The following is a 57,671-nucleotide window of genomic DNA, read 5'->3' on the forward strand; positions in this document are numbered from 1 at the left end:
GGACATTACGAAAGAAAAAGCGACCCGCTTGGCGCAAGAACGCTACCCAGGCAGAGTGTTGAAGGTACAATCAGATAGCAGACAATATCGCGTAAGAGTGATGCAAGCCGATGGCCGGGTTGTTAATGTTGTCGTGGATGGCCGAAATGGCCGCGTGCAAAGGGAAGAATAACGATGCGGGTTTTAGTGGTTGAAGATGAAAAGCTATTGGCAGAGCAAATCAAAAGCCAGCTTTTATTGCAGCAGTTTAGTGTTGATCTGGCCGTAGATGGTGCCGATGGCTGGTTCAAGCTGTCGGAGTACCCGTACGATCTGGCGATAATTGATTTAGGACTACCGAAACTGGACGGGCTGTCGGTGATCCGTAAAGCCCGCAAGCAAGAAATTAAAACACCTATCATCATTCTTACTGCCAGAGGAAGTTGGCAAGAGAAAGTTGAAGGCCTGGACGCTGGTGCAGATGACTATTTAACCAAACCATTTCATAACGAAGAGCTTTTAGCTCGTTGCAACGCCTTGATCCGCCGCGCGGCTGGGCAACCAGACCCCATACTACGGTCAGGCCCGATAGCATTAAACAGTCGAACGCAGCAAGTGTGGTTAGCTGAGGACGAAGTCAGCCTGACCGCTTACGAATATAAAGTGCTTGAATATTTTATGCTCAACCCTGGCAAGGTAATCTCTAAAACTGAACTGACAGAGCACATTTACGATCAGGATTTTGATTTAGATAGCAATGTCATTGAGGTATTTGTTCTACGCCTGCGCAAAAAGCTGGATGCCGATGGGGAATTAAAGCCGATTGAGACACTGCGTGGTCGTGGTTATCGCTTTAATCTGACCGTCGAATAAATGAGAGTTATTCCGCTAAAACTGCGCCAGGGATTAGTCAGTGCAGTACTGTTACTGCTGTTACTACCGAGTTCCTTTCTGGCGATTGAACAAGCGTTCTATCAGCAATTAATGACCAGCGCTGAGCAAAAGATGGAGGTACACATGTACGCCATCTTATCTGAGTTGAATTTGGTCGGTGATAAGGTCGAACTCACCAATAACACTTTGGCGCCTGATTTCTACCGCCCCGACTCAGGGCTGACGGCCTATGTTACTGATGGTCAGCAGTTGTTATGGCAGTCAGACTCCTCTCTGAATCAGAATTTTACCTTACCCGATATAGAGCTGATCCCTGGTCAGCATACCTATTATGCGCTGCAGCAAGAGCAAAACTATCAGGTATTAAGTATTGCGTTTCTGTTTGATACCGGCGAAAGCGCCCGGCCGCTGGCGATCCATGTGGTACAAACAGAGCAGCAATTGCTGGCACCACATCAAAGCTTTCGCTCGACGTTATTACGCTGGTTTAGCGGCATTGCCATTGGCCTGTTGTTATTGAGTATTCTTGCTTACTATTGGACAACGAAGCCGCTCACCCGGCTTGATCATGAAATTCGTCAGCTTGAAAAAGGTAAGCAAGACCACCTTACCGGTAATTACCCTTCCGAGCTACGTGGTATTAAAGAAGATTTAAACCTACTATTGGCGAATCAAAACCGTCAGAAACTGCGTTATCGTAACCATCTTAGTGATTTGGCGCATGCTTTGAAAACACCTGTTGCAGTGTTACGGACCTCGCCTCTAGCTCAGCAACCTGAGCTTAAAGAACAGATTGATCGCATCACTGCGATGATTGAACACCAGCTTAAAAAGGCCAGCAGCTCAGGCCAGGATATCTGGAAAAAGCAAACACCGGTGTTACCACTGGCAGATAAAGTCAGTAATGCGTTGCGTAAAATTTATCGTGATAAAGACTGCCAGATCGACATTCAATGTGAGCCAAGCACCTTCTTCCGGGGTGATGAAACAGATTTAATGGAAATGTTGGGCAACCTGCTCGATAATGCCTGTAAAGCCTGTCGGCGTCAGGTTAAGCTGACGGTGCAACCACACCCCTTTAGCCTGACCATTGAAGACGATGGCCCTGGTATAGCGCCGGAGCGTCGAAAAGAGCTGTTTCAGCGCGGGATCCGGCTGGATACTTATCAGGAAGGGCACGGTGTCGGGCTGTCGATTGTCGCAGAGCTGGTAGAGTCCTATTCCGGCATGATCAATGTCAGCGAAAGTTCGCTTGGTGGCGCCTCCTTTACGCTGAGCTTTCCGGCGGACAGCTAGCTGATCGAAAAGCGCGAGCCGTACGTAAAGCTTTGCAAATTAACTGAAGGAATTTGTTATGGCGCTTAACCCTGCCACCATTCGTATTAAAAATCTGCGGCTACGCACCTATATCGGCATTAACGATGACGAGATTAAGAATAAGCAGGATGTCGTGGTCAATGTGCGGATCCAATATCATGCTGATGCCGCCGCCAGTAGCGATCAGATGGATAATGCTCTGAATTATCGTACTATTACCAAACAAATTATCAGTCTGGTTGAATCCAACCGCTTTTATCTGCTGGAAAAACTCACTGCCGAAGTGCTGGCGCTGGCCAGTGCCCATAGCAGCGTGATCTTTGCCGAAGTCGAAGTCGATAAACCTCATGCGTTACGTTTTGCTGACTCTGTGTCGCTGACGCTTTCCGTCAACAAGGCATAAGCTGGGGCGTACAGCCGGCAGCTGTCATATCCAGCCCGCAGGGGCTACACTATTCAGATACTGCACCACTTGACCCGACAGGAGGCTTGACGATGCGGATCCTAATTACCGGCGGCACCGGTCTGATCGGTACTGCCTTAGTTAAGCACTGGCAAGCTCAGCATCAGCTGACAATACTAAGCCGTACCGCGCGCACTGACACAGAGCAGGTAAGCTATCGCCAACAGCTCTCCGATATTGACCTGAACCAGATTGATGCCATTGTTAATCTGGCCGGTGAACCTATCGCCGACAAAAGATGGTCTGCCGCGCAGAAAGCCCGGATCTGTGATAGCCGCTGGCAACTGACTGAACAACTGGTGCAGGCGCTCAACTCGGTAAGCCATCCTCCCAAAATACTGATCAGCGGCTCTGCCATTGGCTTTTATGGTCGCCAGGGGGAGCAGGAAATCGACGAAGACTATCAGGCGTTTTTCCCGGAGTTCAGCCATGACATCTGTGCCCGTTGGGAAAATCTGGCGATGCAGGCCAGTAGTCCGCAAACCCGGGTATGCCTGCTCAGAACAGGGGTGGTGTTAGCGGCAAAAGGTGGCGCGCTGAAGAAAATGTTGCCGCCCTTTAAGCTGGGGTTGGGTGGCAAAATTGGCTCCGGCGAGCAATATATGTCGTGGATCCATCTGGATGATATGGTGGCGTTAATTGATTTTATTCTGCATAACGACAATCTCAGCGGCCCGGTTAACGCCGTTGCCCCCAAACCAGTGACCAATGCGGTATTTAGTGCCGAGCTGGCAAAACGTCTGCAGCGCCCTACACTGCTGCCGATGCCGGCACCTGTGCTAAAGCTGTTGTTTGGGGAAATGTCGGATATCTTGCTGTACGGCCAACGGGTCGTGCCAAAACGCTTGCTCGAGGCTGGTTTTCAGTTTCGCTATCCACAATTGTCTCAGGCACTTAATGCCCTGGCGCTTTGAGTTAACACCGCTTTAGTCGCAGTGAGATACGCAGCGCCCGGCTCTGAGCCGGGCGCGTTGTTATCAACTTTGAATCACCCGTCGGATCAAGACGGCACCGGGAATATTTAACAATTTACGCAATTGCCACCAGCCCAGTAATGACACCAGAATAGCGCCGCTCAATGGCCCTAGCCACCACAGTGCATAGTGCGGACTAAACGGCAAATCAAACAGGCGCTGCTGTAAGGTCAATAATAAGACTTCAGCCAGCACCGTGGCCAGGATCCCAGCCAAAGCACCGAGAAAGGTAAACTCCAGCAACAAAGCATTGCGCAAAAAGGGATAACGGGCGCCCAGAGTGCGCAAAATAGCCAACTCCTGCTCCCGCTGTTCCAGCGTAGCCTGCACCTGAGCAACCAATACCAATATTGCCGATAAACCAATAATAATCAGGATAAAGCTTAAGGCCAGGGTTACCTGAGCAATAATATCCTGCACCTGACGGATAATGGCCTCAACACTGATCACTGTGACCGTTGGCATCAGACGTGATAACTGATTGATTACGGTATACCGCTCCGGCTCCAGATAGAACGCCGTGATATAGCTGGCAGGAAAACCGGCCAGCAGATCAGGACTTAGAATCATATAAAAGTTCGGTTGTAAGCTATTCCAGTCGACCTGACGGATACTGGTCACTTCAGCCCGCACCGGCTGGCCACCAATGGAAAAATGCAGGGTATCACCCAGTTTCAATCCCAAACGCTCCGACAACTCCGACTCTACCGACACCTCTGCCTTTGCCTGCTGGCTAAACCACTGGCCAGCTATCACTTTATTGGCTGGGGGTAGCTGTTCCAGCCAGGTCAGATTCAACTCGCGGCCGATACCGGTGCGCTGCTGGCTGCGATCATCTTTGGTGGCTTCTTCGCGAAACACCTGTTCATTGAGCTGAACCAGCCGGCCCCGCACCACAGGGTAAAACGTATCCGTTTGCAACTGATGCTCGGCCGCGAACTCAGACAGCTCAGTACGCTGCGCCTCACTCAGATTAACCAGAAAGTGGTTTGGCGCGCCGGGCGGGATCTGCTGTTGCCACTGACCAATTAACTCAGCGCGCACAAAATACAGTAACAAGGCTAAGAACAATGCCAGCGTAAAGGTAATCAGTTGGAAGCTATTGGCCCAGAGTCGGCGCCGCAAATTGGCCAGCGCCAGCTTACCAGCACTACTTTGGCCAGCGGCAACGGGTTTGGCCGCTTTAACCATTAACACGGCAATACCAAGCAGTACCGCCACAAAGACCGCGCAGATCAGGAACAAACCCAGACTGATAAACCAGTCAGCGGCAAACAGCCACATCAGGCCATAAACCGCGACAGCACCGGTAACCAGCTGTAACTTATCGATAGTCAGTGGCGTCAGCGGTTGCTTTAGCACCTGAATCGCTGGTGTCACCGTTAAGCGCCACAGGGGCCGGGCCGCGAACAGCAACGCACAAGCGATACAGGTCAAAGCCCCCAGCCATAGCGGCCGAAAACTGAATTCTGGTCTGAAATCACCAATATAAAAGCGGATCCCCTGCTCCACAGCAACTAATATCAGTTGGCCTGCGACTAAGCCTAAGAGCAGGCTAAAGAGTACGACCAGGATTAGATGGCTAAAGTAAATCAATCTTACCTGAGCTGTTGTCGCGCCCAGCGCCTTAATAATGGCCACCGCCTGAGCATGGCGCTGGCTATAACGCCCGGCGGCAACCGCCGCCGCACAGGCTGCCAGCACTATGCCCAGTAAACCGGCAAGTAATAAAAAACGCTCGGCCCGATCCAGGGCACTGCCTAGTGCCGATTGCTCGTCACGATCGCGCCAGCGTTGATGCACTGTCAGCAAAGGGCTAACCTCTTTCTGAAACCGCTCGAGCTGACTATTAGTGCCGGCAAACAGGTAGCGGTAGCCGATGCGGCTGCCGGGCTGCACTATGTCAGTAGCCGCCACGTCCTCTAAATGCATCAACACCCGCGGATTACCACCGAACACACTTAGCGGCGCATCCGGCTCATTGACGATGATACCAGCCACCGTTAAGCGGCTATTCCCCAGCTCCAGCTGCTCGCCCAGCGCTACCTGCAACAAATCAAATAAGCGGGCTTCCAGATAGAGCTCGCCAGGGTTTAGCTCAGCCACGGGGCCAGTAGTGACACTTTGCGAACGATGCAGGATCAGCTCTCCGCGCAGTGGATAGTCGCCACTTACCGCCTTGATGGTCGCAAGCTGCATCTGACTGCTACTAAACAGCATGGAATCAAATTGCATTTGTTGCGCCACGCCTAAGCCCATATCTTTTGCCAGCGCGACGATGCGGGGGTCGAAGGGTTGGCTGGAAGCTAATACCCGATCAGCGGCAATAAAATGGGCACTGCGTTGCTCCAACGCTGATTTAACGCTTTGCGTAATGCCACTTAAACTCACCACTGAGAATACTGCCAAAAAGAGCGCAAAGGCGATAACCCAGAGTTCGCCGCGTTTTAGTTCGCGCCAGAACAGACGCCAGGCAATAGCGGTCGCCATCTTATTGCTCCTCTTGGACAAAGCGGCCGGCCTGCATTTTCAGTTGTCGCTGACAGCGTTTCGCCAGCGCTTCGCTATGTGTGACCAACACCAGGGTGGTACCTTGCTGCTCATTTAACTCAAACAATAAGTCTTCGATCCTTTGGCCGGTCACTGCATCCAGATTGGCGGACGGTTCATCGGCAAATAAGATTGCCGGGCGGGTAATAAAAGCCCGGGCAATAGCTACCCGCTGTTGTTCGCCACCAGAGAGCTGTGACGGATAAAAGTCAGCCCTCTCACTTAGCCCGACCAACTGTAACAACTCTAAACCGCGGGAGCGGGCGCGGCGATCGCCGGCTAATTCCGCAGGTAAGGTGACGTTCTCCAATGCCGTTAGTGCCGGTAATAGTAAAAACGACTGAAATACAAAACCGACCTGACTGGCCCGCACCCCGGCGCGCTGATCTTCTGATAGCTGATGCAATGGATGACCAGCCAGTTGAACTTCACCGCTAGTGGGTAGATCTAAGCCGGCGAGTAAGCTTAATAACGTCGATTTACCGGAGCCGGACGCCCCTACTATGGCCACCGACTCCCCACGATTGATTGTCAGGCTGATATCATGCAGGATAGTCAGTGATCCTTCATTCAGGTTGACCCGTTTAGCCAGATGATTGGCTTTAATATGAATTTCAGGTGTTGTCGTCATGCGCATTATCTTCGTTATATTGTTCTGTTTAATAAGTTGGTCTGCTGCCGCCGACAAACTGCTGATTATGGGTGATAGCCTAAGTGCAGCTTATGGCTTGCAAGAGCATGAAGGCTGGCCTGCCCTGCTGGCCGCCAAAAGTCCGGTACAACTGGTTAACGCCAGCATCAGTGGCGAAACCACCGGTGGTGGCCTGGCCCGCTTACCGGCATTATTGCAACAACATCAGCCACGCTGGGTATTAATTGAGCTTGGTGGCAATGATGGCCTGCGTGGTTTTGACCCACAATTAATCGCAAATAATCTGCAACAAATGATTGAACTGGCCAAACAGCATAATGCCCAGCCATTGTTAATGCAAATACGGATCCCACCGAACTATGGACCACGCTATGTGGCGCGCTTTACCGATATTTATCCACAACTTGCCGCAGCACATCAGATACCGCTGTGGCCATTTTTTATGGATGAAATCGCGATCCGCCCGGAATTGATGATGCCGGATGGCATCCACCCGAACGCTCAGGCACAGCCTTTGATCCGGGACCTGATGTTACCTTTAGTGCAGCAGTTAGCAGAGTAAATTGAAAATTGCGCCGATACCCAGGCGCGCTTTCATAACGCCGGCGCGGTGTCACACCGCCCTCACGGCGATACGATGAGCTAGATAAATAAAGTAGAAGATATGATAGATGGCGTCCCCTAGGGGATTCGAACATCTGTTAATGCCGTGGAAATTGGACAGCGCGGTGTCCTAATGCGAGAAATTAATATGGCGTCCCCTAGGGGATTCGAACCCCTGTTACCGCCGTGCAAAATGATAGCGCGGTGTCACACCGCCCTCACGGCGATACGATGAGCTAGATAAATAAAGTAGAAGATATGATAGATGGCGTCCCCTAGGGGATTCCAACATCTGTTAATGCCGTGGAAATTGGACAGCGCGGTGTCCTAATGCGAGAAATTAATATGGCGTCCCCTAGGGGATTCGAACCCCTGTTACCGCCGTGAAAGGGCGGTGTCCTAGGCCTCTAGACGAAGGGGACGCACTGGAAATTGGTGGAGCTAAGCGGGATCGAACCGCTGACCTCTTGCATGCCATGCAAGCGCTCTCCCAGCTGAGCTATAGCCCCGAATCAGGTTGGAACTGTTAGTCCAGGAAAATACCACCTCAAGAAGTGGCGTCCCCTAGGGGATTCGAACCCCTGTTACCGCCGTGAAAGGGCGGTGTCCTAGGCCTCTAGACGAAGGGGACATAACAGTGTGCTGGTGTGACTGAAGTGGCGTCCCCTAGGGGATTCGAACCCCTGTTACCGCCGTGAAAGGGCGGTGTCCTAGGCCTCTAGACGAAGGGGACGCTGTAACAGTCTTGAAAAGTGTGTAGATTTAGTGGCGTCCCCTAGGGGATTCGAACCCCTGTTACCGCCGTGAAAGGGCGGTGTCCTAGGCCTCTAGACGAAGGGGACGCAATAAAATCTTGGTGGAGCTAAGCGGGATCGAACCGCTGACCTCTTGCATGCCATGCAAGCGCTCTCCCAGCTGAGCTATAGCCCCACACTTTTCTATGCTCATCGACACGCAAGCGTTATCGCTGAACACGGGGCGCATTCTAGGGTTAGCGCTGATCCCTGTCAACAATTTTTTATAACAGCAAGATTGTTCGGGCAAATTTTAGACTCTGTCTAAAAAAAGTGCTTAAATAGCTATAACTGCTAACACAAGCCAGTGACTCAGCAGCGGCAACAGAAAGATTTCGAACAACATAAGGAAGGTTATGTACGAGTCATATTATGGATTTTCTGAGCGCCCTTTTCAGCTTACCCCAAGCGCGGCTTGCTTTTATGCTGGCAAACTTCACAAAAAAGCACTGGCCTACCTACAGTATGGTTTATCCCAAGGTGAGGGTTTTATTGTTATTACCGGTGATGTTGGTACCGGTAAGACCACCATCGCTAATCAATTGCTGGCACAGCTAAGCCCAGACGAAATCGTGGCGCGGCAAATTGTCACCTCCAAGTTAGCACCGGATGATTTAATTAGGATGATTGCCAGCAGTTTTAATCTGGTTGTGACCGAACATGGCAAAGCCAGTTATCTTGATGCTATTTATTTATATTTAAAGCGGTTACACACTCAGCATAGACGAGCTTTGCTATTAGTTGACGAGGCACAAAACTTGCCGCTCGAGTCAATAGAAGAGTTACGGATGCTGTCAAACTTTCAGCTTAACGGCACTCCCCTGATCCAAAGTTTTTTACTCGGCCAAAACGAGCTGAATGCCATTATTCAGGCTCCTAATATGGAGCAGTTCCGGCAACGAATTATCGCCTCGACCAACCTCACTCCACTGCAGGAAGACGAAACCCGGGAATACATTGAATTTAGGCTAAGAACTGCCGGTTTGAAAGAACCCTTACTTTGCCAGGAAGCCTACCCGCTGATCCATCGATTTAGCCGTGGGATCCCGCGTAAAATTAACTTATTGATGGACCGGGTGCTGCTATTAGGATTTTTAGAGCAACAAACCTTTCTGACACAGGAACATATTGAAAAAGTGATCACCGAGATACAGGGTGAAATCACGCATCAGCAAACCGAGTCGGCTTTTTCGTCATCTCAGCCGTTGAGAACGTCCTCTGCGGTTACGGCACCAGACCTGGTTAACGAGCCAATCCAACAGTTGCTTAATGATTCACTTGAACTAAAAATTAGAATGCTGAAAGAGCTCGATGAGCTGATTCTGAAAAAGCAAAAGGAGCAAGGAGATAAACTCTAACCCCCTGCTCTCCCATTAGAAGCGATAGCGATACTCTACCCAGATGCGGCTTTCGCTATTATCAAAATCAGGATCGGTTGAATCCCGCTCTAAACGTCTTGCTGTTACCGTTAAATCAGACTTGTCGTTTAATGTGCGATGATAGCTGACCGCGGCAGAGATATTGTCATCTTTACGGTTACCCGAACGATAATCAATGCGGTAAATACTGAGGTTTGCCGCGACCTTGTTATTGTCATTAAAACGCCAGCTCGCTTGCAATGCCAGACTACGATTCTGATTAAGATTACCCGTTTCAACATAGCGGGTTTCGCTGTCGTTCGCCGTCAGATTGAGATTCAGCCGATTTTTACTGTAGCCTAAGCTAAACCCCGTACTGCGCACCTCGACCAACTCTTCGCGTAATTCAACATTCAGCAGCGTTACCCGTTGCAGCGATTCGCCAAATACCGGCACATATCTATCACTAGGCGGTTTAAAGCAACTGGCCAGGTCATTACTGCCATCTGGACAAACGAAAATACCCAACTCTTCCTGTTCCCGCTCAAACGCATTTTGCGTACGCACTGCTTCACTCATTCGCAATCGCATCGATAAGAATCGTAAATCATAATTACCAGTTAGTTGCAGTGTACGGCCAAAATACCGCCGGTCGAATGAGCCTTCTAACCTGGTTCGCCGGGTTGGCGCGATAAGGAAGTCTGAAGCGACATAGGTATCGGTTTGCTTTTTTTGTCCCGCTATTTCCGAGTCACTTCGGTTCATTGTAACATTGATCCTTGAACGCACACCAAAACGAAACTCGACGCCGGCACCAAAAAAATCAAAGTTATTATCATAGGTACTACTATTATCAACCCGCTCTGAACCAGCACGGCCAACAACAGACACTTTAGGCGCTATGGGAACGCCGATGATTGCGATATGGTTCAGACTGGAGACATCAGAGCCTGCTGAACGATCATAAGCTTGCCAACGTCCGGAGTACTGCCAAAAGAAATTCAACCCACGTTGATTACTACCAAAGAGCCAACTGGCACTATATATATCCGTACTGAGCTCTTGTAAATCATCATCAACTATTGGCCGGGCACTATCCATGGTGTCAAATCGCAGCTGCACATCGGTTTGATATTGTGCCGTCGGTAAACTCCGATAGGCTAAACCCGTTCCCAAACGTTGCACTTTACTGAGATTCTCAGCGCCGGTGATCTTGTCTGAAAACACGCCTTGCCGGCTGTTTCTAACCTGATAACTCTGACTTGCATCGAGATCCCAGGCGATTCGTTGTTGAAAAAATCGTATCTGGTTATTCAACCCCAGGTCATTAAAACTGAGTTTGTTACGCTGATCATCAGAATAAAAAATGGTTTCATGCTGCCAACTTAGCCTGGTACTCATATTCGCGGCCTGACGTTGCCAGAGAATGGACGGTGCCAATTCCCACGCAGAGTCTTCGACTTTGCCATCCTGGTCAGCATTTTCTAATTGATAGCCGTAAATAGCTGTCCTTAATTCTGGCGACAACTTTGTCTCAGCCGCCCGAACCAGTGAAGACGTTACGGCCATTGGAATTAATGCCAGCACGGTTAAGGTGTAAGCATTGGCTTTAATTAGCATCTTGCTACTCCGCACCATAATAGTACCCATAGCCGTAACCCTTGCCTTGATTGCGGCATGCTTTGTTGATGAGAAACCCAACGGCCATATCCGTTGGTAGTAAGGACACCGACTGCTCAATCTCCGTCAATCGTGTTTTGTTCTCTTCCAGTACTAGTAAAGCTTGTCCGCACATACTGGCCAAAACTGCCGTTTCGTTGACGCCGAGCAAAGGTGGAGCATCAAAAATCACGATCCGATCGGGATATCGGCTAGCGAATTGCTCCGCTAAATCGACCATACGTTGACTGGCCAGTAACTCGGTAGATAAATGATGTGGGGAGCCGGCAGTGATGAGCTTTAGCCGTTCAATGTTGGTTGCAACAATAATATCGCTAACCGACATTGTCGCAGACTGTAAGTAGTCAGTTAAACCGACATCACAGGCAATATTTAAGGTTTTACTTACTTTAGGTCTTAAGACATCAGCATCCACCAGTAGCACGGTTTTATCCTGTTCCAACGCAATACTGAGTGCCAGATTAATGGCTGAAAAGGTTTTGCCCTCACCTGGCCTGGAGCTGGTAACCAGAATTAAGTTTGGATGTTTTAGTGTCGAACTAAGCGCACCAAAAGCATTGCTGATCAGCTTACGCTTGATCACCCGGTATTCTTCATTAATTAACCGACGCTCTTTTGTCGCCGACACAAAGTGCATTTGCTCCAGCCGGCTCAGATCCAGTTCTACATGCTGCCGCGCATGCTCCCTTACCTGCGCTTCGGCAGCGGCCAACACCTGCTCGTCGCGTTCATCGGGAATTGCAGCCTGACGTTGCTTTGGTGTATCACTGCTATGCAGTTTTGCCCGTTGCTGACTGACGGCCTGTTCAATAATACTCATCGAATTATCCCCATTAACAACGCAGCAGGTCGGCCAAATAACATATCATTAGTTAACAACAACAGATAGAACATCACCAAGGCGCCGCCGAGTACCAGGAAATACGCCAGATGCAACCGGTATTGGCGCAGGATCTGTGCTTTGTGCACATGCGACACCACCCCAAACACGGGGAAATCACTGATGGCTTGCAGCTGTGATGCTCTTGACAGTACCGGAGAAATCAAGCTTCGTAAAAATGCCATACCGATACCTGCTGCGATACCCATAACCAGCACTGCTGAATAGAACAACCCTTTATTCGGGCCGGATGGCGATAATGGCACTCTGGGCGGTTCAATAATATTAAACTGAACGCTCTGCTCTGAAGCATCTGCCCGCCGCGATAATTCTGCCGCTTCACGTCTTGCCAGCAAAGCTTCATACTTAGATTTGTTAACATCGTAATCCCGATTTAACGCAGTAAACTCGGCTTCTAACTCTGGTATTAGATTTAAACGGCCTTCCAGTTCGGCAACCCGTGACTCATAGGCTTTTACCCTAACCCGGGCCGAGGCTGCTTCGGTTTCCAATCGCGATGCCAGGATGCGTAACTCTTGATAGACCGGATTAGAATTAATCCCCGCCGCTGGCCGGTCAGCGGCAATACTGGCCAGGTTTTTCAGCTCTAATTCTCGCTGTGCGGTTAAGCTATCGAGCAAACGCCGGGTTTCGAGCACGTCCGGGTGATTTTCAGTAAAGCGAATCAACAAGGCGTCTTGTTGGGCTTGCAGGCTGCGGATCCGTTCATCGTACTGGGTAGCAACACCAACACCACTGCCACTGTAGGGCATAATACCAAACACCGGCTCTTCACCTGCCATTTGACTTTTTGCACTCGCCAGCCGTGTTTCTAGTTCGCGCAGTTCAAGGCGGGAGGCTTCAAGCCGCTGCATTTCCTGAGTCAGTTGCGAGTAGTAATCACGATCCGACCCCGGCAACATATTAAGTCGGCTCTTTTTAAAGTCTGAAAGTTTTAGCTCTGCCTCAATTAAGCGTCGCTCGTATTCTGCAATTTCAAGATTTAAAAAACGCTCTGCCGCCTGCGAATCTGCACGACTGGACCCGACCTGATTTTCGACAAAGGTATTTAACGTTTCTCTGACCACCCTCAGTGCAACTTGCGGTTCAGGGTCTTTAAAAGAGATGGCATAAATATCATCTCTACCCGTTGCAGAGATTTTAATGTTTCTCTGCAGGCTATCGATTAGGCGCTCAAAATCCTTGTCGTTAAGTGCCCGCACATCTAAATCGGTCGCTCTGGCAATTTTTTCGAGATTGGGTCTGGAAAGTAAGGTTCGGGCCATCAACCTGATTTGATCATCGGGGTTGGTTCTAATCGCCAGCCCTCGTAGTAGCGGCTCCAGGAAGGTACTGGTCTCAACATATAAACGCGCATTGGCTTCATATACAGGTGGCATTTTATACACATAAAACCAGCCTATCGGACATACCAGCCAAGCTGTAATAACAATATAGCGGCGACGCAGCCAAATACCCTGGAGGTAAGTTTGTATTACCTCTAGCGCCTGATGAATTTCCTTCATTTACTCCTCCGTGAACATACCTGAACTGCCGACTACAGACTACCGATTAAAACCAGGCCTCCGGAATAATAATGATGTCGCCAGGCAGAATATCGACATTAGCCGAGATATCCCCCTCTCTGATCAGATCGTCCAAACGAACTTTAAAGGTTCGCTGTGAGCCATTGGTTGTTCGGACCAATTTAGCACTGTTACCCGCCGCAAATTCGGTTAGGCCCCCCACTGAAATCATCAGGTCCAGTAATGTCATGTATTGACGATAGTTCACCGCTTGCGGATTCGTGGCTTGACCAATTACCCTTACCTGTTCGCTAAAGGGACCGACAAAGTTGTTTACTGAAACGGTTACGACCGGGTCCCGAATATATTTACCCAGAATTTGCTCCATTTCCCGAGCCACCTGCGTTGGCGTTTTTCCACTTACCGGTACGTCCTCAACTAAGGACGTAGAAATTTGTCCATCCGGGCGCACAATAAAAGAGCCAGACAATTCAGGGTTGCGCCACACGAAGATCGTCAGGGTATCTGCAGGACCGATAAGATACTGATAGTTATCAACCGAAGTAGTTTGCGAGGTATGAACAGTGGCGCGGGGTAAGGTATTGTTGTTTGCACAACCGGTCAGCATCAGGCTGAGCAACGAAACAACAACTAACGATTTTACTGCAGCTTGGCACAGAGGTTTAGTAGTCATAAAACGCATCCTTTTGTCTATTGCTTAACCAATATAACTAAACAATAGTCTTTCTGCTGCTATTTTTAAATCATTTATTTAAGAAATTGGCTAGAAATTAAGCCAACATTCAGCTAGATTAAAATTCAGACAGCGGTTTGTTCCTGTTGTTCCTGTTTTGTAGTCTGGAAGACAAACGCGTGTATTTCCGTCTAATTGTCGTAGGCAGTTTAGTTCCAAGGAAGTATTATGCTAAGCACATGGAGTCATCGCAGCAAAGTATCAGATAAAATACTGATCTTAGGCGAGTTAAGCCTGATTTTAGCGTCAGGGCATATCGGATACTTGCTCTGTTCGTCGTTTAGCTTTGCCACCCTCCTACCCGCCGAATGGCAGCTCATCTATGTTGTAGTTTTCGCATGTAGCACCATGCTGTGTTCATTATCGCTCGGGCTCTACGATCAAAAACTTCGTGAAACTCATACCGGCATTATAAAACGGGTATTACTGACTCAATGTTTTAACCTGCTGCTACTGACAGTCGTGGTATTTAACCTGTCGCCAGCGATGGATCCAGGTTTTGCCACCTTAATAGTGACATCAATAATCGCGGTGATTCTGGTATCCGGCTACCGGGCATTTTTTCGATATCATGACATATCACAGTTAAGCCGCCGCCGTGTGCTGGTGCTGGGGTCGGGTGAACGCGCCGCCATTATCGAAAAACGGATGCGCCGTAATGTTGACCGACGTTACTTTGAGTTGGTCGGTTTCGTAAAAATTGCCGGTGATAAAGAAGGTTTTATCCCTGCAGAAAAGCAAGTTGCCTTGCCGGATCTGAGCGAATTATTTGATTTCTCAGAGCGAAACAAAATTGACCAGCTGGTCATTGCCTGTGATGAGCGCCGCAATATGCTGCCGGTGGATTTACTGTTCAAATGCAAAACAAGAGGTATTGATGTTACGGACATCCTTGATTTTATCGAAAGTGAAACCGGACAAATAGCGGTTAATCTTATCTATCCCAGCTGGGTTATTTACTCGAACGGTTTATCACTAAGTCAACGTTTTCGGACTAACCTGGATTATCGTCTCAATGTATTGCTTGCGCTGATAACGCTTGCGCTGACCTGGCCATTGATGCTGTTAACCGCGTTATGCATTTACTTTGAAGACGGCAGAAAAACCGGCGCACCGATTTTCTACCGTCAAACCCGGGTTGGGTTTGACGGTAAGCCGTTTCAAATCATCAAGTTTCGCAGTATGCGGCAAGATGCCGAGAAAAATGGTGCTCAGTGGGCTGTTAGCAATGATGACCGGGTGACACAGGTAGGCCGCATTATCCGCAAGTATCGGATCGATGAATTACCCCAGTTGTTTAACGTTTTAAAAGGAGAAATGGGTTTCGTTGGCCCACGCCCAGAGCGACCAGAGTTTGTGACCCAACTGGCTAAAGATATTCCCTATTACTCGCAGCGACATAATGTTCGCCCCGGACTGACAGGCTGGGCTCAGCTGAAATATCCTTATGGTGCTTCCGCCGAAGATGCCTTGGAAAAACTGAAATTTGATTTGTACTACATTAAACACCGCAGTTTGTTACTCGACCTGACAATTTTGATCCGCACTGTGGAAATTGTAATTTTTGGTAAAGGACGCTAACCGAGTGAACACTTTACCGATCAAACCCACCAGTGCGCTAACGGTAGATGTCGAGGACTATTTCCATGTTGCCGCTTTCGAGAAAACCATTCTACCTGCAGATTGGGCAAAGATGCCGGTACGGGTCGAAGCCAATACCTATAAATTGCTGGAGCTATTTGCACGATACGATGCCAAAGCCACCTTTTTCCTGTTGGGGTGGGTAGCTAAGCGCTACCCAGAGCTGGTAAGGGATCTGGTTAAAGCCGGACATGAGGTGGCTAGCCATGGCTTTAATCATATTAAGGCGACACAGCAAAGCCGCGCGGAATTTGCCAAAGATATTACCGATACCAAAAACCTGCTGGAGGATATCACTGGCACTGCCGTCTATGGTTATCGGGCTCCGAGCTTCTCTATTGATAAAACCAATGAATGGGCCTTTACCGAGTTAAAGGCCGCCGGCTACCTGTATAGCTCTAGTACCTATCCGGTTAAACACGATTTGTACGGCACCCCAGATTGGCCACAACAACCCTATCTCAGACCTGAGGGCATTTGGGAGTGTCCGATGCCAGTGCTGAATAAAGTTGGCCGGCAATGGCCGATTGCCGGTGGCGGTTATTTCAGGTTGTTACCTTATTGGCTAAGCAAAAAGTGCATCGAGCAGTATCTGCAACAATCAGCGTCACCCTATATGTTTTATTTTCACCCATGGGAGATCGACCCGGAGCAACCCCGGATAGATGCTGCACCTTATAAATCACGATTTCGCCATTACACCAATTTGAACCGCATGCAGGGCAAGCTGAGCCGGCTACTACAAGATTTTCAGTGGCGTAGCGTACAAGACGTTTATCGCCCCTATTTTATGTGACGACAAGGAATTAGATGTATCAGTTGCACACTCTTACACTTAATGAGCCTGCAGATGCCTGGGATGCCTTTGTTGAGCAGACTGCTGACGGTAGCTTTTTTCATCTGGCAGGCTGGCGTGAGGTGATCGCGGATAGCGGTCATCAGTGCCACTATTTGTACGCCACAGAGCAAGATAGCATTGTTGGTGTTTTACCGCTGGCCCGGGTTAAAAGTTGGTTATTTGGTGATGCTTTGGTTTCTACGCCCTTTTGTGTTTATGGTGGCGCTCTGGGAGCGGACCCCGTTAAACGTTTTTTGGAGTCGGCAGCAATTAAGCTAGCGCAACAGCTAGCTGTCGATTATCTGGAACTGCGGTATCCTTTACCGCAGGCTAATCAGCTGCAGGTAAGGATTCAGCATGCGTCTTTTCAATGTGCGCTGGCTGAGAATGCAGAGCAGATCCTGGCTGGCGTTAAAAAGAAACAACGAGCCGTACTCAGACATGCTTTGAATGGCAACCTAACCTACTCGCTGGATTCAAACCTACAAGACTTCTACCGCACCTATTCTGAAAGTGTGTTAAACCTTGGTACGCCTGTGTTTAGCAAGGCTTTTTTTGAAAAAATTGTCACTAGTTTTAAAGAGCGCACGGAAATTCTGACGGTAAGGGACGCAGGTAAGGCCGTATCTTCGGTGTTGAGCTTTTATTTTAAGGATGAGGTACTACCTTATTACGGCGGCGGCACCCGCGACGCTAAAGATCTGAAAAGCAATGATCTGATGTACTACCAGCTAATGTGTCATGCCCGTTTGGATAAGGGCTGTACCCGTTACGATTTTGGCCGCAGTAAGATTGATTCGGGTGCTTATCATTATAAAAGACATTGGGGTATGCAGCCGGTTGAATTACCTTATCAATATGTCCTGATTAAAGCTACAGCACTACCCAACCTCAGCCCGAACAATCCTAAATATCAATTATTTATTGCATTGTGGAAAAAATTACCCCTGGCCTTAAGTCAATGGCTGGGCCCCAAATTATCCCGGTACTTGGGGTAGCCTATGCCACGAAGCTCGCTGCATAACACCTTTTCACTTTTAGCCACTAATCCGCACGTGCTTGGTTTATTTGCCCTGTTACTGGCGTGGTTACTGTGTTTCTGGCCAACACTGCATTCAATGGTCGAAATCTGGCAACGCTCTGATACCTATGCCCACGGCTTTTTGATCTTTCCTATTAGCCTGTTTTTGATCTGGCGAAAGCGGACTCAGCTGGCAGAAACCGGGCTTAACAGTTCAAACCTGGCACTACTACCATTGTTACTTTTAATCCTTGGCTGGTTTTTCGCTGATGCCGTTGCGGTGAATGTTTTTAAGCAATTGAGTGTCGTTTTAATGCTACCCATGCTGGTTTGGCTCAGCTGTGGTTGGAACATACTCAGATTGTTATTATTTCCGTTTGCCTACCTGATATTTGCGGTGCCAATGGGAGACGGGCTGGTGGCGCCGATGCAAAATATCACTGCCGATATCACCGTTTACGCGCTACAACTTTCAAATATTCCCGTGTTTAGGGATGGACTCTATCTGGCCACCCCAACCGGTATGTTCCTGGTGGCAGAGGCCTGCTCCGGGGTAAGATATTTAATTGCCTCCTTTGCACTTGGCACCTTGTACGCTTACCTAAATTATCAAAGTCGACTTAAACAGCTGCTGTTTTGTCTGTTTGCAATAGTGTTACCCATTTTAGCCAACGGCATCCGGGCTTATGGTATTGTCCTGGTTGCTCATTTAACCGATATGCAACATGCTGTTGGTGTTGATCATCTCATTTATGGCTGGTTGTTTTTTGGGTTATTGATGTTCTTTATGTTCTATATTGGCAGCTTTTGGGCCGATAGCACTCGCGAGCCCTTTGAAGTAAACCACGCCTCCTCTTCAGGTGCACCAGCACGGAGCAGTCTGTTTGGTATCTTGATTTTATTGCTGCCGACCGCAGCGCCCCATTTGCTGCCACCGCTCTCTTCAACAGCAGTCTATGATGTGAAAGCTTTAGCTATGTTGCTGGAGCCCGATGAGCATCCACAACATCAACCAGCCTTTATGCACAGCTCAGATCATCTATCCGGGATCTGGGTGCTGGGCGAGTCTCCAATCCTGTTTTATGCTGCTTTTTATCAACATACGGACCAGCAAAAACTGGTGAGTTGGCATAACCAACCCTATCAGCGCAATCACTGGACACCAGCCAGCCAGAGAAAACAACAGCTATTATTGCCCGATAAAACCTTAGGAATTCAGGAAGTCGATTTGCGAGCCACGGATGGTCGTAAACGCTTGCTTTGGTATTGGTATGGCAGTGGTGACTTTTTCTCAGCGAATCCTTATCTGATTACTGCGATGCAGGCCGTCGGCAAGGTATTCCATATTAGTCAGCATGGCAGTTTTTTTGCCATAAGTATCAACTACGATGTCGATATCAATCAGGCCCGCAGCCAGTTAACCAGTTTGCTGGAGCAAAAATTTCCGCTGCTGCGTCAGGCGAACGCCGGAACGACAACGCCTCAATTGATGACGGCACAGGAGCGGAAGCCATGACGACTGCTGTGACCGACATCGCATATCATCCGCAACGGCAAGCGATCCATATTTGTCATATTGTCTGGAGTTTTCGTACCGGTGGTTTGGAGAATGGCGTGGTAAATCTGATCAATCAGTTAGACCCACAACAATTTAAACATAGTATTGTGTGCCTGACCGATTATGACGCCGATTTTATCAAGCGCATCCAGGTAACTAATGTCAAGCTGTATAGTCTACACAAGCGACCGGGCCAAGATCCGCGATCCTTTGTCCGAGCTTACAAATTATTGCGCCAGCTGCAACCCGATGTCTGCCATAGCAGAAATATTGCTGCGCTGGAGTATCAACTTTGCGCCTGGCTGGCCAGAGTTCCGTTACGTATTCATGGCGAACATGGTTGGGATATCAAAGATCTCGCCGGCGTAAACAAAAAATATATTTGGTTAAAGCGCTTTTTTAAACGCTTTGTTCATCAATATGTTTGCCTGTCAAAAGAGGGCAAAGCCTACCTACAACAGAAGATTAAAGTCCCCTCATCGCAGCTGAATTTAATTTGCAATGGTGTTGATACCGAGAAATTCAGCCCGAAAGCACGGGCGCAAAGTAGCTTACCCCCATCACTTCGCGATAGTCAGCGGATGATTTTTGTTAGTGTTGGCCGGATGGTGCCGGTTAAAAATCATCCTCTTTTGGTATCAGCTTATATCGAGCTCTGCCAGCAAGATGCCGCCTTTAAAGAACAGACGGCTCTTGTGATAGTGGGCGATGGCACGGCACGGACTGAGCTGATGAACCAACTGCAACATGCCGGACTCGATGCCCAAAGCTGGCTACCGGGTAATCGGGACGATATCGCCAGCATTCTGGTTGGCTGCTCGGTCTTTGTCTTACCTTCATTGGCAGAGGGAATTTCAAATACGATTTTAGAGGCGATGGCTTCCGGATTAGCCATTATCGCCAGTAAGGTTGGTGGGAATCCTGATTTAGTGGAAGACGGCAGTAACGGCTGGCTGTTTGAAAGCCAAAACCTGACAGCGTTAAAACAACGGCTTTACCACTGCTATCAGCAACCGGCTCAGCTGCAGCAAAGCTGTCAGCGTGCTCGCAACGCGGCGGTGCTGCATTTTAGTATTCAATCTATGGTCAGCCGCTACCAGGCGCTGTACTTACAACGCCTGCCCGCCATCACTTACTCAGCAGAGGACGCTTAATATTATGTGCGGTATCGCCGGTATTTTACATTTACAGGACAACCAGCAGGTCGACAGCCTGCTACTGAAACAACTAAATAGCCTGCAATCACATCGCGGTCCTGACGCCGATGGTTTTCATCTGGAGCCCGGCTTAGGTTTAGCGCACCGCCGGTTATCGATTATCGATATCGCCGGTAGCCACCAACCGCTGTTTAATGAAACCGGTGAAGTAGCCGTGGTGTTTAACGGCGAAATCTACAACTTTGCTGAGTTGACCCAGCAGCTAAAAGCGAAAGGCCATATATTTTCTACCCATGGTGACACCGAAACCATAGTTCATGCCTGGGAGGAATGGGGCGTTGACTGTGTTAAGCATTTTCGCGGTATGTTTGCCTTTGCGATCTGGGACAGACCGAAACAACAATTATTTTTAGCCCGCGATCGGATGGGCATTAAGCCGCTGTTTTATGCGCTGCTGCCCGGAGATAAATTGATTTTTGGCTCTGAGCTTAAGGTCATTACCGGCCATCCCGATTTTAACAAAAACCTGTATTACCCGGGTATAGAACAGTATTTTACCTTTGGCTATGTCGCAGAGCCGAATACGATTTTTGCCGATGCCTTTAAACTCAGCCCCGGACACTATATTTTGCTGGATAAAAGCCAGCCCGCATCGATTCGCCAACAACAGTATTGGGATATCGACTTTTCCGGCCCGGCTCTGACTGCTGCCGAAGTAAAAGAGCAGTTAATACCTCGCTTAGAAGAAGCCGTGGATATCCGGTTGATAGCCGAAGTACCGCTGGGTGCATTTTTATCCGGAGGGGTCGATTCCAGCGCCGTTGTAGCGCTAATGGCAAAAATTCAACAAGACAAAGCCGTCAACACCTGCTCTATTGGTTTTGATGACCAGCGTTTTGATGAAACCGACTATGCCAACAAAGTTGCACAGCAGTATCACACCAATCATCGCACCGGACAGGTCGATCGTAATGATTTTTCATTGGTGGATAAGCTGGTGACACTATATGACGAACCTTACGCCGACAGCTCCGCCATCCCGACTTACCGGGTGTGCCAGTTGGCCCGACAGCATGTTACCGTTGCCTTATCAGGTGATGGCGGCGATGAGCTGTTTGCCGGTTACCGTCGCTACCGCTTTCAGTTACATGAAGAAAAAATGCGCAGCATGTTGCCGGATGCTATGCGCCGTCACATCTTTGGCCCCCTGGGCCGGCACTACCCGAAACTGGATTGGGCACCGCGCTTTGTCAGAGCCAAAACCACCTTTCAATCCCTCGCTATGTCAGCATTAGATGGCTATTGCAACGCCGTTTCTATTATGCGAGCCGATGCGCGCGCTCAGTTATTTTCACCGCAGTTAAAGCAGCATCTGGCTGGCTATAGCGCCAATGAGGTGTTTGAGCGCCATGCCGTTAACGCTAAAACCGATGATCCGCTGAAGCTGGTGCAATATCTGGATATGAAAACCTATCTCGTTGGCGATATTCTGACCAAGGTCGACCGCGCCAGCATGGCCCATTCGCTGGAGGTCCGGGTGCCACTGTTGGATCATAAATTTGTTGAATGGGCCAGCCGCATCCCCTCCGCCATGAATATTCAGGGCCAGGAGGGCAAAGCTGCCTTTAAACAGGCCCTGGAGCCCTATTTGCCGCACGATATCCTGTATCGTAAAAAAATGGGCTTTGCCGTCCCCTTGGCCAGTTGGTTTCGCGGACCATTAAAGCAGGCATTGCAGCAGGCATTGTCGAGTGAGGCTCTGGCCGATGCCGGGCTTTTTAATCAGGCCTATATTCAGCGTTTATATCAGCAACACCAGAGTGGCCAGCACGATCACAGTTCGGCGCTGTGGAGCTTACTGATGTTTTCTCAATTTTATCAGCAGCAGTTGGGGTAAGCGATGTGTGGTATTCATGGCCTGGTCGCCCTCAACCGACCCCAACAATTTCCGGCTGACTGGTTGAATCTGATGGGCGATATTACTGCCCACCGAGGGCCAGACGATAGTGGGTATTTTCTGGCGGACAATATTGCATTGGGCATGCGCCGCTTATCGGTGATCGACTTAGCCGGCGGTCATCAACCTATTAGCAGTGATGACGGACAGTTGGTGTTGATCTGTAACGGCGAAATTTATAACTATCGGCAACTGCGAGCCGAGTTAGCTGGTTGCCAGTTTAAAACCCAGTCAGACGTTGAAGTGATCCTGCACCTTTATCAGCTGCACGGCGTTGATTGCCTGCGTTTTCTTAATGGTATGTTTGCTTTTGCGCTTTGGGATAACCGTAAGCAACAATTATTTATCGCCCGCGATCGACTGGGTATCAAGCCGTTATATTACGCCGAAAAACAGGGTTACCTGGCTTTTTCAACTGAAAGCAAAGCCATACTGGCCCTGCCCGATTTTAAAGCCGAAGTCTGTCCGCACGGTTTACAGCAATACCTGCAATTAGGCTATGTACCCGCGCCTTACTCAATGTTTAATGGCATCCGCAAACTTGAAGTAGCTAGCTACCTGCTGATTGACAAAGACAGTATCAGACAACAGCAATACTGGCAGCCAGATTTTCAGCAGCATGAACACGACTCGGAACAAAGCTGGGTGCGGCGTATTCGCGAGCAACTGGAACAGTCGGTCGCGATGCAAATGGTCAGCGACGTGCCCTTGGGCGCGTTCTTATCCGGCGGCGTTGACTCCAGCGCCGTCGTGGCCTTGATGTCCAAACATTCCAGCCAGCCGGTGAAAACCTATGCTATCGGTTTTGATACCGGCGGTGCCGGCCAGTTTTATAATGAATTGCCTTACGCCCGAGCGGTAGCCGAATTATTTGGCACCCAACACAAAGAAATTCTGGTAAAACCCGATGTCGTGGGCTTACTGCCAAAACTGTTATGGCACCTGGATGAGCCCGTCGCCGACAGTGCCTTTATTACCACCTATCTGGTGTCTGAGTTTGCCAGAAAAGAGGTGACAGTGATCCTGTCCGGTGTCGGAGGTGATGAGTTATTTGGTGGCTATCGCCGTTATCTGGGTGAACATTACTTACAGAAGTACCAGAAAATTCCAGCCTGGTTGCGCCAACGATTGATCAGCCCACTGGCGAAAAAGCTACCCAGTGACCGCCATTCTAAATGGTTAAACACCCTGCGGTTAACCAAAGCCTTTGTGCAAAGTGCAGAGCTATCTGAGGATGAACGTTATCTGCGTTATATGCAGGTGTTTAGCCCGCAACAAAGCCAGCAGTTGCTGCAACAGCCGCTGGCAGCAGGCAGTTTGTTACAACAACGCTATCAGCACAGCAAGGCCGAACAAAGTTTATGGCGGATGTTTGATACCGATCGGCAAACACAACTGGCCGACGATTTATTACTGCTGACCGATAAAATGACCATGGCTACCTCCCTGGAGTGTCGGGTCCCCTTTTTAGACCATCAATTGGTTGAATTAGCTGTGCAGATGCCACAGCAATTAGTGATGAAAAACGGCCGGTTAAAACATCTGTTAAAAGAAGCATTAAGCGATATGTTGCCAACCACTATTCTCGATAGAGCCAAACGCGGTTTTGGCGCGCCCTTGGGTGCCTGGCTTAAACAAGAGTTAGCAGGTTTATTAACCCTGTTTGTTAACCAGCAACGGGTTGAGCAACGCGGCCTGCTGAGCTGGCCTCTGATCGCCCATACCTTGCAGTTACATCAGTCGGGGCAGGAAGATCATACCGATCATTTGCTGGCATTGCTGAATCTGGAAATTTGGTGCCAGCTTTACCTTGATGGCCAAACGGCTGAACAAATCAGCCAGACAATCAAGAGGTCATTATGAAGATTTTGTATCTGTGCCACCGATTTCCATTTCCGCCTAAGCGCGGCGGTAAAATTCGCCCCTTTAATATGATCAGCCACTTTCACCGACAAGGCCACCAGGTGTATGTCGCGTCGCTCGCCCGAAATGCGGCGGAAGCTGCCGAGGGCCGCGGAATTACCAACCACTGCACGCATTACTTCGCTGCGGTGGTGTCGGAGCCCTGGCAATTTTGCCGCATGCTGTTGCGCTTACCGCTATTAACGCCGTCTTCTATGGGCTACTTTTACAGCCGCGACTTACAGCGCCACGTCAATCAATTACTGCAACAACATCAATTTGATCTGATTTTTGTACATTGCTCGTCAGTGGCTCAATACGTTGCCCATGTAACTGATATCCCTAAGTTATTGGATTTTGGTGATATGGACTCACAAAAATGGCTGGCGTACCGGGCCTTTAAGCCGTTCCCACTGAGTCTGGGCTATTGGTTGGAAGGGCAAAAGATGCTGCGGGCAGAAAAGCAGTTAGCCACCCGGTTTGACCTTTGTACTACCACCACCAAAGCTGAGTTGGCGACTTTACAAAGCTATCAAACCGATGTTCCTACGGCCTGGTTTCCTAATGGTGTCGATTCAGACTATTTCAGGCCCACGCCAAACAGCTATGAAAACCACAGCCTGTCTTTTATCGGTCGCATGGATTATTACCCAAATCAGGAAGCTATGCTGCAGTTCTGTCGACACACCCTGCCATTAATCCGCCAGCAAGTGCCTGATGTTAAGCTTTATATCGTCGGAGCCGAACCGAGTAAAGCCATTCGCGATCTGGCGTTAATACCAGGTGTCATTGTCACCGGTTCAGTCGATGATGTCAGGCCCTATATTTTGCATACCGCTGCTATGGTCGCGCCACTGAATATTGCCCGGGGCACCCAGAACAAAATTCTGGAAGCCATGGCGATGGGTGTGCCAGTGGTATGCAGCAGCCAGGCCGCCGGAGGCATTGATGCTGTTGCTGGCCAGCACTTTTTAATCGCCGATACGCCAGCACAATATGCGCAGGAACTCTGCCGTTTAATGTTAGAGCCAGCGCTCCGGCAACAGCTGTCACAAGCAGGCCGGGAGCGCATGCTCAGCCATCATCAGTGGCATTTGTCGATGCAACAGTTAGACAGCATAGTGCAGCAATGCCTAAACTTATTTCAGGAAACCCAACAGACACAACGGGAAGTGCAATTATGAATATCAGTATTTTTGGTCTGGGCTATGTTGGTGCGGTATCGCTAGCCTGCTTGGCTCGCGATGGTAATACAGTGATCGGGGTCGACATTGATCCGGTAAAACTGCAGTTGATTATGGATGGCCGCTCTCCTGTGATAGAGGAAGGCATGCCCGAGTTGATGGCAGCCATGGCGGCCAGTGGCCGGGTGCAGGTGACGCAAGATGTGCAACAGGCGGTCAACCAAACTGAGGTATCTTTTATCTGTGTCGGCACACCGTCGCAGGCGAATGGCAGTCAGGATCAAACGGCGGTTTTACGACTGGCCGAGCAACTAGGTAAGGCGCTGGCCAGTAAAAGTACTCACCATACTATTGTATTTCGCTCAACTCTGTTACCCGGCACCGTTGAAGGCAAGTTAAAAACTCTGCTGGAACAACATTCAGATAAAAAAGATGGCGTTGATTTTGATATCTGCTTTCAACCAGAGTTTCTGCGAGAAGGCAGCTCAATTAAAGACTATGACAACCCACCTTTTACCATTGTCGGCGCCAATACTGAGCGCGCGCATCAGCAAATGCAGCGGCTGTTTGGTCATTTACCAGGCCAGTACCATAAAACTGATGTCAAAACGGCAGAAACCGTAAAGTACTTCTGTAATATCTTTCATGCGCTGAAAATCACCTTCGCCAATGAAGTGGCGCGGCTGTGTGAGGGCCTGGCGGTAGATCCCTTTAAAGTGATGGATTTAGTCTGTGCTGACAAACAGCTCAATATTTCCACCGCCTATTTAAAGCCAGGGTTTGCTTTTGGTGGTTCTTGTTTACCCAAAGATCTGCGTGCAATGCAATATGTCGCCAAACAAGCAGATATCCAAATCCCGATGCTGGGACATGTTTTAAGTTCCAACCATATTCATTTACAACAAGCCTGCAAAAAGATTTTAGCCCTGGGCTGTCGGCAAATAGGCATGATTGGTCTGAGCTTTAAATCCGGTACCGACGATTTGCGCGAAAGTCCGCTGGTTGATTTAGCCGAATACCTGATTGGTAAGGGTATGCAACTGAGTATTTATGATCCGGAGGTCAACTTGTCGCGCCTACTCGGGGCCAATAAAAAATATATTGAAGAGTCCATCCCGCATATCGGCCAACTGATGAGTGAGGATGTTGCCGCCGTGCTGGCGAATAATAGCGTTATCATCTTGGGTTTGAACGATAAAGCCTTAGTGGAGCAAGTGCTGGCCGGCTTAACTGCTGAACATACGCTAGTTGATTTGGTGCACCTGAAACAGCCCGAGCAGGTTAAAGGCAAATATATTGGGATGTGCTGGTGATGAAATGGACCCCATGGCGCAGCTGTAGCTTACTCATCGTCCTGATGTTAAGCCCGCTGTTGCTTTTGATAAGCCTTTATCCCAGCGCCACTGAACTGGTGAAGCTTCGCAACGCACTGGTCTTTAATGTCATCACCGAAGCAGAGGCCGATTGGCCTGGTACGGCCTTTCCGGCGAGCTTTCGCCAGGAGCAAACGCCTTTGCCGCTAGCCTTAACGGGCCTGATGCAACCTGTGATGACGGAGCATGCTGCCAAAGATCTGGAGTTCGTTCTGGCCAATGCACAGCGTCTTAATTTGCACCACAAGCGTAAAGGCGGTGCCATTCAAGCCAATACCGCTCACACCTTTAATATCATTGCCGAGCAACAACAAGGCTATTGTGCAGATTACACCCAGGTGATAAATGTTCTGGCTTATGCCATAGGGGTGCCCGTTCGTGAATGGGCGATTGCTTTTGATGGCTTTGGCGGTCATGGCCATGCCTTTAATGAGATTTGGGATGACCGACGCCAGCAATGGATTATGCTGGATGTATTTAATGGCTTTTATCCGGTAAGGCGCGACGATCAGCAACCACTATCAGTGCTGGCATTTCGCCAACTACTGCAACAGTCCCCCGAGCAAATCCAACTGCAATTGATTCCTGACTCCGCCTTTGGTTTCCGTGATGAGGCAATGGCTATCCGCTATTTTCAACGCGGCACCGATCAGTTTTATTTGTGGTGGGCAAATGATCAGCTCACACAGGAATCGACAGCAATAGTGCGGCATTTGGCAGCTATTTCGATACATCTTAGTCAACTCGCGGCAATAGTCAGCGGCCAATATCCGCAAATTAAAGCCATTAGCCAAAGTGATAATCAGCAGCTGCTTGAGGAAATGTTGCAGCTAAAACGCTGGCTGTGGCGACTGTTTTATCTGGAACTGTTGCTGCTTGTTTGCCTGCTTATCTGTTTATATCGGGCGCTAACCTCGCGCAGTGGGAGTTAAAAGGATGTCAGGAACACAATTGAAAGTTCTGCATATTTTTGACCACTCCGCACCACTGCACAGTGGTTATAGCTTTCGCAGCCTGGCTATTCTGCAGCAACAACGGATACTAGGTATTGACACCCGACAGCTGACCAGTAGCAAACATTATGCCCCTGGCCCGATGGCAGAGCAGATTGATGATTTGATATTTCATCGCACCGCCCCCGGCTGGCTAGCCAAGGTACCGGTGTTACAACAATGGGATGTGATCCGGCAACTTGAACGCAGCCTGACTGCATTGGTACTGCGGCAGCGGCCGGATATTTTGCATGCGCACTCCCCATGTTTAAATGCGCTGGCTGCCGCCCGGGTCGCCCGCCGTTTTAATATTCCTTTAGTATATGAAATGCGCGCTTCCTGGGAAGATGCTGCGGTCAGTCATGGCTCCTGTAAAGAAGGTGATCTGCGCTACCGGCTGGGCCAGTGGTTAGAAAAAAAGGCACTGCACCAGGCCAGTCATGTGGTGACTATCTGTCAGGGACTGGCCAAACAAATCGCCGATTGGGGCGTTGCTCCCTCGCGCATCACCATAGTGCCTAATGCTGTCGACCCTGATGCCTTTAGCCCCTGCCAGCACAAAGATGCCGGGTTAGTCGCTGAATTGGGGTTAACTGAAGCGACTGTGCTGGGATTTTTGGGCTCCTTTTATCGCTACGAGGGCTTGCATATCCTGCTTGATGCGCTGGCATTATTAGCCCCCCGCTATCCGCAATTAAAAGTGTTATTGGTCGGTGGTGGCTTGCAGGAAGCTGCTCTGCGCGCACAGGCTAAACAGTTGAATATCAGTGATTCGGTGATCTTTACCGGCCGGGTTGCCCATAAAGATATCAGCCGCTATTACAGTCTGGTGGATGTTTTTGTTTACCCTAGGGAAGCGATCCGCCTGACTGAGTTGGTAACGCCATTAAAACCGCTGGAAGCGATGGCACAGCAGGGCCTGGTGGTGGCGTCTGATATTGGTGGTCACCGCGAGCTGATCCGTCACAATGATACCGGTATTTTATTTGACGCCGATAATCCGAAAAAACTGGCTGAAGTGTTACAGCAGTTACTGCAAAACCCGGCAGACTGGCCAAGATTAAAAGCCAATGGCCGGCGCTTTGTCGAACAAGAGCGCAGTTGGCAAAATAGCGTCGCCAGAATTTTACCAGTGTATCAGCAACTGACAGAGGCAGCCGGATGAAACTTTTACTGGTAGGCCCTGTCCCGCCGCCTAATGGCGGCATGGCAATGCAAACCGCGCAGTTGCAACAGCTGCTGTCAGCAGAGCCTGGCTACAAAGTCAGCTTGCTGGCAGTCAATGCCCCTTATCAACCGGCCTGGCTCGGTCGTGTTCCAATGTTGCGGGCTTTCGGCCGCTTGATTCCCTATTTCTGGCGGGTACATCAGCAGTTAAAAACCCATGACATCGTGCATCTGATGGCTAATTCAGGCTGGGCCTGGCATCTATTTGCCAGCCCGGTGCTGTTACTGGCGCGCTGGCACAACAGGCCTGTAGTGCTAAATTACCGCGGCGGTTCAGCAGAGCAGTTTTTACAAAGACAACAGCGCTGGGTGCTGCCTTTTATGAAGATGGCAGCTGTCATTGTTACCCCAAGCAATTATTTAAAAAGAGTATTTTCTAATTATCAGCTCAGTGCCCAGGTCATTGCCAACATCATCAACACCAGTATGTTTGTTCCCAGTGAGCGGCCTTTAAATCCAGACGACTTACATCTGGTGGTGACCCGTAATCTGGAGCCTTTATATGATATTGCGACCGCTATTCGCTGCTTTTCCCTGTTACTGCAGCAGTATCCTAATAGCCGCTTATCTATCGCCGGCTCAGGTCCCTGCCTGGCTGAGCTAAAAACGCTGGTGAGCCAATCGGGGCTAACTGACAAGGTGGACTTTGTCGGCCGGTTGGACCGAACGCAAATGGTGGCGCTGTATCAAAGCGCCGATATTATGCTCAACCCCAGTACTGTTGATAATATGCCAAACTCTATACTGGAAGCACTGGCCTGCGCCGTACCTGTGGTCAGCACTGCTGTGGGGGGCATCCCGGATATGGTACAACATAATAAGCAGGCGCTATTAGTGCCGCCCGGCGAGCCCAAGCTAATGGCCACTGCCTGCCAGCAGCTGATTGAGCAACCAGAACTTACTGCCAGCATAAAAAAACAGGGGTTAGCGTTAGTTAACAGCATGCAGCCTGCCATGGTGTTGCCACTTTGGTTGCAGCTATACCGGGAGTTAACGCCGAATGACTGTTAGGGTATTTCTTTTACTAACCTTGACCAGTTTAGCGGTTATTGCTCAACCGCAAGCGGTGCTCTGGCACGAAGGTAATGAGCGTATCCGCGGCGCAACTAACCGATTTAGTTACAGCCAGGCCTACCTTGAATGGCAAAGTCCGATGGGAGACTGGTACGACAAAAATGGACAGTATCTGGGCGATAGCCCTTTTAGTGCTTTGACAGTCGAGGCCCGGGGCGATAACTGGCTTAGCTGGGATTTAAAAGGCTTGTTACCTCATATCAAACAAAATCCCAAACTGGATTTATTACTCAGGTTGCAACCAGGTAGTAGTGGCTATGCCTTACTTTCCAGTAAAGAGCAAGGCTATCGCACAGCTCCCTCGCTGGTATTGGAGTTCGCTGATAAACAGCGTCAACGGATCAATGCCACTATGGATACTTATCTTGATAACACGACATTTCGACATTTAGGTATGCGCGATACCTTAAAAATTGCCAGGAATAATCCGACTTTACTGGCTTTTGATTTGAGTAAAACCAACATTGCGCAATTGACCTCGGTCAGACTTGAACTGAATAAGCTTAAGCAGTCTGGCAAACCCAAAATAGGAGTATATTTATTACAGCAACCAGCACTAGTTCATCCGCAGTATCCAGCCAAACTTGCCGCTAGCAGCTTTTTTAACGAGAGTTTTAGTCAACATAATTGGTCCTCGCGCTGGCAGCATTTGGCTCCGCAAAGCAATATTACGAGAGTTAAAGCACCTCAGCGGGGCCAAGACAGCTATGCGTTGAAGGTGTCATTTACTCCCCGTCAAAACGGAGCGTTAAACGTCAGCCTTTTTACCAAACCCCTGCTAGGGTTTGAACCGGAAAGTCTGTTTTTTGAATATGACCTATATTTAGATGCCAATTGGATGCGCGGTGGCGGTGCAGGTAAATTTCCGGGTTTTGCCGGTACATATGGGCGTGCTGGTTGGGGAGGTCGTAAAGCAGATGGCACCAATGGCTGGTCTGCAAGAGGGCAATTCCTCAGTGTTATTGATAGTGATGATGAACTTAACGGGCTCACGCCATTAGGTAGCTACTTATACTTGGTTCATTCCTCTCAGAGCCATGGCGAGGTTCATCCCTGGCGCCAATCCGTAAGTAAACTAGCAAGACAACGTTGGTATAAAATTAGCCAACAGCTAACTTTAAATACGCCAGGTAGCGAGGATGGAGAGCTGCTGGTTTGGGTAAATGAGCAATTAGTATTACATAGAACAGAGCTAAACTTCCGCACTGTTCCTGATTTAAAAATTGAACGTTTGTGGTTTGATTTTTACCATGGTGGTGTCGATAAACCTAAACATAACATGGATCTCTATATCAGTAATATCAAAGTCGCACTTCCGGAAAAAAGTGACGAACGCTGAGCCGATCTACTTAAACCCATAACGCTAAAAAAATTATACTAGTCTTTAAGGATACTAAACTTCATGGAGCTGGATAGTTGAGTAAAATACTTAGGTCGCTAATCAGTCACATAGCTTTCCCGCTGCATGAGCTTTTAAAGGGGCATAACAGCACGGCTCGACGCAAACAACTGGAGATGAGTCAGTGGCTTAGTGCAGAAGATCTCAAGAAACTGCAAAATAGAAATCTCAACTCTTTTATTAATCAGGTATACCTGCAAGTTCCTTATTATCGCCAGCTTATGCAACAACGCAATCTTCTGCCAAGTCAAATCAGCTCAGCCGAAGATTTAGTTTGTTTACCCTTTTTAACCAAGGCTGATATTGGTAGCCATTTTGAGCAATTAAGAGCACATAACGCCTCGAAATTAAAACGCTATAATACCGGAGGCTCCAGCGGACAACCTCTGATTTTTCTGATTGATAAACAACGGGTGAGCCATGATGTTGCAGCTAAGTGGCGCGCAACCCGTTGGTGGGGAGTCGATATTGGCGATAAGGAAATTGTTGCTTGGGGTTCGCCGATTGAATTAGGCGCTCAAGATAAACTTCGTTTATGGCGAGACCGGCTGTTCCGCTCTAGTCTAATTCCGGCCTTTGATTTAACTGAACAAAAATTATTGCAGTTCCTGGTTCAAATTCAAACCAGCAAGCCTGCCATGTTATTTGGTTACCCCTCTGTTTTTTATCTGATGGCGCAAACCGCACAGCAACAGCAGATTGATATGACGCAGTTGGGAATTAAAGTCGTTTTTGTCACCTCTGAGCGACTGTATCCTTATCAACGTGAGCTAATACAGCAAGTGTTTGGCGCACCCGTAGCCAATGGTTATGGCGGCCGGGATGCGGGCTTTATCGCACATGAATGCCCGGCTGGGAACATGCACATCAGTGCCGAAGATATTATTGTGGAAATCATCGGTGCAGATGAAAAGCCGGTAGCCACAGGGCAAAGCGGCGAAATCGTTGTCACCCATCTAGCCACTGGAGCTTTCCCTTTTATCCGTTATAGAACCGGAGATATCGGCAGCTTGTCTGAACAACCCTGCAGCTGTGGCCGTTGCTTACCCGTGCTGGCCACCGTAGAGGGAAGAAGTACCGACTTTGTGGTAGCTGCTAATGGCACAAAAATGCATGGCTTGGCGCTGATTTATATTTTACGTGATATACCTGGAATTGCGGCCTTTAAAATTATTCAACATAGTTTGAGCCTCACCACAGTGCAGCTCGTCTGGCCTGAAGGCCTGCTTCCTGAAGAGGTAAACCGACGAATCCGCACAGCTTTTAATGCCCGACTTGGGGCAGAAGTTCAGATTGAAATCGAACAACTTGACGAGATTGGCCCGGAAAAATCTGGAAAATTTCGCTATGTCATTAGCAAGGTCTGTAACCCATGATAGATAAATTGTATTTATTAGTAGTTATCGTATCAGTATGTTATTTGTTTTACTGGGCGAATAAGCAGGATAACTCCTGATGCGTGACTTATTACTTTTAGGATTTTTAATCGTTACTATATACTTTTGCTTTAAACGTCCTTTTATTGGAATAGCCGCCTGGGCTTTTATTGCATTACTAGCACCAGCTAATTGGGCCTTCGGTTTTTCTAATAGTTTACGTCTAAATTTTACTGTAGCACTAGTTACCATTTTAAGCTACATATTCGCCCACAAACAAAAAACATTCAAGTTTAATGCGCTTAGCTTTTGGATATTAGCCTTTGCAGTCTGGACTTTAATCAGCTCAATTTACGCTTTTAATTCATCTTATGCTCTTAGTTACTGGAATCAATTTATTCGAGTGCTGCTTTTCTATTACTTTATCACCTTGATCCTTAATAAGAAACTGCATATTGACACTCTAATTTGGGCCATAGTACTTGCTGTTTCTTCCTATGCAGCTATGGAGGCGCTGAAATTTATCTTATCTGGTGGGAGTCACATGATAAAAGGTCGCTCCGGAGCATTAGGTGATAGAAATGACTTCGCCGTGGCAGTGAATATGTGTTTACCACTAATCTTATATTTAATCTATGTCAGCAAACATTACTATCTAAAGTTAGGCCTGTGGGGGTTATTCATTGCCAATATCATCGCGATTGTCGGCACCGGCTCACGCGGCGGTTTTATTGGCTTATCTTTGTTGGCATTCGCTTTTTGGTGGAAATCAAAAAGAAAAGTGTTATGGGTTCTATTAGCTGCACTCGTGTTACCTACAGCTTACCAGCTGACCCCAGAGCACTGGCGCGAAAGGCAAAATACCATTCAAACCGCCAGCACTGAAGATGGTTCCTTTATAGGCCGGTTATGGGCCTGGAAAATTTCAGTGATGATCGCCCAGGATAACCCTCTAACCGGTGGAGGGTTTAAAGGTGTCACACAGCCTGTGGCATGGCATAGTTATGCGCCTTTTACACCCTCTTTTGGGCCAATTGAAACACCTCCAATACCTCCGAACCTCAAGCCCAAGGCCGCACACAATATTTACTTTCAAGTCTTAGGTGACCATGGCTTCGTTGGCTTATTTATTTTTAGCATGATATTACTAAGCATTCTGTGGATAAATTGGAAAAATAAGAGCAGGGCAGAAAAAAATAACCAGCAGTGGTGTGTACAGCTTTGCAATTGTATAACTTTGTCTATGATAGGCTTTGGCGTAACCGGTAATAACGTTAGCTTAGCTTACTTCGACCTTTTATACGGGGTTGCGGGCATTGTATCAGTGATTGCGATTCGTCAGTTATACTTGCCTTGCACTGCAGAAAAGTATGTAACGACAAAGCAACCTATTCAAATTCATACTACTTGAAATTCTTATATTTGCTTTTTAGTACTTGGAGAAATTGTGCTGTAGGAAAATGTATAAATTTAGATTCAGAGAGCTGCAGCATTTACTTTATCTACGCAAGAGTTAGAATGGTATGCTAAAAGCTCCTTCGGAACGCAAAATTTTGAGGATTGCATGGAAAGCATATCAAATCGAGCCAGATCTGCTTTCAAATGGACGCTAAGCCTACGCTTATTAGCCCAAGCGTTTACTTGGCTTTCATCACTTTTTGTTATTCGTCTACTAACGCCTTTAGACTATAGTATTGTTGCTATAGCCGATATGGTACTGATGCTTGCATTACAACTAGCAAGTGCTGGACTAGGAAATGTGCTCATCCGGCAAAAAAACCTCGATAGAATTTTCATTCAAAAAGTTCTTTTTCTTCTCATTCTGTTAAACGGCAGCCTGGCTCTGCTTCAAATGGCATTAGCCTCAACCATTGCACAGTTTTATCAGCAACCGGCTGTTGAGTATGTACTCTATATTACAGCTTTGGCTTTTATCGTTATGCCATGGATTACCGTAAGCTCAAATTTACTGGCCCGTGACATGAACTTCAAAAGCCGCTCACAGGTTGATTTCATTGCGAGCTTATTAAGTAGCATCACAGCACTCAGTCTGGCCTACCTTGGTTTTGGATTTTGGTCATTAATTTTGGCAAATATTCTGATGATTTATACCAAAGCGATTGGCTATAACCTAGTGTACGGAAAGTTGCATTTTCCTATTTGGCAACTATCTGATATGGGGGCGGCAGTAAAATTTGGTTTAACCATAATGTCAACCAGTTTGCTTTTCACCTTATTTATGAAAGTAGATATTTTGATTGCCGCTAGATTTGTTGATGCGACGCAATTAGGTTTTTATGCCGTCGCTATACATTTGGCCCTGATGCCAATGAGTAAAGTCATGCCGCTAGTTAATGAAGTAGCTTATCCTCTGTATGCTGCTATCCAAGACGATGACCAGAAATATAAAAATACCTTCTGCTATATTTTACGTATCGTAACGCTGTTCAGTTTTCCATTCTTTTATGGTTTTGCCGTTATTTGTGAAGAGCTCGTTGTGCTAATTTTGGGCGCGCAGTGGCAACCTGCCGCACTTCCTTTACAATTAATTTTATTGACAATTCCACTCAGAATTATCTCTAACTTATTTACGCCATTGATGAAAGCCTTAGGTTACCCATCGACCGGATTAATTCATGTATCCTTTTCTTTAACACTCACTATCATCGCCGTCTTTCTTGCTTCATCTTCAGGTATTGTAGCTATAGCTGCAACCTGGCTGCTAACCACGCCTATTTTCTTTCTGTTCGCCGTATATCTGTGCGCCAGCCGTTCTAAAATTTCAGGCAAGGCGATTTTCTCCGCAGCACTTCCTCCTTTTATTATATCGATTCTGATGTTTATCACCTTATTCACAACAAAAAAATGGCTACTTATTGAAACTGGTCTCATCAGTACAATATTGATTATTATTCCATTAGGTGTGCTTATTTATGTAGGAAGCATGTGGCTATTTTTTAAAGATCGTTTTGCAGAAGCTATAAAGTTCAGGCTATAGAACAAGGAAAATATTTTGCGTTTATATTACTTTAAAGATAGAGAAGGCAATTTTGGTGATGATTTAAACCCTTGGTTATGGCAGCAGCTATTTCCTGACTTTTTTGATGAGCAACATCAGGATATTTTTGTCGGTGTAGGTACTTTACTGAATCATCGTATCCCACCAGCTCCCAGTGTTACTGTTTTTGGTTCAGGGCATGGTTATGGCGAGTTACCAAACAGTAATGAAAAATGGAAATTTTACTGTGTGCGCGGTCCCTTAACCGCTAAATCACTGGGTTTGCCAGACAAGCTCGCTATTACAGATCCGGCATCTTTATCAGCTCAGTTTTATACTACAAAAGCCCAAAAGCGATTTAACATTAGTTTTATGCCTCACTGCGAAAGTGCCCGACTGGGTGATTGGTCAGCCGTTTGTGCAATCGCAGGCATCAATTATATTGACCCAAGAAAACATTTTCTTGATGTATTTGACGCCATACGACAATCTGAGCTATTGCTAACTGAAGCCATGCATGGTGCTATTCTGGCAGATTCTTTTCGGGTTCCCTGGATTCCGGTAAAGGCCTATCCGCATATTTCAAGCTACAAATGGCAGGATTGGTTACAGTCCGTAAGAATAGAAGCTAACTTTTCCAATCTGCCTCCAATTTGGCGTGGTGACGTGACAAACAGCGGAACGACTAGGCTAAAAAATATAATTAAGCGCGGATTACTCAAAACCCCTTTATGGCAGCCAAGCTGGGGCAAGCCCCCTCAGCCTAGATCACCTGAAGCCCATTTGGTGACGGTCGCTAACTGTTTAATTGAAATTTCGAAAAGTTCTACTCTCCGTCTTAGCAAAGACGCTATTTTTACTTCTAACACGACAAGACTACAAGAAACTGTGTTTCAATTTAAACGTGATTTTGGTCTATAACATGGATACGCCTTTAGTCAGTGTTATCATCCCATGTTACAACAACGCAGACTTTATAGTGGCGTCGGTCACCAGTGTGTTAACACAGGATTATCCAAATATTGAAGTCATAGTAGTCGATGATGGATCCACTGATAATAGTCTAGAGGTCCTAAAAACTTTTACTGATAAAATTACAATTATTACACAACAAAATCAGGGCCCCGCAGCCGCGCGTAATGCCGGCATCCGAGCTGCCAACGGCAAATATATTGCTTTTAATGATGGCGATGATATTTGGTTACCTCGTAAAGTTACAGTTCAAGTAGATTATCTAGAAAGTCACCCAGAAACTGGCTTATGTTACAGCAGCTGGCGGGTATGGAATCAACAAGTTCCATTATCAGAATTTATGGCAAACATACCTGTGAAATCGAATCCTGCGGAGCTGGTCTCAGAAAGTTCAGGCTGGCTATACACTAAATTACTAAGGATGTCTCTAGTATGTACAATTACCGCTATGATCAGGACTGATATTGTCCGAGAGGTTGGCCTATTTGACTTAAATTATCTGATTGGCGAAGACCATGATTATTGGATCCGGGTTTCTCGCTTATGCAAAATCGACAAGTTAGCCGGAATATTCGCGATTTATCGTGTTAATCCAAACAGCACGACAAAAAAAGTACATAGCCAAAATTATAGCTTAAACGTGTTAACCTCTGCGCTTGAAAAATATGGTTTAGCCTGCCCTTCAGGCCAAAAGCTACTACAATCAGATGTAAACCGCTACCTCGGCGCAAGACATTTTCATTACGGCTATAACGCTATGGTAAAAGGTTACCGAGAAATAGCTTATTCCTCATTTAAAGCTTGTCTCAAACTACGATATCGTTTTTTTAAGGCGCTGTTTTTTACTGTAATTTGCTCTACAAACTTAACTTACTCTCTGTTTCACAAAGAAAGTAGAAACATTTAAGATGAATTTATACGTGATTTATTATGTCCCCACCTGATACAACTTGGCCATTGGTCAGTGTTATTGTACCTTGCTACAACAATGCTGAGACCGTGATATCAGCCGTCAATAGCGTATTGTTACAAGACTATCCGAACATTGAGGTTTTAGTTATTGATGACGGTTCAACTGATAACAGCGTGGAAATCTTAGCTACCCTTGAGCGAAAAATCATTCTACTGCAACAGGAAAACAAGGGTTCAGCCTCGGCCAGAAATACAGGTTTGCTCGCTGCAACAGGTCAATTCATTGCTTTTAATGACAGTGATGACTTATGGTTACCTGGAAAGTTATCAGCACAAGTAAATTTTCTACAACAGCATCAAGAGATTGGCCTCTGTTATTGTGGCTGGATGGAATGGGATGGTAAAGCTGCACTGATCTCAGAGACAAAAGAACTAGTTGACCATGCCCCCAAACTAAGCAAAAAGCAACCAGGCAACGAAGGTTGGTTATACCTTGATTTGTTAAAAGAATCCGTGATCCATACCATAACGCTGGTTATGAGGCGGGAGGTCGTAGATGTCGTTGGTCTGTTTAATACAGATTACACCATTGGGGAAGATTACGACTACTGGATAAGAGCCTCGCAATATTATCGCATCGCAAAACTGAAACAGGTGTTTGCTCTTTATCGCAACAGCTCAGCCGGTATCACAAAGAAGGTGCACAACAAAAACTTCAGATTAATGGTACTCGAGGCGGCAATTGCCCGTTATGGTTTGAATTGCCCTTCAGGTGAGAAATTTCCTATTTCTACACTAACAAATCATCTAAATGAAGCTCACTTCAGCTATGGTTACAATGCAATGCTGCAAGGCCACCGAGTGTTGGCAATGGCTTCACTTAAGATCTGTATTCGCAAAGGCTATAGATTTTCTAGAGCATGCCTTCTCTATAGTATTTGCGTACTACCTTGGTTCTATAATCATTACATCAAATATAAAAAACGAAAACGTATTATCGATTAAACGCTAAGTATTAGGTGAACTGAGCAAAAAAGGAATGCTAATATGCAATACGATGAATTGAAAGGTAAGTCTGGACTTGGTTTAAGATATACAGAGTTAATCTTGGACGTGAAAAACTCTACTTCGTTTAGAACATTACACCTGCTCAGTCATCAGAAAGTTTATCAGGCCGAAAATTCCACCTCCATTATTTATATCATAGGCAGGCCAAGACCCTACGGTCAGGACTATCCGGCATCGAAAAACATGCAATGGCTGTTAGAGCACACTTACACAGATGCTTCGAGCTTTGTCTCTACGATAGCAGGCTACTTCCTGCTCATTCTTATTAACAAAACTGATGGTTCAATCGAAGTTATTAATGACCATGTTGGCAGCATTCCCTGTTATGTTGATCAGCGCGACAGTAAAGTATTGCGTATTAGTGATAGTCTGGCTGCATTACAGCCATCAGTAAATAACACTTCAATTAATCCACAGGCAGCATTTAACTATATTTTTTATCACTGTATTCCGTCACCTATTTGTCTCTATCGGGGTATATGTAAACTAGAACCTGGCGTCATAGTCAGCTTTGATAATGCCGGAACTTTGCAGCAGTATAACTACTACCAACCAGATTTTAGCCCTTCAAATGACACGCCTGAACAATTAATGCAGCGTTGCCGTCAGCTCATTTCTGAAGCTGTGCGTCGCAATATTACAGATCATTGCGCCGCTTTTTTAAGTGGCGGCCTGGACAGTTCGACTGTCGCAGGTATGTTAGCCAAACATAGCCAATTGGCACTCACCTATTCTATTGGTTTTGATGCTAAAGGCTATGATGAAACTGAATATGCACTAATTACCGCTAAACATTTTGGAACAACACACAAGGTGCACTACCTGCAACCCGAAGAGATACAGCAACACTTTGCGGAAGTGGCCGGTTATTTTAATGAACCCTTTGGCAACTCCTCAGCTATGGCAGCTTATATGTGCGCCAAAACAGCCAAAACTGATGGTATTAAAGTATTGCTAGCCGGTGATGGCGGTGACGAAATTTTTGCCGGTAATGAGCGCTATGTAAAACAAAAAGTATTTGAGCATTATAGTGCACTGCCCAGCCCGCTGCAGGCATTACTTAACCTGGGTTTAAACAATGGTCTAGCAGATAAAATTCCGTTTCTTAAAAAAGGCAGCAGCTATATTCGCCAAGCTAAAGTGCCTCTCCCTGACAGACTGGATAGTTACAACTTTGTCAACCACTTTGACATAACACAGATGTTTAGCGCAGAGTTTTTGCAACAGATTGATGTTAACTACCCCGCAGAGCAAAAACGCCGTCGTTATCATGCCTGCCCGTCAGCGGATGTAGTGGATAAAATGATGTATCTAGACTGGAAATTTACCTTGGCCGATAACGATCTGGTAAAAGTTAGTCAGATGTGTCAATTGGCAGGAGTAGAAGTACGTTTTCCGCTATTTGAAAAAGAGCTGGTTGATTTCAGCTGCAGCGTGCCAGCTAGTCTTAAAGCCCCAGGCCAGTCACTAAGAGATTTTTATAAACATAGCTTCCGCGGCTTTTTACCCGATGCCACCTTAACCAAAAGCAAACACGGTTTCGGCTTACCTTTTGGCGTGTGGCTAAAGCAAAACCCAGAGTTAAAACAGCTGGCATTAACGGCATTACAGCAGTTCAAAGAGCGAAATATTTTACAGCCAAATTTTATTGATCAGGCCATAGATACTTTTGAAAACGGTCATTCAGGCTACTATGGCGAATTAGTATGGATTATAGTCGTACTTGAGCTTTGGCTGCAAAAAAATGCTGAGTAACGGTGTCGATGGTTGTATTTTAGTCGGAAAACTATTACTAAACCAGTAGGTTAATTATTTTTTCTTTTAGCTTTGATTTGAAGGATATTTTCTTCTTACTAATATTAGCCAGTTTTATATCAATTATTGATTTTGTGTGCTCACCTTTAATCTTTAGTTTTTCAGAGACCAATCTGAAATCTTTAGATGCAGATTCATAGTTACTTTTAATTTCATATATCAGTCTTTTAAGACCCTCTGCATCTCCAAGGTTAATACAAAAATTCATAAGTCCATTTTCTTCATAAAATGCTTTCACTTTAGGATGATAATCAAAACCAATTGTTGGTATACCGGCTCTAACAGACATCAGCACTGAATGGAATCGCATAGCGACCATTACATGACATCTCTCAAGCGCTTTGGCAGAAAAACAAGGGAAAACATTTTCAAAACCTAATTCTTTTAATAACTCAAAGTCTGACATAGTTGCAGAAGATTCATGAATTTGGGAACCAAAATACATCGGGAAAGGAATAACATCACCAGCGCTATTTACAACTTCGGTGAGATTTTTGTAGTCAGATGTATTATTATTCCAAAGCCTAAAGTTGACCCCTATCGAGAAAGTTTCATCTATATTGGTTCGATCTATTTCATACGGCATGGTCCAAAACAAATCTGTACCCGTCATTATTTTTTCAAGATCACCAAGGACATACTTGCTCGCATCGTCTCTGACCAAGAATAGCTCAGCTTTTTCAATCAGCCTTTTATTTTTAGACAGTATGGATTGATTTGCGTTTTTCGTCGACACACCAATTATCATATATGGCGTCTTTAGTTTCTTGATCAAAGAGTCACCCAATTGAAAGAAATAATTACCCGGCCAGATACTCCCACCACCAACCAAAATAAGATCACTGGCATTTAGCAACGACAGACCGGGAAACCAACTGGTAAACATTAAATTATGCTCTTTAAAAAGATAACTGATCGCCTGCATCAAGATATCATCTCCAGCATTTAGCTTTCCGTAGTAACCAATTACAACGATATTGAGTTTTTTCAATTAACACACCTAACACTAATATTTGATAGATCAATTTGAAATAAATTTAGCTAGACGCCAGATTACTGGCTTATCAGCTAACCAATTTTTTAGCCTTTTATCGGTACGATGTACTACCTTAAAAAGCCCTTTATCATTTAACGAAAATAAATCCGCTGTAAAATTAATATGCTTGCGTGGAGTTTTCGTAGCAGTTCTAGGGGATACTGCATGAATCGACTTTTCTGAATTGATAAATAAAACCAGCGTGTTGGCCTCATACTCTGCGGTGCGCACTACCGAAACTTTTTTCGGCTCTACTTCCATAGGCAAATGATCGACCAGAATTTTTTTACCGGGGTGCACATGCGCAGGATCAATTGCCTGACATACATCAAGATTACTACCTATGGAATCATCGTCATCTTGACGGAAATACAACAACGCCGCGAACAACTCTGTTGGCCGGTCAACATGAGGCCCTCGCACTGCTTTTGACTGCTCGGTATAATTCACATAGAACTGGCATTCCAGTGATACGTCTGACAAATAGTTTTTCGGGTTATCTGCTGCACCGTTTTGTCGCATACTAATGGAGAAATCTTCCAGCCTCTTACCAAACGTCTGCTCTAGCTGCGGATGCCATTGCTTGATAATATCGCCAAACAGCTGTAATAACTCCTGATAAAAAGCAGAAGAAGTGTGATAAGCCAAAAATTCTTGCCAAATTGGCGATATATTATTATTTTGCAGAGCAGAACATGCAGGATAATCGTACCAAGTATCTTTTTTCTCTCTTCCATTTAGTACTATAGCGGGATCAGGATATTCATCTGCTAGTCTCTTAAACACTGTTGGGTCTAGCGCATTCTTTATAATAATATGAGGATAAGGTTCACTAAAAATATCAGCTTTACTAGCATTTGACAGTATACTGAGTCTGTTTTTCATATTAATTGCCTTTTATGCTAACTAACATACTAATCTGCTCTAAATTACGGGAAAACGCACCTGACAAAATCTGTAGTTTATTAAGCACTTTTTGTGATGAATACCTATTCCCTGCAGACTGAGTAAGGAATTCTGCCAAGTCCTCTTCAGATTCCACCAGAAAAATCATGCTGTTGCTCTCTGCAATCTTAAATACGGGATAACTTGGATAACGAGGCTCCCAATTTTCAAGCACCGCAACCGACTTACCTAGGCTAAGTGGTTCAAGAATATTATGGTTAATACCGACGTAACATAAGCTGGCTATAGAGTAAAAAGCTTTAAGCTCGCCAAAAGTATCTATGATCAGTACGTCTTTTAGCTGCCAAGATGCTGCTATCATGCTTCGGAAATCGTATTGCAAGATATTTTGCTGCAGTATTCCCACCAGTGCCGCTAACTGCTCTGGTTTTTCAGGGTGACGAGGCGCTATAATCAGTTTAAGATCAGGCTGATTTTGCCTAGCTTTGACAAAAGCTGAGACAACAAAGTTATACTCCCACACATCTGTTACACAACCGGCTACAAACAACTGGTTGTAGTGTTTAAGCATATCAAGCAACTCTTGCGTCTGAGCCGTCAATACTAAGTTGGCATTCAAGTTGTCGTATTTCATATTGCCAGTGACCACTACCCTGTGGGCATAGGCACCTTGCGAAATTAACACCTGTTTTACCTCATCGGTTTGTACAGACAGAATATCAAAGCAGTTAAGGTAATCCTGCTCAAACAACAGTTTTTCTATGTAATCTTGCTTACACGCTGGTTTATAACCATACAACCAGCCGTTTACCAGACAGATACGAACCTGATATTTTTTTAAAGCTCGTAGTACGCCATAAGATAATCGACAAGGAGCATCATGAAGTAACACTGGTATTTCACATACTATGGCTAAGTGCGGCGGATAGCGGCTAATTGTCAGCGCAGTTTTACGGAAGTCTATATCTGCAACTGCAACTTCAGCCATCGGAAATTGACTTTTAAAACTATCAACATAGATTTCCCTGTCTGTTAGAAGCAGTACTTTACCGGTACTACAGTAATGTTGTATTAATAATTTACAGGCATTGAGCTCGCCAATGGTAGAGCAAAAAATCCAGCAAAATGATTCTGTCTCTTTTGGGGGAGCGGATCTAAAAATCGCTTTATCGCACCGGCCATGCAATATACGGTGAAGGATAGAATAAACAAGCCACCGGACGATTTCTGGAATAATTGTCACTTTATTCAAGACCACTGCAAGCTTAAAGTCTCAAAGTACTTTGTAGAGCCTTTATTATCAGTCGAATTTTCCTGTTCAGGTTCTCTCCAGACTCCTCTTTGTTTAAGTAAATTACGTAAGCCAGGTAGTGGATAGCCCAGTGAATAGGCTATATGAGCATGCTTTAATGCGTCATCAAGTTCATTCATAGTGTTCAGTAGTAAACCCAAATTGTAATGAGCTTCGGCAGCATTAGGTTTAAGCTGTATTGCATTAAGATAGCTAGTTTTAGCTTGCTGGTACTGTTTCTGTTTATGCAAATGAATCGCCATAACCAAATGGACCCCAGCATCAGTTGGCGCAATCTGTAATGCTCTTTGAAAGTAACAATTAGTTGTAGGGTAATAGTAGTCTCTTCGCAACGGATGCTGTCTCGAAAACCCTGGCCGTTGCTGAACATCTGCCATTATTGCAAGAGCATGTGGATGGTTGGGGAAAACAGTGAGTACAAAGTGCAAATCGCCAATTAGCGAACCCGAGTTTCCAGAGATCCCTGAACGAACACTTTGTGTAAAGTGAGCTCCTTCCGCTAAACGTAAACGTTCGCGTGCTTGCGCCGAGTAGTCGTGATAACTAAAGGGGGGGCCATTCTTATTTATTGTTAGCGGTTCGCATTGTTCCGTAAAACTCGCGTACGCCCCATAAAATGGAAAAAAAGTGCCTAAAACAAACGCAATCGACTTAAACATTAACGACCCTCCATGCTGGCCTTTAGCTTAAAGTGTAAGCATAATCCCGGTTAATTTCCAGCCAATTGGTCAACACTGCTAGTAATATCCATCTTGGAAACTTAAGGTTCATTTTTGAATTTATGATAACTTTTAAGGTGTGTAACTTTAAGTAGATAAGCAGCTTGCATGGTATTAGGATATCCGTCATTGATGTCGGAGCACAGCTAAGTAAAACAACTTCGTTGTTTAAAGGAAATTATCTTGCTACATAACGCATTAGAAAAACTGGCAAACCAGCTTAGCCGAAACAAGCTTAGCATTCTTATTTATCATCAGGTGCTGGCCGAACCCGACCCTATGCGCCCCAGCGAGCCAACTGCAGCGGTGTTTGACTGGCAAATGCAATTATTAAGTAAGTATTTTTGTCCATTATCGCTTGACCAGGCGTTACACCATCTTGAACAAAATACCCTACCAAGAAATTCAGTTTGCGTGACCTTCGATGATGGGTACCTGAACAATCTGACGGTAGCCCAGCCGATACTGGCTAAATATGGTATACCGGCTACGGTGTATGTTGCTACCGGTTTTAGCCACGGCCGCAATATGTGGAACGACCGGTTAATCCATCTGTTTGCAGATCCACAGAAACAGCAGTTACAGCTAAATGACGAAATCCTGACACTGGGCGATTGGGATGATAGACGCACTAAAGCCCAGCAATGGTTAAAAAAGCTAAAATATCTACCTTTGGCTCAGCGACTAGAACAAATTGACCTGCTTTATCAACAAAATAATGCGAGCGAGCAAAGTGCTTTGATGATGACGGCAGAACAAATCAGGCAACTGTCTGAATGCGGCATAACTATTGGCGCTCATACGGTTAACCACCCCATTTTAAAAGTACTGCCAGAACACGAGCAGCTTGCAGAAATTCAGAAATCAAAACAACAGCTTGAAACTTGGTTAAAACAGCCGGTACTGCATTTTGCTTATCCAAATGGAGTTGAGGGAGTCGACTTTGATGATGTAACGGTAAAATTGGTACAAAATGCCGGTTTTAGTAGTGCGGTAGTCACCAACTGGGGTATTTCAACGCCAGTAACACAACGCCTAAAGCTAAAGCGCTTTACTCCCTGGGATAAGACACCACTGCGGTTTCATCTAAGATTAGTCATGAGGTACTTCTAATCCGTCCTCTCGATGCCATTACCTGTGTTTACTCTGCTTGTGGTTGAGTAGGAATTTTGCTTTGTTTGCGCTGCTTTAATTTTCGCACCATCCACTTTAACAATCGGGTAGATTGCCAACTTAAATGCACTATTGATCTCAGATCAGAGTTTAACCTTTTATGCCAGTCCATTGCTTTACCATAAAACTCAATATTATTTACCCCAAGCTCAGGATGAGCGGCATAGTGCTTCAGCATATCCAGCTTAAGCAGTAGCGCAGGTGAATAACGGGAGTATTGCTCATCAAAAGTCGTTTTCAAAATAATCAGGCTTTTATCTTTAATCACGCATAAATCCACTGCAGCAACCTTTCCAGAGACCATAAAATACCAGATGCAAGCAGCGTTACGCCGCGCCAGGGTTGTCATCATCTCTTGGTAAAATCTACTTTGAGCATTATTAGGACTTAAAGCTGTACCCTCTTTGGCTTTCCAACTCTGACTCTCTATTTTCGCGTAGCAAAGAACACCATCAGCGATATCATCAACATTAATTATCAATGCGGACTCCAATCTCTCATTGTCACGCTCAGCTCGGTTATAAGCTTTATTGCAGTTCTGCCGCAAATTCTTACCAATACTTTTTGTAAAATCATCATAGTGAATTGGAACCGCTCTGTTACCGGTTTCAATATAAAACTGTTGGTAAATATTGACATCTACCTGCAATTGCCGTGAATCTGCTTGCAGTAAATCAACTTGCAAAACAAGACCAGGCAATGCTCTGGCAATCTGTTGCAACAAAGATTCAGTTATCTGATGTTGTGCTGCAAGCCATAAGCCTAATGGCGCTTGCGATGGCATAACAGTTTGCCAGCAGCCAAAGCCGCAACGTTCAAAAAAGCCAATAAAGACCGGCTCATCAGCCTGCTCCACCACCACTAGCTGCTCACTACCCTTAAAAAAGTGCGCTATCAGACAACTGACGAAATCCGCATCCAGAATGGCTTGGTTTTGAGTTTGTTGATTCAGCGTATCCCATCGACGACTAAAATCAGCAAATTTTTCTATACTATATAGAGTGCTTCTCATCAATTTTCACCGAGGTTATGTATTGCGTTGATGATGTAATCTAAATCAGCTGGTTTTAATTTATGATGACAAGGAAGCTGAACCAAGCGGCTACGATAACTTTCGCTGACCAAGCAGTCGCTGGCTGCAATCTCCTCCCAACGCAACACCTGAATTCTTTGCATTCGCAGACGCTGAAAATCTTGTTCATTTCGCAGTAAAAATGGCAATACATAAGGTGCTTCATCACCAACAGCTGGATAGAGACAACGACCTGCTGTGGTATCTGTCAAAGCATGCACCAGATAAAGGTAATTTGCTTGGCGTCTCGCTTTAACAACGTCCAGATTACTGCATCGCAAGATCTGCTTAGTGTGTCTAAAACTGGCAGAAGTGAGATCTGATGGCTGAAAATACTTATAAACCGATCTTTCAGAGCATGTAGAGGCTTTGACATTTAACACGTCAGGCTTGCGCCTACTGACTTTCCTTATCAGCTTGGATATCCTTAGTAAAAAAGCAATGCCTTTGAGTTCCTCATACCAACTACAGTGCTGCGGCTGCAAGGTTGGTTGGTCGTGCATGTATAACAGACCACCATCTATGGTAGGTAACATTTTATTAATACTAGTGATTCGGGCGGCAATCCGTGGGTCAGGCTGTTGCAAGCCGGTAATAAAATCATTTAGTGCATGGGCACAGTCTTCAATAATCACTTTATTCGCCGCGCTGCCAAGTGCGATTAATTGCTCAATATTTTGCTTAAAGCCAAAAAAACGCACGAGCAAACAGTGAGTAACGTCGGGCGTTAACAAACTTTGGAACAGCGTTAAATCGACCGTTAAATCAGTTTTCACTGGATAAAATTTAACCTGATATCCTGACCAAAGAAAAGGCTCAACCAAGGCCGGGCAATGATAAGCGGGCAGTAGTACGGTATTCGTCAGTCCTTGTTGCATAAGCTGAAGTGCAGCAATGCCAATTGCGGCGCGACCATTGCGGGTAAAAGTACATTGTTTTAGCGTGTCTGGCTGCCAAAGCGGAAAAATGTCGGTTAAACCAAAGCCTGGTGTAGCTCGGATAACTGCTTCCGGAAAGTTTGTCGCATTTGCAATGACAGGGGAAAATTTAACATCCATGTGTAACGAGCCCCCTAATAACATAACAGTCATGCTAACATTAAGCACCAAAGCCGTACAACCTTGCTTTATAAGCTTTACTTTAAATTGTACTACTTGGTTTGCTGAAGTATGCAAGGTAATATCTAAATTATGGCTTTATTACCTGAAGCGCTGCACATAGCCAAGCATTATAGTGACATAGAATTTCAGGAGAGCAAATGCAAAAGGACCTGGCAATACCTAATAGCGCTCTACGAAATGGCTTTATTGAACTAAGCTGTGGTCGGTGCTTTTTACTGACACACATATTTCTAGATTCGACTTCAGCCGTTATCGCCCTTCCCCCCTTCGCCGAAGAAATAAATAAAACCCGGCATCTGGTCGGCAACACCATGCGTCAACTCTCTGCGGCTGGGTTGAGTTGTTTTATGCTGGATAATTATGGCACCGGCGATAGTGAGGGAGATCTGGATACCGCATCTACAGCCATTTGGCGCGAAGACATCGTACAACTGCTGCGGCAATTGCAACAACAAGGCTTTACCGAAGTTAGCTTTGTCGCCATCCGTTTTGGCGCCTTACAACTATTTGATCTGTTAAACTCTTCCCCCATGCCACTTACCGTTAAACAGATAGTGTTATGGCAACCCTTTTTTGAAGTGGCTAAATTCTGGCAGCAATTTGCCAGAATTAGAGTGGCAGAGGCGATGGCTAGAGGCGAGAAACTAAGCCAAAAAGAACTCGAGCAGCAGCTTAATAATGGAAACACTATCGAAATTGCCGGCTATCCAATCAGCCCGGCGTTTTACCAAAGTTTGCTAAAGATGCAAACGCAGTTACCTACGGCACTTAACTCTCTAGCAGTGAGCTGGTTTGAAACCTCACAACTGGACAGCATTGCCCTGCCAGTGCAAAAAATGCGGGATACGCTTCAGCACGTCTGTGAGCTACAATTTTATCAGCTAAAAGCAGATCCTTACTGGCAAACCAATGAGTTGGCCAGCGCAGATGAACTTATTAGACTTACAATTCATCAGCTCACGACGATGCCAGCATGACAGAACGTTATATCAATATAAATACCGAAAATTCTGCTCTCAGTGCAATACTGCATACGCCTGAATTGAATTCGGGTACGGAGTCAATAGATATCGGGGTATTGGTCCTAGTTGGAGGGCCGCAATACCGTGTAGGCAGCCACCGGCAATTTGTGAAATTAAGTCGGGCACTTGCCGCACAAGGCATAATCTCAATGCGACTGGATACCTCCGGCATGGGCGACAGTGGCGGTAAAGCGAAGCCCTTTTTTCAACAAAGTGCTGACATAGAACTGGCTATCGAACACTTTTTTATGACCTGTCCACAGCTGAAGCAGCTGGTGCTCTGGGGGCTATGTGATGCCGCCAGTGCTATTTTAATTAAGCTAAACCGGCCAGATTCAAGGATTAGCGGAGTCGTTCTATTAAATCCCTGGGTTCGACAAACACAAAGCCATGCCCAAACCATGCTTAAGCACTATTACCTGAAGCGTTTAATCAGCAAAGAATTTTGGCAAAAACTGCTTAAAGGCGGTTTAAAACTGACAGACAGTCTGGCCTCTTTAACGCAAACCCTTAAGGCCAGCCGGGCTAAACCTCAAACCAATAACCTTCCTCGCCCCACTACTTTACATGTAACCGAGCAAACTTACGTTTCAGCAATGCTTAGCGGCTGGCAAAGCTTTGGTGGCAAAGTACTGGTTATCACCAGTGGCAATGATTTAACCGCACAAGAGTTTCTCGAGCTATGTGCTGCTGATCAAAATTGGCAGCAATGTTTAAAGCATTCAGCAAGGGAACATTTGCCTGATGCAAACCATACTTTTGCCAGCGCTATCTGGCGCCAGAGAGTTGAACAATGCACTATAGGTTTTGTAAAAAATACCTCTGATGTAATAATCGATAACTAGAACTAAAGCTACAGCAGAAGACTGAGCATTTTTTTGAGTTCACGCTTAACTCTTGGTATTAGTTCGGGTTTTATTGGATGGTTTATTTCTCCACCTGGGTCGCACTTGTCTACAAAAACGCGATCCATTCTTGTGTTATTTGCGACATAGACATGCATAACCGTAAGCGTCCGGCGATCACAGGTAGGTGTTCTAATTTAAGTGTCCACTTAATTTTTAGTGGACACTTAGTGTCTTAGATCGCATCACCTGGCTGGACAGATAAGTCGATGTTCCAGGGTAACAGTTCATCAATGCGGTTGATCGGATGATTACCGATACGTTTTAACACGGCAGTTAAATACGCATTGGGATTGATGCCATTGAGCTTGGCGGTGCCAAGTATCGAATACAGCACGGCGGCCCGTTCCCCTCCGCCAACAGAGCCGGCAAACAGGTAGTTTTTCCGACCCAGGGCGATGGGCCGTAATGACCGCTCCGCACTGTTGTTATCTATCTCAGCATAACCATTATCCACGTACGCCACCAACGCGTCCCATTGCTTTAGTGCATATTGGATAGCTTTAGACAACGCAGAGCCTTTTGATAAGGTGCGCAGGGTTGTCTGTAACCAGTTGTTAAACTGTACCAGGATAGGTTTTGCCTGCAGACTTCGCAGGCGCTGTCGTTCATCCGGTGGTTGCCCTCGCGCCTGTTTCTCAATCACATACAGTGATTGGATTATGGTCAGGGCTTCTTCTGCCAAGGGGGACGGGCCGGATTGGGTAATGTCATAGAACTTACGCCGCACATGGGCCCAACAACCATGCTGGGTGATGTGGTTTTGGTATAAGGCATTGTAACCGGCATAGGCATCAGCCTGCAGCGAACCTTTATACCCGGTTAAATGGGCAGTGGGGTGCAGACTTTTTCTATCTTCACTGTATTGCAGCCACACGGCAGGCGGTGTGGTATCGCCCCAGGAACGACCATCACGCACATACGTCCAATAGCGACCGGTTTGCGTGCGGCCTTTTCCTGGTGATAAGGTTGGCGCGGTCGTGTCATCCGCATAGATATGTTGACCGGCTTTGACATGGCGTCCAATCGCCTCAGCAAGGGGCGTTAATAATGCACCGGATTGACCAACCCAGTCTGCCAGCGTCGAGCGCTCGATATCAATGCCTTCCCGCTCCATCCGCTCAGCCTGACGGTACAGTGGTTGATGGTCGAGGTATTTATCGACAATCACTTGTGTCAGCAATGCTGCGCTGGCCAGGCCTTTTTTAATCACCCGCTCCGGAGCCTGACCTTGTACCAGCGTGTCGCAGTGCTGGCAGCTGAACTTAGGGCGTACAATGCGGATAACCCGATAAGATGCGGGTACGACATCCAACATTTCAGAGACATCCTCACCGATATGGGTTAATTCGCCCTGACATGCCGGACACTGGCAAGGTGCATCAACACGCTTTTCTTCACGTGGTAACTGTGCCGGTAAGGTCACACGACGACGCGCAGTGGCTTTCTCTTCGACAGCGCCATCGGTAAGTTTCGGTAAGGCGGCCGTCTGCATCTCCAGCTCTTCTAACTGCAATTCCAGTTGATGGATTTGCTTGTCCAGATGCTCCGAGGAACGACCAAAACGGGCGCGCTTTAATACAGCTAATTGATGGCGTAATGACGCAATAACCGTGTCTTGCTGGGCAAGCGTTTCCTGCAGTTGCAGGATAATCGCCTGCAACTGTTTCGGGTCATTGGGTAAGGTAGGTGCCAGCATTTTCATGCGGCGTATTATAGCAAAAAGCGATGGATAACTCATTGATTAATTGTATTTAAGCTGTGTTTTTTGGCGTATTTTTTCTGGCGGGCGGACGCCAGTCTAAGCCTTCAAGCAGTAGCGCTAACTCCGCTTGGGTTAAATGCACAGCACCGGATTTTGCGACAGGCCAGACGAACTGTCCCTGCTCAAGACGCTTGTAGAATAAACACAAGCCCTGACCATCCCACCACAGTAATTTCACCCGGTCACTACGCCGTCCGCGAAAGACAAACACATGACCACTGAAAGGGTCTTTTTGCAGGACGTGCTGCGCCATGGCAGCCAGGCCATCAAACCCTTTGCGCATATCGGTGAAACCCGCACACAGCCAGATACGCACATCACGCGATAACATCATCATGATAACGCTGCCACCAGTTGCGCTAACAGGGCCGGTGTCGCCTCGTGCAACATCAACTGATGACCACTTCGAAATGACACCGTGATGGCAGCTTTAGGCAAAACGGGGGCTGCTGCATTAGCCGGGCGGACGCTGACAGGTAGAAAAGCTGAAGCAGCTACAGGCGCATCCGGTTCACCTTTAGCGCGTCTGACCCACAAAGCCTGACCCGCCTCAGCTTCACGCATCCAGCGAAATACCTGGTTGGTGTTCACATCGTATTTGCGGGCTAATTCAGAAACGGACAGTGTACGCTCTTTGGATTCTCGGACAATCTGCCATTTAAACTCAGGGGAAAAGACCCGGCGCACATCGGGGTGTTTTAAAGCTGTCATTCATAAGTCCTCACAGTTGGCAACAGTGAGCACTATGATGCGTGATCAGTTAGCAAATAAAAGATGTGTTCGCCGGACGCTTACGCATAACCTCACCTCACTATGGACAATAAATCACACACGCTTTTTTTGAAAAATCTAAACGTTACTTTAAGGTAGTTAAGCTAACACCGCCCAGCGTAATAAAGCTGCTTTCGGCCAGATTAAAAGCACACGTTGAGGCTGATACTTACCTTGCTGAAACAACTGCTGCCGATGTCTCGATTTAACCAAGGCATCGCCGCTGGTGTCGATTCCGCAATAGAAAGCTTGGGCACCGAGCTCGATTAAACCTTGATTCAGATAGGCCAGATGTGGGCTAATCTCCGCCAGTTGAGGATCGCGTAACCAACTAACCGAGAACACCCCTTTAATAGATGGATATTGCTTTAACATTTCGGCAATTAATTGGTAAGCATGCTGCCAGCCATTGTGATCAAAAGCCGGTAACAGCGGTAGATGAACATGAGTTTGATAGTAACCCACGCGTCCACCCAGCTGCTGAAGTAATCTAATAAAGCGCCAGCTCTGGCGAATATCCAGCGACAAGCCCTGGCGCAAACTAATACCTGAATAGCAGTCAACCAAAGCGGGACCGGCTGGAAATAACTTTAAGCGTGCCAGGGCCAGATCTTTATAGAACACATCCGGGGCATAATCTTGCCACTGTGACGTGACAACAAATTGACAAATTCTCTCGATCTGGCGACGAAACTCAGCCTGAATACCTTGCGGATAAGCTGTTGAGAACATCTGAGCAAGATGTTGCTGTAAAAATGCCAGGATCAACCAGCTTTTTGCCGCAGACACTTGCTCAGAAGTATTGTTCTGGTTGAGCGATGCTAATACCTGCGCAATAGCATGATCATGATAAGGGCTAACCCGGTTGAATTGCGTTTGACACTCTTGTACTAACTGTTGCAGCTGAATACGAGTCACTTCCGGCACAGCGGGCTGTAAGTCGGCGAGCTGCTGCGCTAAACTGTCCATCAGCGCCTCACTAAGCGCAGAGTGCGCCGTTTTATCAGCCGTAAACACTCCAGCACACCGGTAACCTCAGCCTCAAACAACAATTGGCTAATATTCTCACCATCTAAAAACCGTGGCAAAAAATAACGATCAGTGTGTTTGGTGACAAAACCGGGGGCACAGGTCGTTGCGGATTGTATACCAGCTTGCTGCAGTAGCATGGCCGCCTGGCGAGTATGCTGACCGGACGGGTAACAAAAGTGTTGAAAATCCCCCGCGCAGATCCGAGTTAAGCTGGCTCTATTGTCTGCTATGTCCTGTAAAAACGACTCCGCTGATGAAAATTCCATTCTATGCCGATGGGTATGTAATTGTAAGTCGACACCTTGCTCTGCCAATTTCGTTAGCTCTGAGCTAGTTAATAAATTAAAACAACGTTGTTGCAAGTGATGCTCAATATCGACCCGCAGGCTTTGCGCTAACAATCGAACATAGTCTAGTCGCTCGCTAAGCCCTGGCAAGCTGGTAAAGTATGCAAAAACTTGAACATAGAGGATTTCTCGCTCAGCTTTGCTGGTAAAGGGTACCCACTGGGGCTGTTGCTTAAGCTGCAGTTGGCTTAAATCCACTTGCTCTAGTGAGCTCTTATAAAAAATATAACGCATCACCACATTTAGCACTGGCTGATTTTTTTCTACATAGTAGCTGGTGACGTAAAGTGTAAACGGCATCGACAACTCGGCTAACAACGGTGCCGCTTTGGCGCCGGTAGAGTACCAACCATCATCAAAGGTAATCACAACTGTATTAGCTGGCAATTGCTGGCGATCTAATGCCTCTAGTGCTGCACTCAACGGCATTACTGTATAGCCTTGCTGTTTAAGATAACGCAGCCGCTGTTGTAGGGTGTCGGGGGTAATAAACAGATTGGGGTTAAAACCAGCCTCGTCAAACAAGGACACGCCATGGTAAGCCAGGATCAGCAAACGTCGGCGCATTAACAAGCGTGTCAATCTGAAAACGCCAGCTGCACGCAGTAGCAACAACAGCCGCTCTTTCAGCTTTTCCGTGTTCACAACAAAACTTCCACCACCGCCGGATGCCCTAAAAACTGTTGAGGGCTGGCCGTGGGACCATAAGCGCCGGACTGATACACGACGACCCAATCGCCGGGCTCAGTTATAGGTAACAACACTTTATCCGCGATAATATCCAAAGGTGTGCATAATGGGCCAACTATGGTGACCTGCTCCTGCTCGGTAGCGCTGAGTTTATTACCAATCGCCACCGGGTAGTTTTTCCGTATCACCTGACCAAAGTTGCCGGAGTTAGCCAGATGATGATGTAAGCCTCCGTTACAAACCAGATAAGTGGTACCGCGTGAGACTTTTTTATCCAGTACCTGACAGACGTATACCCCGGCCTCCGCCACCAAGTAACGACCTAGTTCAATCACTAACTCGATATCAGCCAACGCAACCTGATACTGCTGTAATAAAAGTTGTAGTGATTGGCCCACTGGCGTCAGATCCAGGCGCCGCTCACCACTAAAATAGGGTATACCAAAACCACCACCTAAATTGATCATCTCGGGTCGGTAAGGACAAGCCGCCACCAGTTTAGCGGCCAGCGCAAAAGTATGTTGATGAGCGTCGATTAAGGCTTCCGCCTTTAAATTTTGTGAGCCGCAAAAAATATGAAAACCACGTAATTTCACCGGCATCTTGGCAATCTGTGGCAGTAACTGCAGAACCTGCTCTTCATCTATACCAAAGGGTTTAGCACCGCCTGCCATTTTCATACCAGAAGCTTTAAGTTCAAAGGCCGGATTAACTCTTAACGCCACTTGAGGGGTAATATTAGCGTGCCGGCCCAGTTGGCTAATTCGCGCCAGCTCACCGACAGATTCAACATTAAGGGTAACGCCAGCGACAATAGCAGATAGTAATTCGGCGTCTTCCTTACCCGGGCCGGCAAAGCTAATATCCTTTACCGGCATACCACTTTGCAGAGCCAACAGCATCTCTTGTTGTGAAGCAACATCAAAGCCATCAACCAGCGATTTTAAACACTGCACCACCGGCCAGTAGGGGTTAGCTTTAATCGCATAGTGTAACTTTATACGTTCAGGTACATGGGCTCTGAATTTTTGCACCTGTTGCAACATGATTTGCCGGTCATAAGCATAAAACACTGTTTTACCCAGCAGTTGACTAATCGCGTTAAGACTAAAGCCGCCAAGCAACAGTTGATTATCGCGCTGCGCAAATTGTGACATCGATTCATGTTGTATTGTCGTGTCACTCATTCGGCTTTGCCTCGCTAAAATAATGCTGGTATTCTTGCGCCAGGGCTTTGCGATCAATTTTTCCATTCGGATTTTTCGGCAAACCGTCTTTTAATACTATCGCCCTGGGTATCATAAAATTGGGTAAACTGCGTTTTAATTGGATCAGCCATTGCCCCGTGATGACGTCGGTGTTTTTACTGGCACCACCGGCTAACGCAACCAGTACTAAAATGCCCTGATCAGTCCCATCGTAGATACCTAATGCCGCTACATCCTGAATAGCCGGGTCAAGCCGATATACGGCCTCTTCCACTTCGGTTGGGCTAACCCGATAACCGGAGGTTTTGATCATCTCATCACGCCGGCCAATAAAATACAGAAAACCCTCTTCATCATATTTCACGGTATCACCGGAAAAAACTGCCAGCGGCGCCAGCTGAATGCCCGATGCCGCCAGAGGGTCCGGTTTAAAGCGCTCAGCCGTTTTTTCTGGAGCATTCCAGTAGCCCAGACTCACCAAAGGACCGCGATGAACCAATTCACCCGGCTCGTTAGGGCCGCACAGGCTGCCGTCCTCCCGCACAACTAAAATTTCAGCATTGGGTATCGCTCTTCCCATAGAGCCAGGCCTGCGTAACAACTCGGACGGCGGTAAATAGGTTGAGCGAAAGGCCTCGGTTAGCCCGTACATTAAGTAGGGTTCAGCCTTATTGAAAATAATCTGCAATTGACTTAGCAAGGCCTGGGGCATAGCGCCACCAGAGTTTGTAAAATAACGCACTGAACTGGCGCTTCCCTCCGGCCAATTTGCCTTGGCTAACTGAGCCCATAACGGTGGTACAGCGGCGATACCGGTAACCTGATAATGTTCAACTGCACGTACAACATCTTGCACCAACAGAAAATCTAACAGTACAACACTGGCACCAACGCTAAAGGCGGTGGTTAGTTGGCTTAAGCCATAATCGAAGCTTAAGGGTAAGATCCCAAGCAGCACATCGTCAGGCGTGTTTTGCAGGTAACTGGCGACACTGGCAGCGCCACACAGCAAATTTCGCTGCGACAATACTACACCTTTAGGCTTACCGGTGCTGCCTGACGTGTATAAGATGGCGGCCATATCGGCATCAGTCATACTTTGATGTCTGGGTGTTAGGTTCGGAGTACTCAGCTCTTCTCTTTGTTCTAACCAAGCCATTACCCGGTAATGGCTATGTAATGGCTGTAACTGTTCAACCGCGGTCAAACTGGCACTGTCAACGACTAATACTGTGTGCAAATCAGGACAAGCTGTCAGCACTTCCGTTAACCCATGCAACCGCTCAACACTGGTGATCAAACAACGTACATTACAATCATTGAGAATATGCTGAACCTGAGCCGCTTTCAGTGCAGGGTTAACTGGTACGAAAACGGCGCCACCACTATTGCAGGCGAATAAAGCGACAACCGTTTCAAGCTGTTTGGGTAAATAAATGGCAACCCGGTCAAAGCGTTGTAAACCGAGTAGCGATAACCGCTCGGTTTGCTGCTGCACCCAAAGTTGCAACTGCGCATAGCTAATATGCTGATTTTTATAATGAAGTGCCGGCCGTTCAGCGAAGCGACGGGCTGAGAAGGAAAGTAGTTCAGCTAAACTGTTGGTCATATCAGTCCTTTCTGACCTGTTATCTAGACTCCGCAATTGTTTAATAATACATCAACTTCTCAAAAAAAATAGCCAGCTTGTCACTAATGTTGTTG

Annotated in this window: 49 protein-coding genes and 6 tRNA genes (1 of these 55 only partly in view); 30 read left to right on the plus strand and 25 right to left on the minus strand. The window is 46.8% G+C overall.

Going from position 1 to position 57,671, the window contains the following annotated elements; translation table 11 throughout:
* The 5 genes from AJE_RS02860 to AJE_RS02880 form a co-directional block, all read left to right on the plus strand.
* On the plus strand, positions 1 to 172 hold the 3' portion of the coding sequence (locus AJE_RS02860; RefSeq protein WP_008949578.1) for a PepSY domain-containing protein. 110 nt of this gene lie to the left of the window's left edge; the window shows 172 of its 282 coding nt (coding positions 111-282); the start codon falls outside the window, past its left edge; it ends in the stop codon at positions 170 to 172.
* 2 nt (positions 173 to 174) lie between these two features.
* The gene (locus AJE_RS02865) at positions 175 to 852 is read left to right on the plus strand and encodes a response regulator transcription factor (RefSeq protein WP_008949579.1); all 678 of its coding nucleotides are present in this window, start codon (positions 175 to 177) and stop codon (positions 850 to 852) included.
* On the plus strand, positions 853 to 2,169 hold the full coding sequence (locus AJE_RS02870; RefSeq protein WP_008949580.1) for an ATP-binding protein: 1,317 nt from the start codon (positions 853 to 855) through the stop codon (positions 2,167 to 2,169).
* Between the two features lie 58 nt (positions 2,170 to 2,227).
* The gene (gene folX / locus AJE_RS02875) at positions 2,228 to 2,593 is read left to right on the plus strand and encodes a dihydroneopterin triphosphate 2'-epimerase (protein WP_008949581.1); all 366 of its coding nucleotides are present in this window, start codon (positions 2,228 to 2,230) and stop codon (positions 2,591 to 2,593) included.
* A 92-nt stretch (positions 2,594 to 2,685) separates the two neighbouring features.
* Positions 2,686 to 3,567, plus strand: a complete 882-nt coding sequence (locus AJE_RS02880; RefSeq protein WP_008949582.1) for a TIGR01777 family oxidoreductase — start codon at positions 2,686 to 2,688, stop codon at positions 3,565 to 3,567.
* Positions 3,568 to 3,630: 63 nt separating this feature from the next.
* On the opposite strand, the gene AJE_RS02885 is transcribed toward AJE_RS02880, so the two are convergent.
* Together AJE_RS02885 and AJE_RS02890 are read right to left on the minus strand one after the other, a co-directional pair.
* Complete coding sequence (locus tag AJE_RS02885; RefSeq protein ID WP_008949583.1) at positions 3,631 to 6,117, minus strand: ABC transporter permease; 2,487 nt, start codon at positions 6,115 to 6,117, stop codon at positions 3,631 to 3,633.
* Between the two features lies 1 nt (position 6,118).
* Positions 6,119 to 6,808: an ABC transporter ATP-binding protein gene (locus AJE_RS02890; protein WP_008949584.1), complete on the minus strand. Its 690-nt coding sequence runs from the start codon at positions 6,806 to 6,808 to the stop codon at positions 6,119 to 6,121.
* Between AJE_RS02890 and AJE_RS02895 the strand changes: the two genes are divergently transcribed.
* Positions 6,807 to 7,391 (plus strand): arylesterase, encoded by a 585-nt coding sequence (locus AJE_RS02895; RefSeq protein ID WP_008949585.1) that lies wholly within the window; start codon positions 6,807 to 6,809, stop codon positions 7,389 to 7,391. The two genes, AJE_RS02890 and AJE_RS02895, sit on opposite strands and share 2 nt — an antisense overlap.
* 387 nt (positions 7,392 to 7,778) lie before the next feature.
* Here AJE_RS02895 and AJE_RS02900 read toward each other — a convergent pair.
* The 6 genes from AJE_RS02900 to AJE_RS02925 all read right to left on the minus strand — a co-directional run bounded on the left by AJE_RS02900 (position 7,779) and on the right by AJE_RS02925 (position 8,362).
* Positions 7,779 to 7,854, minus strand: a tRNA-Glu gene (locus AJE_RS02900).
* Positions 7,855 to 7,865: 11 nt separating this feature from the next.
* A tRNA-Ala gene (locus AJE_RS02905) sits at positions 7,866 to 7,941 on the minus strand.
* 46 nt (positions 7,942 to 7,987) lie between these two features.
* Positions 7,988 to 8,063, minus strand: a tRNA-Glu gene (locus AJE_RS02910).
* 26 nt (positions 8,064 to 8,089) lie between these two features.
* A tRNA-Glu gene (locus AJE_RS02915) sits at positions 8,090 to 8,165 on the minus strand.
* Between the two features lie 33 nt (positions 8,166 to 8,198).
* Positions 8,199 to 8,274, minus strand: a tRNA-Glu gene (locus AJE_RS02920).
* 12 nt (positions 8,275 to 8,286) lie between these two features.
* A tRNA-Ala gene (locus AJE_RS02925) sits at positions 8,287 to 8,362 on the minus strand.
* Between the two features lie 220 nt (positions 8,363 to 8,582).
* Between AJE_RS02925 and AJE_RS02930 the strand changes: the two genes are divergently transcribed.
* The gene (locus AJE_RS02930) at positions 8,583 to 9,584 is read left to right on the plus strand and encodes an ExeA family protein (protein ID WP_008949586.1); all 1,002 of its coding nucleotides are present in this window, start codon (positions 8,583 to 8,585) and stop codon (positions 9,582 to 9,584) included.
* Between the two features lie 15 nt (positions 9,585 to 9,599).
* On the opposite strand, the gene AJE_RS02935 is transcribed toward AJE_RS02930, so the two are convergent.
* The 4 genes from AJE_RS02935 to AJE_RS02950 are packed head-to-tail and all read right to left on the minus strand — an operon-like array spanning position 9,600 to position 14,364.
* Positions 9,600 to 11,204: a porin family protein gene (locus tag AJE_RS02935; RefSeq protein ID WP_138984186.1), complete on the minus strand. Its 1,605-nt coding sequence runs from the start codon at positions 11,202 to 11,204 to the stop codon at positions 9,600 to 9,602.
* A gap of 4 nt (positions 11,205 to 11,208) precedes the next feature.
* Entirely contained in the window at positions 11,209 to 12,084 is an 876-nt protein-coding gene (locus tag AJE_RS02940; protein ID WP_008949588.1) for an XrtA-associated tyrosine autokinase, read from the minus strand.
* Positions 12,081 to 13,670, minus strand: coding sequence for an XrtA system polysaccharide chain length determinant (locus AJE_RS02945; RefSeq protein ID WP_008949589.1), 1,590 nt, complete (start codon positions 13,668 to 13,670; stop codon positions 12,081 to 12,083). Before AJE_RS02945 ends, AJE_RS02940 begins: the two co-directional genes overlap by 4 nt.
* Before the next feature lie 46 nt (positions 13,671 to 13,716).
* Positions 13,717 to 14,364, minus strand: coding sequence for an XrtA/PEP-CTERM system exopolysaccharide export protein (locus AJE_RS02950; protein ID WP_008949590.1), 648 nt, complete (start codon positions 14,362 to 14,364; stop codon positions 13,717 to 13,719).
* Positions 14,365 to 14,592: 228 nt separating this feature from the next.
* Here AJE_RS02950 and AJE_RS02955 point away from each other — a divergent pair, with 228 nt between their 5' ends.
* The 20 genes from AJE_RS02955 (at position 14,593) to AJE_RS03050 (ending at position 40,828) form a co-directional block, all read left to right on the plus strand.
* Positions 14,593 to 16,005, plus strand: a complete 1,413-nt coding sequence (locus AJE_RS02955) for a TIGR03013 family XrtA/PEP-CTERM system glycosyltransferase (protein WP_008949591.1) — start codon at positions 14,593 to 14,595, stop codon at positions 16,003 to 16,005.
* A 4-nt stretch (positions 16,006 to 16,009) separates the two neighbouring features.
* A complete protein-coding gene (locus AJE_RS02960; protein WP_008949592.1) occupies positions 16,010 to 16,861 on the plus strand; it encodes an XrtA system polysaccharide deacetylase in 852 nt (283 codons plus the stop codon).
* 14 nt (positions 16,862 to 16,875) lie between these two features.
* Positions 16,876 to 17,901 (plus strand): FemAB family XrtA/PEP-CTERM system-associated protein, encoded by a 1,026-nt coding sequence (locus AJE_RS02965; protein ID WP_008949593.1) that lies wholly within the window; start codon positions 16,876 to 16,878, stop codon positions 17,899 to 17,901.
* 3 nt (positions 17,902 to 17,904) lie between these two features.
* Positions 17,905 to 19,440 carry an exosortase A gene (gene xrtA, locus AJE_RS02970; RefSeq protein ID WP_008949594.1) on the plus strand — a complete coding sequence of 512 codons (1,536 nt, stop codon included), beginning with the start codon at positions 17,905 to 17,907 and terminating at the stop codon, positions 19,438 to 19,440.
* Positions 19,437 to 20,636: a TIGR03088 family PEP-CTERM/XrtA system glycosyltransferase gene (locus tag AJE_RS02975; protein WP_008949595.1), complete on the plus strand. Its 1,200-nt coding sequence runs from the start codon at positions 19,437 to 19,439 to the stop codon at positions 20,634 to 20,636. The genes xrtA and AJE_RS02975 overlap by 4 nt, the downstream gene beginning before the upstream one ends.
* Positions 20,637 to 20,640: 4 nt before the next feature.
* Positions 20,641 to 22,536, plus strand: coding sequence for an XrtA/PEP-CTERM system amidotransferase (locus AJE_RS02980; protein ID WP_008949596.1), 1,896 nt, complete (start codon positions 20,641 to 20,643; stop codon positions 22,534 to 22,536).
* A gap of 3 nt (positions 22,537 to 22,539) precedes the next feature.
* Positions 22,540 to 24,459, plus strand: a complete 1,920-nt coding sequence (gene asnB, locus AJE_RS02985; RefSeq protein WP_008949597.1) for an asparagine synthase (glutamine-hydrolyzing) — start codon at positions 22,540 to 22,542, stop codon at positions 24,457 to 24,459.
* Positions 24,456 to 25,682, plus strand: coding sequence for a TIGR03087 family PEP-CTERM/XrtA system glycosyltransferase (locus AJE_RS02990; RefSeq protein WP_008949598.1), 1,227 nt, complete (start codon positions 24,456 to 24,458; stop codon positions 25,680 to 25,682). Before asnB ends, AJE_RS02990 begins: the two co-directional genes overlap by 4 nt.
* Positions 25,679 to 26,995: a nucleotide sugar dehydrogenase gene (locus tag AJE_RS02995; RefSeq protein WP_008949599.1), complete on the plus strand. Its 1,317-nt coding sequence runs from the start codon at positions 25,679 to 25,681 to the stop codon at positions 26,993 to 26,995. Before AJE_RS02990 ends, AJE_RS02995 begins: the two co-directional genes overlap by 4 nt.
* Positions 26,995 to 27,987: a transglutaminase domain-containing protein gene (locus tag AJE_RS03000; RefSeq protein WP_008949600.1), complete on the plus strand. Its 993-nt coding sequence runs from the start codon at positions 26,995 to 26,997 to the stop codon at positions 27,985 to 27,987. The genes AJE_RS02995 and AJE_RS03000 overlap by 1 nt, the downstream gene beginning before the upstream one ends.
* Positions 27,988 to 28,006: 19 nt before the next feature.
* Positions 28,007 to 29,212 (plus strand): TIGR04063 family PEP-CTERM/XrtA system glycosyltransferase, encoded by a 1,206-nt coding sequence (locus tag AJE_RS03005; RefSeq protein ID WP_008949601.1) that lies wholly within the window; start codon positions 28,007 to 28,009, stop codon positions 29,210 to 29,212.
* On the plus strand, positions 29,209 to 30,285 hold the full coding sequence (locus AJE_RS03010; RefSeq protein WP_008949602.1) for a glycosyltransferase family 4 protein: 1,077 nt from the start codon (positions 29,209 to 29,211) through the stop codon (positions 30,283 to 30,285). Before AJE_RS03005 ends, AJE_RS03010 begins: the two co-directional genes overlap by 4 nt.
* Positions 30,275 to 31,687 carry a polysaccharide lyase gene (locus AJE_RS03015; RefSeq protein WP_008949603.1) on the plus strand — a complete coding sequence of 471 codons (1,413 nt, stop codon included), beginning with the start codon at positions 30,275 to 30,277 and terminating at the stop codon, positions 31,685 to 31,687. Before AJE_RS03010 ends, AJE_RS03015 begins: the two co-directional genes overlap by 11 nt.
* A 77-nt stretch (positions 31,688 to 31,764) precedes the next feature.
* Positions 31,765 to 33,123 carry a phenylacetate--CoA ligase family protein gene (locus tag AJE_RS03020; RefSeq protein ID WP_039927938.1) on the plus strand — a complete coding sequence of 453 codons (1,359 nt, stop codon included), beginning with the start codon at positions 31,765 to 31,767 and terminating at the stop codon, positions 33,121 to 33,123.
* 79 nt (positions 33,124 to 33,202) lie between these two features.
* Positions 33,203 to 34,534: a putative O-glycosylation ligase, exosortase A system-associated gene (locus AJE_RS03025; RefSeq protein WP_008949605.1), complete on the plus strand. Its 1,332-nt coding sequence runs from the start codon at positions 33,203 to 33,205 to the stop codon at positions 34,532 to 34,534.
* Positions 34,535 to 34,687: 153 nt separating this feature from the next.
* Positions 34,688 to 36,121, plus strand: coding sequence for an oligosaccharide flippase family protein (locus AJE_RS03030; RefSeq protein ID WP_083835087.1), 1,434 nt, complete (start codon positions 34,688 to 34,690; stop codon positions 36,119 to 36,121).
* A 15-nt stretch (positions 36,122 to 36,136) separates the two neighbouring features.
* The gene (locus tag AJE_RS03035; RefSeq protein ID WP_008949607.1) at positions 36,137 to 37,042 is read left to right on the plus strand and encodes a polysaccharide pyruvyl transferase family protein; all 906 of its coding nucleotides are present in this window, start codon (positions 36,137 to 36,139) and stop codon (positions 37,040 to 37,042) included.
* A gap of 1 nt (position 37,043) precedes the next feature.
* Positions 37,044 to 38,000: a glycosyltransferase family 2 protein gene (locus tag AJE_RS03040; protein ID WP_039927940.1), complete on the plus strand. Its 957-nt coding sequence runs from the start codon at positions 37,044 to 37,046 to the stop codon at positions 37,998 to 38,000.
* Positions 38,001 to 38,023: 23 nt separating this feature from the next.
* Complete coding sequence (locus tag AJE_RS03045) at positions 38,024 to 39,010, plus strand: glycosyltransferase (RefSeq protein ID WP_008949609.1); 987 nt, start codon at positions 38,024 to 38,026, stop codon at positions 39,008 to 39,010.
* Positions 39,011 to 39,052: 42 nt separating this feature from the next.
* Complete coding sequence (locus tag AJE_RS03050) at positions 39,053 to 40,828, plus strand: asparagine synthetase B family protein (RefSeq protein ID WP_050858375.1); 1,776 nt, start codon at positions 39,053 to 39,055, stop codon at positions 40,826 to 40,828.
* Between the two features lie 37 nt (positions 40,829 to 40,865).
* Here the strand turns inward: AJE_RS03050 and AJE_RS03055 are convergent, their stop codons facing one another.
* The 4 genes from AJE_RS03055 to AJE_RS03070 are packed head-to-tail and all read right to left on the minus strand — an operon-like array spanning position 40,866 to position 44,801.
* Positions 40,866 to 41,879: a polysaccharide pyruvyl transferase family protein gene (locus AJE_RS03055; protein WP_008949611.1), complete on the minus strand. Its 1,014-nt coding sequence runs from the start codon at positions 41,877 to 41,879 to the stop codon at positions 40,866 to 40,868.
* Between the two features lie 30 nt (positions 41,880 to 41,909).
* Entirely contained in the window at positions 41,910 to 42,809 is a 900-nt protein-coding gene (locus AJE_RS03060; RefSeq protein ID WP_008949612.1) for a hypothetical protein, read from the minus strand.
* A 1-nt stretch (position 42,810) separates the two neighbouring features.
* Entirely contained in the window at positions 42,811 to 44,073 is a 1,263-nt protein-coding gene (locus tag AJE_RS03065) for a 3-deoxy-D-manno-octulosonic acid transferase (protein ID WP_237709300.1), read from the minus strand.
* A gap of 5 nt (positions 44,074 to 44,078) precedes the next feature.
* Positions 44,079 to 44,801: a tetratricopeptide repeat protein gene (locus tag AJE_RS03070; protein WP_008949614.1), complete on the minus strand. Its 723-nt coding sequence runs from the start codon at positions 44,799 to 44,801 to the stop codon at positions 44,079 to 44,081.
* A 243-nt stretch (positions 44,802 to 45,044) separates the two neighbouring features.
* Here AJE_RS03070 and AJE_RS03075 point away from each other — a divergent pair, with 243 nt between their 5' ends.
* On the plus strand, positions 45,045 to 45,974 hold the full coding sequence (locus AJE_RS03075) for a polysaccharide deacetylase family protein (protein WP_008949615.1): 930 nt from the start codon (positions 45,045 to 45,047) through the stop codon (positions 45,972 to 45,974).
* Positions 45,975 to 46,002: 28 nt separating this feature from the next.
* On the opposite strand, the gene AJE_RS03080 is transcribed toward AJE_RS03075, so the two are convergent.
* Positions 46,003 to 47,046, minus strand: coding sequence for a GNAT family N-acetyltransferase (locus AJE_RS03080; protein ID WP_008949616.1), 1,044 nt, complete (start codon positions 47,044 to 47,046; stop codon positions 46,003 to 46,005).
* On the minus strand, positions 47,046 to 48,164 hold the full coding sequence (locus tag AJE_RS03085; RefSeq protein ID WP_008949617.1) for a DegT/DnrJ/EryC1/StrS family aminotransferase: 1,119 nt from the start codon (positions 48,162 to 48,164) through the stop codon (positions 47,046 to 47,048). The genes AJE_RS03080 and AJE_RS03085 overlap by 1 nt, the downstream gene beginning before the upstream one ends.
* Before the next feature lie 374 nt (positions 48,165 to 48,538).
* Between AJE_RS03085 and AJE_RS03090 the strand changes: the two genes are divergently transcribed.
* Together AJE_RS03090 and AJE_RS03095 are read left to right on the plus strand one after the other, a co-directional pair.
* The gene (locus AJE_RS03090; protein WP_202799366.1) at positions 48,539 to 49,204 is read left to right on the plus strand and encodes an alpha/beta hydrolase family protein; all 666 of its coding nucleotides are present in this window, start codon (positions 48,539 to 48,541) and stop codon (positions 49,202 to 49,204) included.
* On the plus strand, positions 49,201 to 50,094 hold the full coding sequence (locus AJE_RS03095; RefSeq protein ID WP_050858377.1) for a hydrolase 1, exosortase A system-associated: 894 nt from the start codon (positions 49,201 to 49,203) through the stop codon (positions 50,092 to 50,094). Before AJE_RS03090 ends, AJE_RS03095 begins: the two co-directional genes overlap by 4 nt.
* A 235-nt stretch (positions 50,095 to 50,329) precedes the next feature.
* Here the strand turns inward: AJE_RS03095 and tnpC are convergent, their stop codons facing one another.
* The 7 genes from tnpC to AJE_RS03130 form a co-directional block, all read right to left on the minus strand.
* Positions 50,330 to 51,859, minus strand: coding sequence for an IS66 family transposase (tnpC, locus tag AJE_RS03100; RefSeq protein ID WP_039927826.1), 1,530 nt, complete (start codon positions 51,857 to 51,859; stop codon positions 50,330 to 50,332).
* A 49-nt stretch (positions 51,860 to 51,908) separates the two neighbouring features.
* On the minus strand, positions 51,909 to 52,256 hold the full coding sequence (gene tnpB, locus AJE_RS03105; RefSeq protein ID WP_008606915.1) for an IS66 family insertion sequence element accessory protein TnpB: 348 nt from the start codon (positions 52,254 to 52,256) through the stop codon (positions 51,909 to 51,911).
* Positions 52,253 to 52,630 (minus strand): IS66-like element accessory protein TnpA, encoded by a 378-nt coding sequence (tnpA, locus tag AJE_RS03110; RefSeq protein ID WP_008606916.1) that lies wholly within the window; start codon positions 52,628 to 52,630, stop codon positions 52,253 to 52,255. Before tnpA ends, tnpB begins: the two co-directional genes overlap by 4 nt.
* 159 nt (positions 52,631 to 52,789) lie before the next feature.
* Complete coding sequence (locus AJE_RS03115) at positions 52,790 to 53,659, minus strand: hypothetical protein (protein ID WP_039927943.1); 870 nt, start codon at positions 53,657 to 53,659, stop codon at positions 52,790 to 52,792.
* The gene (locus AJE_RS03120; protein WP_008949621.1) at positions 53,659 to 54,714 is read right to left on the minus strand and encodes a polysaccharide deacetylase family protein; all 1,056 of its coding nucleotides are present in this window, start codon (positions 54,712 to 54,714) and stop codon (positions 53,659 to 53,661) included. The genes AJE_RS03115 and AJE_RS03120 overlap by 1 nt, the downstream gene beginning before the upstream one ends.
* Positions 54,711 to 55,946, minus strand: a complete 1,236-nt coding sequence (locus AJE_RS03125) for a pyridoxal-dependent decarboxylase, exosortase A system-associated (protein ID WP_008949622.1) — start codon at positions 55,944 to 55,946, stop codon at positions 54,711 to 54,713. The genes AJE_RS03120 and AJE_RS03125 overlap by 4 nt, the downstream gene beginning before the upstream one ends.
* Complete coding sequence (locus tag AJE_RS03130; RefSeq protein WP_008949623.1) at positions 55,939 to 57,576, minus strand: acyl-CoA ligase (AMP-forming), exosortase A system-associated; 1,638 nt, start codon at positions 57,574 to 57,576, stop codon at positions 55,939 to 55,941. The genes AJE_RS03125 and AJE_RS03130 overlap by 8 nt, the downstream gene beginning before the upstream one ends.
* Positions 57,577 to 57,671: the final 95 nt, after the last annotated feature.

Origin of the sequence: Alishewanella jeotgali KCTC 22429, assembly GCF_000245735.1 — a bacterium.
GTDB lineage: Bacteria > Pseudomonadota > Gammaproteobacteria > Enterobacterales > Alteromonadaceae > Alishewanella > Alishewanella jeotgali.

Bases quoted from the DNA above. Each gene is read 5' to 3' on its own strand.
- xrtA (WP_008949594.1), top strand. From the start codon at position 17,905: ATGCCACGAAGCTCGCTGCATAACACCTTTTCACTTTTAGCCACTAAT.
- AJE_RS02965 (WP_008949593.1), top strand. From the start codon at position 16,876: ATGTATCAGTTGCACACTCTTACACTTAATGAGCCTGCAGATGCCTGG.
- AJE_RS02930 (WP_008949586.1), top strand. From the start codon at position 8,583: ATGTACGAGTCATATTATGGATTTTCTGAGCGCCCTTTTCAGCTTACC.
- AJE_RS03060 (WP_008949612.1), bottom strand. From the start codon at position 42,809: ATGAAAAACAGACTCAGTATACTGTCAAATGCTAGTAAAGCTGATATT.
- AJE_RS03000 (WP_008949600.1), top strand. From the start codon at position 26,995: ATGAAATGGACCCCATGGCGCAGCTGTAGCTTACTCATCGTCCTGATG.
- AJE_RS03080 (WP_008949616.1), bottom strand. From the start codon at position 47,046: ATGAGAAGCACTCTATATAGTATAGAAAAATTTGCTGATTTTAGTCGT.
- AJE_RS02935 (WP_138984186.1), bottom strand. From the start codon at position 11,204: ATGCTAATTAAAGCCAATGCTTACACCTTAACCGTGCTGGCATTAATT.
- AJE_RS03030 (WP_083835087.1), top strand. From the start codon at position 34,688: ATGGAAAGCATATCAAATCGAGCCAGATCTGCTTTCAAATGGACGCTA.
- AJE_RS03025 (WP_008949605.1), top strand. From the start codon at position 33,203: ATGCGTGACTTATTACTTTTAGGATTTTTAATCGTTACTATATACTTT.
- AJE_RS02870 (WP_008949580.1), top strand. From the start codon at position 853: ATGAGAGTTATTCCGCTAAAACTGCGCCAGGGATTAGTCAGTGCAGTA.
- AJE_RS03010 (WP_008949602.1), top strand. From the start codon at position 29,209: ATGAAACTTTTACTGGTAGGCCCTGTCCCGCCGCCTAATGGCGGCATG.
- AJE_RS03115 (WP_039927943.1), bottom strand. From the start codon at position 53,659: ATGGACAGTTTAGCGCAGCAGCTCGCCGACTTACAGCCCGCTGTGCCG.
- folX (WP_008949581.1), top strand. From the start codon at position 2,228: ATGGCGCTTAACCCTGCCACCATTCGTATTAAAAATCTGCGGCTACGC.
- AJE_RS03070 (WP_008949614.1), bottom strand. From the start codon at position 44,801: ATGTTTAAGTCGATTGCGTTTGTTTTAGGCACTTTTTTTCCATTTTAT.
- AJE_RS02890 (WP_008949584.1), bottom strand. From the start codon at position 6,808: ATGACGACAACACCTGAAATTCATATTAAAGCCAATCATCTGGCTAAA.
- asnB (WP_008949597.1), top strand. From the start codon at position 22,540: ATGTGTGGTATTCATGGCCTGGTCGCCCTCAACCGACCCCAACAATTT.
- AJE_RS03045 (WP_008949609.1), top strand. From the start codon at position 38,024: ATGTCCCCACCTGATACAACTTGGCCATTGGTCAGTGTTATTGTACCT.
- AJE_RS03095 (WP_050858377.1), top strand. From the start codon at position 49,201: ATGACAGAACGTTATATCAATATAAATACCGAAAATTCTGCTCTCAGT.
- tnpA (WP_008606916.1), bottom strand. From the start codon at position 52,630: ATGACAGCTTTAAAACACCCCGATGTGCGCCGGGTCTTTTCCCCTGAG.
- AJE_RS02865 (WP_008949579.1), top strand. From the start codon at position 175: ATGCGGGTTTTAGTGGTTGAAGATGAAAAGCTATTGGCAGAGCAAATC.
- AJE_RS02990 (WP_008949598.1), top strand. From the start codon at position 24,456: ATGAAGATTTTGTATCTGTGCCACCGATTTCCATTTCCGCCTAAGCGC.
- AJE_RS02880 (WP_008949582.1), top strand. From the start codon at position 2,686: ATGCGGATCCTAATTACCGGCGGCACCGGTCTGATCGGTACTGCCTTA.
- AJE_RS02940 (WP_008949588.1), bottom strand. From the start codon at position 12,084: ATGAGTATTATTGAACAGGCCGTCAGTCAGCAACGGGCAAAACTGCAT.
- AJE_RS03125 (WP_008949622.1), bottom strand. From the start codon at position 55,946: ATGAGTGACACGACAATACAACATGAATCGATGTCACAATTTGCGCAG.
- AJE_RS03040 (WP_039927940.1), top strand. From the start codon at position 37,044: ATGGATACGCCTTTAGTCAGTGTTATCATCCCATGTTACAACAACGCA.
- AJE_RS02955 (WP_008949591.1), top strand. From the start codon at position 14,593: ATGCTAAGCACATGGAGTCATCGCAGCAAAGTATCAGATAAAATACTG.
- AJE_RS02975 (WP_008949595.1), top strand. From the start codon at position 19,437: ATGACGACTGCTGTGACCGACATCGCATATCATCCGCAACGGCAAGCG.
- tnpC (WP_039927826.1), bottom strand. From the start codon at position 51,859: ATGAAAATGCTGGCACCTACCTTACCCAATGACCCGAAACAGTTGCAG.
- AJE_RS03085 (WP_008949617.1), bottom strand. From the start codon at position 48,164: ATGGATGTTAAATTTTCCCCTGTCATTGCAAATGCGACAAACTTTCCG.
- AJE_RS02945 (WP_008949589.1), bottom strand. From the start codon at position 13,670: ATGAAGGAAATTCATCAGGCGCTAGAGGTAATACAAACTTACCTCCAG.
- tnpB (WP_008606915.1), bottom strand. From the start codon at position 52,256: ATGATGATGTTATCGCGTGATGTGCGTATCTGGCTGTGTGCGGGTTTC.
- AJE_RS02995 (WP_008949599.1), top strand. From the start codon at position 25,679: ATGAATATCAGTATTTTTGGTCTGGGCTATGTTGGTGCGGTATCGCTA.
- AJE_RS02950 (WP_008949590.1), bottom strand. From the start codon at position 14,364: ATGACTACTAAACCTCTGTGCCAAGCTGCAGTAAAATCGTTAGTTGTT.
- AJE_RS02895 (WP_008949585.1), top strand. From the start codon at position 6,807: ATGCGCATTATCTTCGTTATATTGTTCTGTTTAATAAGTTGGTCTGCT.
- AJE_RS02885 (WP_008949583.1), bottom strand. From the start codon at position 6,117: ATGGCGACCGCTATTGCCTGGCGTCTGTTCTGGCGCGAACTAAAACGC.
- AJE_RS03050 (WP_050858375.1), top strand. From the start codon at position 39,053: ATGCAATACGATGAATTGAAAGGTAAGTCTGGACTTGGTTTAAGATAT.
- AJE_RS02980 (WP_008949596.1), top strand. From the start codon at position 20,641: ATGTGCGGTATCGCCGGTATTTTACATTTACAGGACAACCAGCAGGTC.
- AJE_RS03130 (WP_008949623.1), bottom strand. From the start codon at position 57,576: ATGACCAACAGTTTAGCTGAACTACTTTCCTTCTCAGCCCGTCGCTTC.
- AJE_RS03090 (WP_202799366.1), top strand. From the start codon at position 48,539: ATGCGTCAACTCTCTGCGGCTGGGTTGAGTTGTTTTATGCTGGATAAT.
- AJE_RS03015 (WP_008949603.1), top strand. From the start codon at position 30,275: ATGACTGTTAGGGTATTTCTTTTACTAACCTTGACCAGTTTAGCGGTT.